At 72.6% G+C, this 57,671-nt stretch carries 44 protein-coding genes and 1 pseudogene (1 of these 45 only partly in view); 34 read left to right on the forward strand and 11 right to left on the reverse strand.

The genetic code is table 11. The annotated features are described in order from the left end of the window. A protein-coding gene (locus ACZ64A_RS19705; RefSeq protein WP_469811673.1) for an RICIN domain-containing protein crosses the window boundary here: on the reverse strand, positions 1–4,283 show its 5' portion. 577 nt of this gene lie to the left of the window's left edge; 4,283 of the gene's 4,860 nt are visible here — the first part of the coding sequence; the start codon lies at positions 4,281–4,283; its stop codon lies beyond the left edge, outside the window. A 607-nt stretch (positions 4,284–4,890) separates the two neighbouring features. Here ACZ64A_RS19705 and ACZ64A_RS19710 point away from each other — a divergent pair. The 3 genes from ACZ64A_RS19710 (at position 4,891) to glmS (ending at position 9,020) form a co-directional block, all read left to right on the forward strand. Beyond that, the gene (locus ACZ64A_RS19710) at positions 4,891–5,679 is read left to right on the forward strand and encodes a hypothetical protein (protein ID WP_469811675.1); all 789 of its coding nucleotides are present in this window, start codon (positions 4,891–4,893) and stop codon (positions 5,677–5,679) included. A gap of 279 nt (positions 5,680–5,958) precedes the next feature. Further along, positions 5,959–7,077, forward strand: a complete 1,119-nt coding sequence (locus ACZ64A_RS19715) for an acyltransferase family protein (RefSeq protein WP_469811677.1) — start codon at positions 5,959–5,961, stop codon at positions 7,075–7,077. A 95-nt stretch (positions 7,078–7,172) separates the two neighbouring features. Further along, the gene (glmS, locus tag ACZ64A_RS19720; protein ID WP_469811678.1) at positions 7,173–9,020 is read left to right on the forward strand and encodes a glutamine--fructose-6-phosphate transaminase (isomerizing); all 1,848 of its coding nucleotides are present in this window, start codon (positions 7,173–7,175) and stop codon (positions 9,018–9,020) included. Here glmS and ACZ64A_RS19725 read toward each other — a convergent pair. Next, positions 8,981–9,160 (reverse strand): annotated as a pseudogene (locus ACZ64A_RS19725) (DUF397 domain-containing protein); the annotation flags it as partial. The gene glmS and the pseudogene ACZ64A_RS19725 overlap by 40 nt on opposite strands. 44 nt (positions 9,161–9,204) lie before the next feature. On the opposite strand from ACZ64A_RS19725, the gene ACZ64A_RS19730 reads away from it, so the two are divergent. From ACZ64A_RS19730 to ACZ64A_RS19755, 6 genes are all read left to right on the forward strand, one after another. Further along, entirely contained in the window at positions 9,205–9,576 is a 372-nt protein-coding gene (locus ACZ64A_RS19730) for a holo-ACP synthase (protein ID WP_469811680.1), read from the forward strand. Positions 9,577–9,646: 70 nt separating this feature from the next. Then, positions 9,647–11,086: an NAD(P)H-hydrate dehydratase gene (locus ACZ64A_RS19735; RefSeq protein WP_469811681.1), complete on the forward strand. Its 1,440-nt coding sequence runs from the start codon at positions 9,647–9,649 to the stop codon at positions 11,084–11,086. Positions 11,087–11,170: 84 nt separating this feature from the next. Further along, positions 11,171–12,364 (forward strand): alanine racemase, encoded by a 1,194-nt coding sequence (alr, locus tag ACZ64A_RS19740; protein WP_469811682.1) that lies wholly within the window; start codon positions 11,171–11,173, stop codon positions 12,362–12,364. 31 nt (positions 12,365–12,395) lie between these two features. After that, complete coding sequence (locus ACZ64A_RS19745) at positions 12,396–13,631, forward strand: alpha/beta fold hydrolase (RefSeq protein ID WP_469811684.1); 1,236 nt, start codon at positions 12,396–12,398, stop codon at positions 13,629–13,631. After that, positions 13,597–14,121, forward strand: a complete 525-nt coding sequence (gene tsaE / locus ACZ64A_RS19750) for a tRNA (adenosine(37)-N6)-threonylcarbamoyltransferase complex ATPase subunit type 1 TsaE (protein ID WP_469811685.1) — start codon at positions 13,597–13,599, stop codon at positions 14,119–14,121. Before ACZ64A_RS19745 ends, tsaE begins: the two co-directional genes overlap by 35 nt. Before the next feature lie 132 nt (positions 14,122–14,253). Beyond that, the gene (locus ACZ64A_RS19755; RefSeq protein ID WP_469811686.1) at positions 14,254–14,424 is read left to right on the forward strand and encodes a hypothetical protein; all 171 of its coding nucleotides are present in this window, start codon (positions 14,254–14,256) and stop codon (positions 14,422–14,424) included. Positions 14,425–14,595: 171 nt separating this feature from the next. Here the strand turns inward: ACZ64A_RS19755 and ACZ64A_RS19760 are convergent, their stop codons facing one another. After that, positions 14,596–15,153, reverse strand: a complete 558-nt coding sequence (locus ACZ64A_RS19760; RefSeq protein ID WP_469811688.1) for a hypothetical protein — start codon at positions 15,151–15,153, stop codon at positions 14,596–14,598. A gap of 115 nt (positions 15,154–15,268) precedes the next feature. Here ACZ64A_RS19760 and tsaB point away from each other — a divergent pair, with 115 nt between their 5' ends. From tsaB to ACZ64A_RS19795, 7 genes are all read left to right on the forward strand, one after another. Continuing rightward, the gene (tsaB, locus tag ACZ64A_RS19765) at positions 15,269–15,925 is read left to right on the forward strand and encodes a tRNA (adenosine(37)-N6)-threonylcarbamoyltransferase complex dimerization subunit type 1 TsaB (protein WP_469811689.1); all 657 of its coding nucleotides are present in this window, start codon (positions 15,269–15,271) and stop codon (positions 15,923–15,925) included. 29 nt (positions 15,926–15,954) lie between these two features. After that, the gene (gene rimI / locus ACZ64A_RS19770) at positions 15,955–16,428 is read left to right on the forward strand and encodes a ribosomal protein S18-alanine N-acetyltransferase (protein ID WP_469811910.1); all 474 of its coding nucleotides are present in this window, start codon (positions 15,955–15,957) and stop codon (positions 16,426–16,428) included. Then, the gene (tsaD, locus tag ACZ64A_RS19775) at positions 16,421–17,506 is read left to right on the forward strand and encodes a tRNA (adenosine(37)-N6)-threonylcarbamoyltransferase complex transferase subunit TsaD (protein ID WP_469811691.1); all 1,086 of its coding nucleotides are present in this window, start codon (positions 16,421–16,423) and stop codon (positions 17,504–17,506) included. The genes rimI and tsaD overlap by 8 nt, the downstream gene beginning before the upstream one ends. Continuing rightward, positions 17,503–17,760 carry a hypothetical protein gene (locus ACZ64A_RS19780; RefSeq protein WP_469811692.1) on the forward strand — a complete coding sequence of 86 codons (258 nt, stop codon included), beginning with the start codon at positions 17,503–17,505 and terminating at the stop codon, positions 17,758–17,760. Before tsaD ends, ACZ64A_RS19780 begins: the two co-directional genes overlap by 4 nt. 335 nt (positions 17,761–18,095) lie before the next feature. Continuing rightward, complete coding sequence (locus tag ACZ64A_RS19785) at positions 18,096–19,151, forward strand: LacI family DNA-binding transcriptional regulator (protein ID WP_469811694.1); 1,056 nt, start codon at positions 18,096–18,098, stop codon at positions 19,149–19,151. A gap of 201 nt (positions 19,152–19,352) precedes the next feature. Next, positions 19,353–19,709 carry a YciI family protein gene (locus tag ACZ64A_RS19790; protein ID WP_469811695.1) on the forward strand — a complete coding sequence of 119 codons (357 nt, stop codon included), beginning with the start codon at positions 19,353–19,355 and terminating at the stop codon, positions 19,707–19,709. Between the two features lie 44 nt (positions 19,710–19,753). Continuing rightward, positions 19,754–21,007 (forward strand): RNA polymerase sigma factor, encoded by a 1,254-nt coding sequence (locus ACZ64A_RS19795; protein WP_469811696.1) that lies wholly within the window; start codon positions 19,754–19,756, stop codon positions 21,005–21,007. A 34-nt stretch (positions 21,008–21,041) separates the two neighbouring features. Here the strand turns inward: ACZ64A_RS19795 and ACZ64A_RS19800 are convergent, their stop codons facing one another. Next, positions 21,042–22,211 (reverse strand): THUMP-like domain-containing protein, encoded by a 1,170-nt coding sequence (locus ACZ64A_RS19800; RefSeq protein ID WP_469811698.1) that lies wholly within the window; start codon positions 22,209–22,211, stop codon positions 21,042–21,044. Positions 22,212–22,321: 110 nt separating this feature from the next. Here ACZ64A_RS19800 and ACZ64A_RS19805 point away from each other — a divergent pair, with 110 nt between their 5' ends. The 4 genes from ACZ64A_RS19805 (at position 22,322) to groL (ending at position 26,520) form a co-directional block, all read left to right on the forward strand. Further along, the gene (locus ACZ64A_RS19805; protein WP_469811700.1) at positions 22,322–23,263 is read left to right on the forward strand and encodes a polysaccharide deacetylase family protein; all 942 of its coding nucleotides are present in this window, start codon (positions 22,322–22,324) and stop codon (positions 23,261–23,263) included. 11 nt (positions 23,264–23,274) lie between these two features. Next, positions 23,275–24,114, forward strand: a complete 840-nt coding sequence (locus tag ACZ64A_RS19810) for a polysaccharide deacetylase family protein (RefSeq protein WP_469811701.1) — start codon at positions 23,275–23,277, stop codon at positions 24,112–24,114. A gap of 352 nt (positions 24,115–24,466) precedes the next feature. Then, entirely contained in the window at positions 24,467–24,775 is a 309-nt protein-coding gene (groES, locus tag ACZ64A_RS19815; RefSeq protein WP_009190181.1) for a co-chaperone GroES, read from the forward strand. Between the two features lie 119 nt (positions 24,776–24,894). Then, the gene (gene groL / locus ACZ64A_RS19820; RefSeq protein ID WP_469811703.1) at positions 24,895–26,520 is read left to right on the forward strand and encodes a chaperonin GroEL; all 1,626 of its coding nucleotides are present in this window, start codon (positions 24,895–24,897) and stop codon (positions 26,518–26,520) included. 88 nt (positions 26,521–26,608) lie between these two features. On the opposite strand, the gene ACZ64A_RS19825 is transcribed toward groL, so the two are convergent. The 3 genes from ACZ64A_RS19825 to ACZ64A_RS19835 all read right to left on the reverse strand — a co-directional run bounded on the left by ACZ64A_RS19825 (position 26,609) and on the right by ACZ64A_RS19835 (position 28,900). Further along, positions 26,609–27,316 (reverse strand): ester cyclase, encoded by a 708-nt coding sequence (locus ACZ64A_RS19825; RefSeq protein WP_469811705.1) that lies wholly within the window; start codon positions 27,314–27,316, stop codon positions 26,609–26,611. 79 nt (positions 27,317–27,395) lie between these two features. Then, positions 27,396–28,169 (reverse strand): SDR family NAD(P)-dependent oxidoreductase, encoded by a 774-nt coding sequence (locus ACZ64A_RS19830; RefSeq protein WP_469811707.1) that lies wholly within the window; start codon positions 28,167–28,169, stop codon positions 27,396–27,398. Between the two features lie 62 nt (positions 28,170–28,231). After that, positions 28,232–28,900, reverse strand: a complete 669-nt coding sequence (locus tag ACZ64A_RS19835; protein ID WP_469811708.1) for an MOSC domain-containing protein — start codon at positions 28,898–28,900, stop codon at positions 28,232–28,234. 79 nt (positions 28,901–28,979) lie between these two features. Here ACZ64A_RS19835 and ACZ64A_RS19840 point away from each other — a divergent pair, with 79 nt between their 5' ends. Then, entirely contained in the window at positions 28,980–29,879 is a 900-nt protein-coding gene (locus tag ACZ64A_RS19840; RefSeq protein WP_469811710.1) for a LysR family transcriptional regulator, read from the forward strand. A gap of 77 nt (positions 29,880–29,956) precedes the next feature. Here ACZ64A_RS19840 and ACZ64A_RS19845 read toward each other — a convergent pair whose 3' ends face one another. Continuing rightward, complete coding sequence (locus tag ACZ64A_RS19845; protein WP_361632180.1) at positions 29,957–30,283, reverse strand: WhiB family transcriptional regulator; 327 nt, start codon at positions 30,281–30,283, stop codon at positions 29,957–29,959. A gap of 380 nt (positions 30,284–30,663) precedes the next feature. Here ACZ64A_RS19845 and ACZ64A_RS19850 point away from each other — a divergent pair, with 380 nt between their 5' ends. The 4 genes from ACZ64A_RS19850 to ACZ64A_RS19865 all read left to right on the forward strand — a co-directional run bounded on the left by ACZ64A_RS19850 (position 30,664) and on the right by ACZ64A_RS19865 (position 35,959). Next, positions 30,664–31,275, forward strand: a complete 612-nt coding sequence (locus ACZ64A_RS19850; RefSeq protein WP_003948568.1) for a response regulator transcription factor — start codon at positions 30,664–30,666, stop codon at positions 31,273–31,275. Between the two features lie 1,183 nt (positions 31,276–32,458). After that, the gene (locus ACZ64A_RS19855) at positions 32,459–33,049 is read left to right on the forward strand and encodes a sigma-70 family RNA polymerase sigma factor (protein ID WP_067240270.1); all 591 of its coding nucleotides are present in this window, start codon (positions 32,459–32,461) and stop codon (positions 33,047–33,049) included. Positions 33,050–33,213: 164 nt separating this feature from the next. Further along, on the forward strand, positions 33,214–34,716 hold the full coding sequence (gene guaB, locus ACZ64A_RS19860; protein ID WP_469811712.1) for an IMP dehydrogenase: 1,503 nt from the start codon (positions 33,214–33,216) through the stop codon (positions 34,714–34,716). Between the two features lie 118 nt (positions 34,717–34,834). After that, entirely contained in the window at positions 34,835–35,959 is a 1,125-nt protein-coding gene (locus ACZ64A_RS19865) for a GuaB3 family IMP dehydrogenase-related protein (protein WP_469811714.1), read from the forward strand. Between the two features lie 654 nt (positions 35,960–36,613). Here ACZ64A_RS19865 and ACZ64A_RS19870 read toward each other — a convergent pair. Then, positions 36,614–37,822 (reverse strand): nucleotide sugar dehydrogenase, encoded by a 1,209-nt coding sequence (locus ACZ64A_RS19870; RefSeq protein WP_469811716.1) that lies wholly within the window; start codon positions 37,820–37,822, stop codon positions 36,614–36,616. Between the two features lie 324 nt (positions 37,823–38,146). On the opposite strand from ACZ64A_RS19870, the gene ACZ64A_RS19875 reads away from it, so the two are divergent. Continuing rightward, positions 38,147–39,853 carry a glycerol-3-phosphate dehydrogenase/oxidase gene (locus tag ACZ64A_RS19875; protein WP_469811717.1) on the forward strand — a complete coding sequence of 569 codons (1,707 nt, stop codon included), beginning with the start codon at positions 38,147–38,149 and terminating at the stop codon, positions 39,851–39,853. Positions 39,854–39,950: 97 nt separating this feature from the next. On the opposite strand, the gene ACZ64A_RS19880 is transcribed toward ACZ64A_RS19875, so the two are convergent. After that, a complete protein-coding gene (locus ACZ64A_RS19880; RefSeq protein ID WP_469811718.1) occupies positions 39,951–41,105 on the reverse strand; it encodes a serine hydrolase domain-containing protein in 1,155 nt (384 codons plus the stop codon). Positions 41,106–41,308: 203 nt separating this feature from the next. Between ACZ64A_RS19880 and ACZ64A_RS19885 the strand changes: the two genes are divergently transcribed. From ACZ64A_RS19885 to ACZ64A_RS19915, 7 genes are all read left to right on the forward strand, one after another. After that, entirely contained in the window at positions 41,309–43,288 is a 1,980-nt protein-coding gene (locus ACZ64A_RS19885) for a serine/threonine-protein kinase (protein WP_469811720.1), read from the forward strand. A 165-nt stretch (positions 43,289–43,453) separates the two neighbouring features. Next, complete coding sequence (locus tag ACZ64A_RS19890; protein WP_469811721.1) at positions 43,454–45,892, forward strand: protein kinase; 2,439 nt, start codon at positions 43,454–43,456, stop codon at positions 45,890–45,892. 183 nt (positions 45,893–46,075) lie between these two features. After that, the gene (locus ACZ64A_RS19895; RefSeq protein ID WP_469811722.1) at positions 46,076–47,818 is read left to right on the forward strand and encodes a serine/threonine-protein kinase; all 1,743 of its coding nucleotides are present in this window, start codon (positions 46,076–46,078) and stop codon (positions 47,816–47,818) included. A 58-nt stretch (positions 47,819–47,876) separates the two neighbouring features. Next, the gene (locus tag ACZ64A_RS19900; protein ID WP_469811723.1) at positions 47,877–49,772 is read left to right on the forward strand and encodes a serine/threonine-protein kinase; all 1,896 of its coding nucleotides are present in this window, start codon (positions 47,877–47,879) and stop codon (positions 49,770–49,772) included. Between the two features lie 129 nt (positions 49,773–49,901). Next, positions 49,902–51,548: a serine/threonine-protein kinase gene (locus tag ACZ64A_RS19905; RefSeq protein WP_469811725.1), complete on the forward strand. Its 1,647-nt coding sequence runs from the start codon at positions 49,902–49,904 to the stop codon at positions 51,546–51,548. A gap of 125 nt (positions 51,549–51,673) precedes the next feature. Next, complete coding sequence (locus ACZ64A_RS19910) at positions 51,674–53,287, forward strand: succinic semialdehyde dehydrogenase (protein WP_469811727.1); 1,614 nt, start codon at positions 51,674–51,676, stop codon at positions 53,285–53,287. 70 nt (positions 53,288–53,357) lie between these two features. Then, positions 53,358–55,163: a GMC oxidoreductase gene (locus tag ACZ64A_RS19915; RefSeq protein WP_469811729.1), complete on the forward strand. Its 1,806-nt coding sequence runs from the start codon at positions 53,358–53,360 to the stop codon at positions 55,161–55,163. Between the two features lie 74 nt (positions 55,164–55,237). Here the strand turns inward: ACZ64A_RS19915 and ACZ64A_RS19920 are convergent, their stop codons facing one another. Further along, positions 55,238–56,263 carry an LAETG motif-containing sortase-dependent surface protein gene (locus ACZ64A_RS19920; RefSeq protein WP_469811730.1) on the reverse strand — a complete coding sequence of 342 codons (1,026 nt, stop codon included), beginning with the start codon at positions 56,261–56,263 and terminating at the stop codon, positions 55,238–55,240. A gap of 186 nt (positions 56,264–56,449) precedes the next feature. Here ACZ64A_RS19920 and ACZ64A_RS19925 point away from each other — a divergent pair, with 186 nt between their 5' ends. Next, complete coding sequence (locus ACZ64A_RS19925) at positions 56,450–57,553, forward strand: hypothetical protein (protein ID WP_469811732.1); 1,104 nt, start codon at positions 56,450–56,452, stop codon at positions 57,551–57,553. The last annotated feature ends 118 nt before the right edge of the window (positions 57,554–57,671 follow it).

Here is a 57,671-nt window from a genome sequence, read left to right on the forward strand (position 1 = left end):
GCCAGGGTCCAGCCGCGGCCGGTCACGAAGAACCTGTGTCCGGGGGTGCTGGTGAGGCGCCCGCCGTCGCTGAGAACGACGGAGATCAGGTCGGCGGCGGTGTGGTGGAAGGTGCGCGTGACCGGCTCGCCCTGGGCGACGCCGGTCGCCGGATCGGTGGCCAGCAGCAGGTCACCGGTGCGGATGTCGCGCAGTGCCCTGCGACTGCCGTCGGCCAGGAGCACCTGAGTGGTGCCCGGGAAGCTGTTGAGCTTGCAGGCGGTGCGTGCCTCCTCGTACACGTCCACCGAACGTTCGATGTCCGCCAGCGTCTCGGCGTCGATGTCCAGGGTCTTCAGCGCCTTCAGCGCGTCGGCGATCCCTTCGCCTGAGCGCAGCGCCGCGTCCACGCCCCGGATGGCGTCGGCGACCTTCGCGATCGGCCCGCCGAGCGGCAGCCAGGTGGCCGCCCAGGCGCAGTCGGTGGCGCTGCCGTCGTCCCCGCCGGTGAGGACGTGGTAGCAGCCGGTGAAGTCATCCTTGATCGACTTAGCCAGGCCGGTCCAGAGCTCCACGGTCACATCCCACGCGGAGATCTTGACCTTCTTGGTGAGGTTCTTGAACGGCACCGTCTTGAGGAAGACGGTGTCCTCGGGCGGGCAGCCGGCCTGGGTGGCGGGCACGTCTGGGTCGAGGCACAGGTAGTAGCTGACGATGGCGTCGAAGTGGACGTTGTAGACGAGGGTGTTGCAGTTGAAGTTGTGGCACTCGTTGGGGAGTTGTTCGGGGTCCCCGTTCTGCTTGATCTCGTCGATGACTGAGAAGACACCGCCGACGCCGGTCGTCGAGCCGTTCTTCACCTGCTGGTTGGCCTGCTCCCGCTCGGCGCTGTCGGCTGCGTCCTGTGCCTCCTTGGCGTACTTGTCGGCGTCCTTCGCCGCCTGTTCGGCCTCGGTGGCCGCCGCGTCCGCGCGGGTGGCGGCGGCGCGGGCGTCCTTGGCGTCCTGTTCGGCCTGAGCGGCCGCGGAGCGGGCGGCAGCCGCGTCGAGTTCGGCCGCGTCCGCCGAACCGCGGGCGTCCTTGGCATAGCCCTCGGCGTTGCCGGCCGCGGTGTCGGCGGCTGCGGCGTCGTCGCCTGCCTGCTTGTCGTATGCGACGGTGCGGGTCAGTGACTGCGCTGCCTTGGAAGCGGCCGTGGCCGCGTCGGCCGCGTAGCCAAGGGCCTCCTTGGCGTAGCCGCGGGCGTCGGCGGCGTACCGGGCGGCGTTGGCCGCGTGCTGGTAGGCCTCCTTGGCGTCACCGCCGGCCTGGTCGGCGAGGTTCTTGGCCGCGTCGGCCTCGGCCGCGGCGTTCTTGGCGTGGGCGTCGGCGACGGCCTTCTGCTGATCGGCGATGGACTTCGAAGCCTGCCCCGTCAGTACGACCAGGCCGGCGGCGGAGTCGGTGTCGGCGTACGGCGCCCCGAGCTGGACCGCGTCGTTGGCGGGGGCGGCGACCTTCTCGGCCGCGTGGCCCGCGTCGACGGCGGCCTGTGCGGTGGTGTGCGCGAAGCCCGCGGCCTTCGCCGAGGCGGCGAGCGCCTTCGCGGCCTCGCCGGCGGCGGCGTCCGCCTGTGCCTTGGCGTCCTTGGCGTGCTGCTCGGCCTCGTCGGCTTCCTTGACCGCCGTCCTGGCTTCGGCGGCGGCGTCCTGGGAGGCCTTGATGGCGTCGGCCGCGGCGCTGGTTGCCGTCCTCACCGCAGCGTCGGCCTTCAGCTTGTCGGCCTGGGCGGCGTTCGCGTCGGCGCGCGCTCGCTTGGCGGCCGCCTCGGCGCGGGTGGCGGCCGCGTCGGCTTCGGCGGCGGCCCGGGTGGCGGCGTCAGCCTCCGAGCGGGCGTTGGCCGCCGCGATCTCGGCGTCGTCGGCGGCCTTGTCGGCCTGGTCGGCGGCGGCTCGGGCGTCGCCGGCCGCGTCGCTGGAGGCGACCTTGTCGGCGTAGGCGTCCTTGGCGTCGGCTTTGGCGCGGGCCGCGTCGGCCGTCTGCTCGGCGTCCCAGGCATCGTCCCGCTTCGCCTTCGCGTTGTCCCGGGCCTTGACCGCTTCGCCGCGCTTGCTCTGGGCGGTCTTCTCAGCGGCCTCCGCCCTGTCCTTGGCGTTCTTGGCGTTCGTGGCCTCGGCCTCGGCGTTCGTGCGGTGCTGGGCGGCCTCGGCCTGCTTGGCCGCCGCGGCGTCCTTCTCCGTCAAGGCGGTCTTCGCCTCGGCCTCCGCCGCGAGTCGTTTGGCGTGCGCGTCGGCGGCGGCCGCCCTGGCGTCGCCTTCGGCCTTCAGCGACTCGGCAAGCTTGGCTTCGGCGGTTTCCTTGTCCTTCTTGGCGTTGTCCCGGTGCAGCTTCGCCGCGTCGGCCGCGGCCTTGGCCTGCAGTTCGGCCGTCTTCGCGGCCTCCTTGCGGAACTCCGCCTTCGCCTGGGCGGCCTGCGCCAGGGCGCGCTGTGCGATGGTCGAGCTGTCGCCGGCGGAGGCACGCGTGGCCGCCTCGGCGGTCTCACCGGCCTTCTCCAAGGCCTGCAGCGCGGCGACGGCACCCTTCGTGACCTGTGCCTTCTGCTGCCCGACCAGCAGGCCGCGCCCCCGGGGCGCACCGTTCTTGTCGGCGATGCCGTAAGCCGCCTGGAGGGCGGTGTCGGAGTCGGTGCCGGCCTTCTGCGCGGCGGCGAGCTGCGTCTTGAGCACGCTGAGCTGCTTCTTCGCGCCCGCTTGTGCGCCGGCGAGCCCGGCCTTGGCCTTGTCGAACTGGGCCTTGTCCGGATAGGAGAGCGTGCCCGTGCCGTTGTGCCCCTTGGGGACGAGCCGGAACTTCTGCGGATCAGTGCCGTTGCAGCTCCACAGCCAGGAGTCCCGGCCGTTGTCGAACGTGTGCAGGTCCAGGCACTTGTCCGTGGCGGCGTTGCGCAGCTCACCGGCCGCGCGGACGTCGAACTGCCACTGCTGCTGCTTGCTTCCGTTGCACGACCTGATCTGGATCTTGGTGCCGTTGGCGCTGTTGCCGCTCTGCACCTCTAGGCATTTGCGCGCGTGCACGTTGTACAGGGCGTAGCCGCCGTCGTAGGAGCCCCAGAGCTGCCAGTCCTGCGCAGCGCTCTTGTTGCAGGTGTAGATCTGTACCGGTGTTCCGTCGGCCGTCCCGGCGTTCTGCACGTCGAGGCACTTGCCCTTCGCGGCCTCGACCTGGATCACCATGGAGGCGTCGCCGATCCAGCCGATGCCGCCCGGGCTCCAGTAGTCCTGCCAGCGGGTGACATGGTCGGCGACCCAGGAGTGGCCCAGCATGTCGCTCAGGGCTTTCGCGCCCTTCGCCAGCGCGTCAACGGCGCTCTTGTTCGCGGTGACGATCTGGTTGCGCTGGGCGGACTGGGAAGAGATCTCCTGCTGCCACTCGCCGGCTGCAGTGGACGTGATGTCGCCGAGCACCTGCTGCGGGTCGAGCGGGTCACGCCACGCGCAGCTCGCGAACCGCGTCTTCATATCCTCCACCGCGATGCGGAACTCCGGGGTGCCCGGCTGCGGGGCGCTGCTCGGGAAACCTCCGGCGGAGAGGAAGATGCGGGCGTCGTCGGCGCCCGGGTGCTCGTGCATCCACGCAAAGGCGTGGCTGTTGGTGACGTATTTGTTCCACTCTCCGCTCGCTGGGTCGGGCGCGGTGGTGTAGCGGGTGCCGGCCACCTCGTCGACGGCCTTGAGCGTCCCGGCGTCGGTCGGCGGGGTGGACTCGTCGTAGAAGTCGGAGTCGTTCTGCCAGAACCGGTCGGCCACCCATGTGCTCAGACCCGTTTGGTGGTAGAAGCTCTGCCGACCGTCCGGCGGCCAGTGGAAGCCGGTGACTGTGAATCCTCCGGGCGTCTCCAAGCCGTCGAGGGGCTTGGCCCAGGACTGGCGGAGAGCGTCTAGATCATTCAGTTCCTTGTCCGCCGCGTCCCGGTCCTTCTGGTACGCGACGGCAAGTGGCGTCTGCTGCCAATGCGCACGGTCGGCCAGGACGTGAAGTTTGTCGGCCGACTGGTTGAGGCCGTCCTGCGCGGTCGCGGCCATTGTCGGACCGCCACGGCGCAATACGTCGGACATCAGGCACTGGTCCTGCCGCAACTGCTCGGCGGCTGTGTCCACGTACCAGTCCTCGCTGTCGCCCACGGGGGCGGTCGCCGGATGGGTCGCGCCTGGCTGCACGCCCAGGCCGGCCAGAACGGCCAGCGCGGCGACGGCTGTGACGGCAGACGTGAGCCTGCCGGTTCTCTGTTTCCCGCGCAGGCGGGACCATGGTCTGGGGTGCACGAAGCGTCCCTTGTCTGTTCATGGGGGGTAGAAGCCGGGGAAACGGCCGTGGAACAGGTGGGTGTGAGGCGGTCCTGAGACGGCGCTTCAGAAACGGCCCGAGCCGTGGGAGCCGACATGCACGAGCGATCGGTACGACGGCATGGCGGTGCAACCCCTCCCCGCGAGCGACGGTGTTCCCCCGGTCGCTGATCGATGAGCGCGGACTCGGACTGGTCATGGTCCGGTCATGCGCGCCGACACCTTAAGCGTGGAAACACGGAGGTGAACAGGGCTTTCCGTAGGGGTGCAGCGCCGTGGCCGAGAATGCGAGTCCCCTTCGGTGCCGGGCGACCGTGGTTCGGAAGAGCTCCAAGTCCCGGGCGGGGCAGGGGCTTTATGTGGCTGCGCCGTGTGTGAAGTGTGTGTGATGTGTGTCCGGCGACGCATGGGCGAGAGCTCGGAAATGGCCGGAAGCCTCTATGGCTGTTGTGTGTTGCCGTGCGGGCACTGATCACGTGGGTGTCACGGTCGGGTCGCGAATGGATGTTCGGTGGATCATCTGTGGGTCTGCTGTGTGTAATGTCCACGTAAAACGCTGTGCTGTGCAGAAGAGAGAGCAGTTTTCGTGAGTCTCACCACCGTTCGCCGGGCCGGTCTCGCCGCCTCGGCCGCCGCGCTCGCGCTCCTCGTCTCCGCCTGTGGCTCCGACAACGGGGACAAGGCGGGCGACGGCAAGACCGCGCAGGCCGACAAGACGGCGTCCGCCGCGCCGGCTGCGGCGAAGCCGCTGAGCGCCGCCGAGCTGGAGAAAGCCGCGCTGACCCAGGCGGACGTCAAGAGCGGCAAGCTCTTCGCCAAGGTGCCGCTCCAGGACGACATCGCACAGGCCAAGGTGAAGACCGACAAGCCGGAGTGCGCCCCGCTGGGCCGCCTCCAGGCCGGGACGTACGACGGTCAGCCCGCCGCCGCCGTCAAGCGCAGCTGGCTCGCCGACCAGAAGAAGCGCGACCCGAAGGCCGGCCTGGAGGAGTCCCTGGTCGCCGGGATCGACCGGGACAAGATCATCGTGACGCTGGCCACGTACGCCGACGGCGGCGCGGAGAAGACGTTCGCCGGGCTGAAGACCGCCGCGACGACCTGCGCGGGCGGCTACTCGTGGACCGTCGGCAGCGACACCACCAAGGTCGGCAAGGTCACCCCGACCGCCGCCCCCGAGGGTGCCGACGAGGCCCTCGCCCTGACCCTGCTGGTGGACGCGGACGAGGGTGTGAAGGCCCCCGCGAAGGCCGTGATCGTGCGCAAGGGCGCCACCCTCGCCTACTTCTCCGGGTACAACATGGCCTCCGCGGCCACCGGCAAGGACTGGGACTTCCCGGCCGAGCTCGTCCAGGCGCAGCTCGCCAAGCTCGGCTGAGGCGTCGCCGGCGGTCACGGAATTCCCGGCGGGCGGCGACGGCCCGGTGGGCATTCCGTGACCGGCGCGTGAGCGGTGCGTGCCGGTGCTGTGTGGGGTCCCCGGACGTGAGGCGCCCGGCCGTCCTCCGTACTGTGCGGGATGGAACGCTGCCACGGGGGAGGTACAGCGAATCGACAGTGACGACGGAACGGTGAACGGATGAGCCAGGCGGACAGCACGCGACTTCTCGAAGCGCCTGCGGGCGGAAGAGGAGACAACGGGCCGACCGCACCCGCCGTGCCCTCGCCCCCGGGCGCGCCCGCGGCGGAGACACGCCCCCGCGGGCAGCGGCTGGCCGCGCTCGACGGACTGCGGTTCGTGGCGGCCCTGGCGGTCGTGCTGTTCCACTTCGTCGGCCAGAAGCCGTCGACGGTGAAGCACATCTGGGGCCGCCCCTACCAGGACCTGTTCCCCGAGGCGCACGCCTACTTCGCCTACGGCCGGCTCGGCGTCGACCTGTTCTTCCTCATCAGCGGCTTCGTCATCTGCATGAGCGCCTGGGGCCGCAGCCCCCGCGACTTCTTCATCTCGCGGGTGACCCGGCTGTACCCGATGTACTGGATCTCGGTCGTCGTGGCCGCGTCCGTGATCTTCCTCTTCGACACGCCGTTCGGGCACCCGAACCCACGGGTCGTCTTCGCCAACCTCACCATGCTCCAGCAGCCGCTCGGCGTGAAGGACCTGGACTCGGTCTACTGGACCCTCTGGCCCGAGCTGTGCTTCTACCTGACGTTCGCGGTCGTGGTGTGGAAGGGCCTGACCTACCAGCGGGTGGTCGTCTTCTGCGGGCTGTGGACCGTCGGCGCGGTCCTGGCGCCCTCCGCCGACATCCCGCTGCTCACCCTGCTGGTCAACCCGCCGTCCGCGCCGTACTTCATCGCGGGCATGGCGTTCTACCTGATGCACCGGTTCCGCTCGACGCCGCTGCTGTGGGGGATCGTCGTGATGTCCTGGCTGCTCGCGCTGCACTTCCTGCTGGCCCCCGACGGCGGCCGCAACAACTGGGACGTCTGGTCGCCGTGGCGGGGCTCGCTGATCCTGGCGGTCACGGTGTTCTTCGCGCTGATCGCCGCCATCGCGCTCGGCTGGACCAGCCGGATCCGCTGGCGCTGGCTGACCGTCGCCGGGACGATGACCTTCCCGCTGTACCTGCTGCACGACGTCATCGGCATGACCGTCGTCCACCACTTCGCCGGCCGGGTCGCCCCCTGGACGCTGGTCGCCGTCACGGTCGGCGCCCTCGTGCTGCTGTCCTACCTGGCCCACCGCTTCGTCGAACGCCCCCTCGCCACGCGCATGCGGCGCTGGCTGAAGTCGGCGAGCTTCGGGCTCCAGGCGCCGGCTCCGCGCCGCTGAGTCGCCCGCGGGGCGTTCGTATCCCCGTGGGAATTTCCGAATTCGGGCACACAGTGGGGGGTTCGCGCCCGCTTCGGATCGTAGGCTGCGGTGCCATGTGCGGAATCGTGGGATACGTGGGGGCGCAGTCGGCGCTCGATGTGGTCATGGCCGGGCTCAAGCGGCTGGAGTACCGCGGGTACGACTCGGCGGGCGTCGCCGTGCTCGCCGACGGCGGCCTGGCCGCCGCCAAGAAGGCCGGCAAGCTCGTCAACCTCGAGAAGGAACTGCTGGAACGCCCGCTCCCGGCCGGCACGACCGGTATCGGGCACACCCGCTGGGCCACGCACGGCGGCCCGACGGACGCCAACGCCCACCCGCACCTGGACAACGCGGGCCGGGTCGCCGTCGTCCACAACGGCATCATCGAGAACTTCGCGGTGCTGCGGGCCGAGCTGGCCGAACGCGGGCACGACCTGGCCTCGGAGACCGACACCGAGGTCGTCGCGCACCTGCTGGCCGAGGAGTTCTCCTCCTGCGCCGACCTCGCGGAGGCCATGCGGCTGGTGTGCCGGCGGCTGGAGGGCGCCTTCACGCTGGTCGCCGTGCACGCGGACGAGCCGGACGTCGTCGTCGGCGCGCGGCGCAACTCCCCGCTGGTGGTGGGCGTCGGCGAGGGCGAGGCGTTCCTCGCCTCCGACGTCGCCGCGTTCATCGCGCACACGCGCTCCGCGATCGAGCTGGGCCAGGACCAGGTCGTCGAACTGCGCCGGGACGGGGTGAGCGTCACCGGCTTCGACGGCAGCCCGGCCGAGGTCCGCTCCTACCACGTCGACTGGGACGCCTCCGCCGCCGAGAAGGGCGGCTACGACTACTTCATGCTCAAGGAGATCGCCGAGCAGCCGAAGGCCGTCGCCGACACGCTGCTGGGCCGAATCGACGGCTCCGGTTCGCTGACCCTCGACGAGGTCCGCATCACGCCCTCCGAACTGCGCGAGGTCGACAAGGTCGTCATCATCGCCTGCGGTACGGCCTTCCACTCCGGCCTGATCGCCAAGTACGCCATCGAGCACTGGACGCGGATCCCGTGCGAGGTGGAGCTGGCGAGCGAGTTCCGCTACCGGGACCCGATCCTGGACGCCCAGACGCTGGTGATCGCGATCTCCCAGTCCGGCGAGACCATGGACACGCTGATGGCGCTGCGGCACGCCCGCGAGCAGGGCTCCAAGGTGCTCGCCATCTGCAACACCAACGGCTCGACGATCCCGCGCGAGTCGGACGCGGTGCTGTACACGCACGCGGGGCCGGAGGTCGCGGTCGCCTCCACCAAGGCGTTTTTGACGCAGCTCGTCGCGTGCTACCTCGTGGCCCTGTATCTGGGCCAGGTCCGGGGCACCAAGTGGGGCGACGAGATCCGCGCGGTCATCCGTGACCTCGCGAAGATCTCGGGCGAGGTCGAGCGGGTCCTGGAGACGATGGAGCCGGTACGGGAGCTGGCGCGCTCGCTGGCCGCCAAGAACACCGTGCTCTTCCTCGGCCGGCACGTGGGCTACCCGGTCGCGCTGGAAGGCGCGTTGAAGCTGAAGGAGCTGGCGTACATGCACGCCGAGGGCTTCGCGGCGGGCGAGCTGAAGCACGGGCCGATCGCGCTGATCGAGGAGGACCTGCCCGTCGTCGTGGTCGTGCCCTCCCCGCGCGGTCGGTCGGTCCTCCACGACAAGATCGTCTCCAACATCCAGGAGATCCGCGCGCGAGGTGCCCGCACGATCGTGATCGCGGAGGAAGGCGACGAGGCGGTCGTCCCGTACGCCGACCACCTCATCCGCATCCCGGCCACTCCGACGCTGCTCCAGCCGCTGGTCGCGACGGTCCCGCTCCAGGTCTTCGCCTGCGAACTGGCGACCGCCCGCGGCAACGAGGTGGATCAGCCGCGCAACCTGGCGAAGTCGGTGACGGTGGAGTAGGGGCCGCACTTCAGCGCGTCCACGAAGAGGGGAAAGGCTCCGGCCGGGACGGTGAGGACGGCTCCGGCCCGGGTCTTGGAGTCGCGGATGGCTATGTGGGGGTGGCGGGGGGCCACTTCGACGCAGTCATTGCCTTCACCGCCGCCGGAGTAAGCACGGCACCCGCCGCCGTAGGGTGCACCGCATGAGCATTATCGGGGTCGGGATCGACGTGGCCGAGATCGAGCGGTTCGCGGCGTCGCTGGAGCGTACGCCCGGGCTGGCCAAGCGGCTGTTCCTGGAAGGTGAGTTGCTGCTGCCGAGCGGGGAGCGGCGCGGTGTCGCCTCGCTCGCCGCGCGTTTCGCCGCGAAGGAGGCGCTGGCCAAGGCTCTCGGGGCGCCGCCCGGGCTGCACTGGACCGACGCGGAGGTGTGCGTCGAGGACAGCGGCCGGCCCCTGCTGCGGGTGACGGGAACGGTCGCGGCGCGGGCGGCCGAACTGGGCGTACGGTCCTGGCACGTGTCGCTCAGCCATGACGCCGGCATCGCGTCGGCGGTGGTGATCGCGGAGGGCTGAGGCAGGCCGGGACCCCTGCGGGGCGCGTTGGCCGTGCTCGTCGCGCCGTTTCCGGGGCAGACTCGGGTGCATGCGTACCGCGTACAGCGTTGAGACGGTCAGGGGAGCCGAGCGGGAGCTCATGGCGCGGCTGCCGGAGGGGGCCCTCATGCAGCGGGCCGCCGCCGGACTCGCCGCCGCCTGCGCAGAGGCGCTCGGGCGGGTCTACGGCAGCCGGGTCGTGCTGCTCGTCGGCAGCGGGGACAACGGAGGTGACGCCCTGTACGCCGGGGCGCGGCTCGCCCGGCGGGGCGCCGGAGTCACCGCCGTGCTCCTCAGCTCCGAGCGGGCGCACGCCGGAGGACTCGCGGCGCTGCGCCGGGCCGGCGGCCGCGTCACCGGCACGGACCGTGCCGAGGAGCTGATCGAGCGGGCCGACCTCGTCCTGGACGGCATCGTCGGGATCGGCGGGAAGGGCGGATTGCGGCCCGAGGCGGTGCCCCTGGCGGACGCGGCGGCGCGGTCGCGGGCCGGTGTCGTAGCCGTGGACCTGCCGAGCGGGGTCGACGCGGACACGGGCGAGGTGCGGGGAGCCGCCGTACGGGCCGATCTGACCGTCACCTTCGGCACGCACAAGCCGGGGCTGCTGATCGACCCGGCGCGGGAGTACGCCGGCAGCGTGCGGCTCGTGGACATCGGGCTGACGCTGCCCGAGCCGGCCGCACTGGAGGCGCTGCAGCACGCGGACGTGGCCCGGCTGCTGCCGGTGCCGGGCGCGGAGAGCGACAAGTACCGGCGCGGAGTCGTCGGCATCGCCGCCGGGTCCGCGCGCTACCCCGGGGCCGCGGTGCTCGCCGTGTCCGGGGCGCTGCGGGGCGGCGCGGGGGCCGTGCGCTACGTCGGCCCCGCGGGCGGCGCGGTCGTCGCCCGCTTCCCCGAGACGCTCGTCTCCGACCAGGGACCCCGCAAGGCCGGACGCGTGCAGGCGTGGGTGGTCGGGCCGGGCGCCGGGGACGACGCGGAGACCGTGGCCGAGGTGGTGGAGAGCGACGTACCCGTGCTGATCGACGCGGACGGACTGCGGCTCGCCGACCGCGAGGCGGTACGCGCGCGTACGGCGCCGACGCTGATGACGCCGCACGCCGGGGAGGCCGCGGCGCTGCTCGGTGTCGCCCGCGAGGAGGTCGAGGAGGCGCGCCTCGTGGCGGTAAGGGAGCTGGCGGAGCGGTACCGGGCGACCGTGCTGCTGAAGGGGTCCACCACGCTCGTCGCCGACCCGGGGCGCGAGGCGGCGGTACGGGTGAACGCGACGGGGACGCCGTGGCTGGCGACCGCGGGCAGCGGAGACGTGCTGTCGGGGCTGACCGGGTCGCTGCTGGCGTCGGGGCTTTCCGCGCGGGACGCGGGGAGCGTGGGGGCGTATCTGCACGGGCTCGCGGGCCGGTTCGCCGCCCGGGGCGTACCGGTGGGGGCGCATGACGTGGCGTCGGCGATTCCGTCGGCCTGGCGGGACGTCCTGGACGGCGGCTGAGCAGAGGGTGCCGGGGCGCGGCCGGCCGTGACGCGGTGCGGCCGTGGCAGCGCTGTCGTAGCCCTCTGAGACACTGGGGGCGCGATGACTGAGACAGCGACCTCGCGGACCGCGACACTGCGGGCCCGCGCCGAGATCGACCTGGCCGCCCTGCGGGCCAACGTGCGCGCGCTGCGCGAGAAGGCCCCGGGCGCCGCCTTCATGGCCGTGGTCAAGGCCGACGGGTACGGCCACGGCGCGATCCCGTGCGCCCGCGCGGCCGTCGCGGCCGGCGCCACCTGGATCGGTACGGCCACGCCCGAGGAGGCGCTCGCCGTACGCGCCCCGCAGTCCGGGATCGCGGCGGACGTCCGCGTGATGTGCTGGCTGTGGACGCCGGGCGGGCCGTGGCGTGAGGCCGTCGAGGCCGGCATCGACATCTCGGTCAGCGGTATGTGGGCCCTGCGCGAGCTGACCGACGCCGCGCGCACCGCCACCCGCCCCGCGCTGGTGCAGCTCAAGGCCGACACCGGCCTCGGCCGCAACGGCTGCCAGCCCGCCGACTGGCCCGAACTGGTCGGCGCCGCACTGGCCGCCGAGCGCGAGGGCCTGCTGCGCGTCACCGGCCTGTGGTCGCACTTCGCCTGCGCCGACGAGCCCGGGCACCCCTCCATCGCCGCCCAGCTCACCCGCTTCCGGGAGATGACGGCGTACGCCGAGGCGCAGGGCGTACGCCCCGAGGTGCGGCACATCGCCAACTCCCCGGCGATGCTCACCCTTCCCGAGACCCATTTCGACCTGGTCCGCCCCGGTATCGCCATGTACGGCGTCTCGCCCAGCCCCGAACTCGGCACCCCCGCCGACCTCGGACTGCGCCCGGTGATGACCGTGGCCGCCTCGCTGGCCCTGGTGAAGCAGGTGCCGGGCGGGCACGGCGTCAGCTACGGGCACCACTACGTCACCCCCGGCGAGACCACCCTCGGTCTCGTCCCGCTCGGCTACGGCGACGGCATCCCGCGGCACGCCTCCGGCGCCGGACCGGTGCTGGTGGACGGCAAGTGGCGTACCGCCGCCGGGCGGATCGCGATGGACCAGTTCGTCGTCGACCTCGGTGGCGACACGCCCGAGCCGGGCACCGAGGCGGTCCTGTTCGGACCGGGCGACCGCGGCGAGCCGACCGCCGAGGACTGGGCGCAGGCCGCCGGCACCATCGCCTACGAGATCGTGACCCGCATCTCATCGCGCGTTCCCCGCGTCTATGTGAACGAGGAGCCGGCCGGGCAACCCGGCGACGAGTGACCAGCAGCAGCCCGGTGAAGAGGAGCGGTACGTGAGCGAGAGCCCTGTGGAGTCCGCCGTCTCGGCCGCCGCGGCCGTGGCGGACTCGGCCGGCTGGCGCCGGGCCACCGGCATCGCGGGCGCCGCGATAGGCGTGCTCGCCGCGGGCGCGGCCGCCGGCGTCGCCATAGAGCGCATGACCGTCGGACGCGGCATGCGCGCGAAGGCCCGGCTCGCACTCGACTCCGCCGGCCCCTACGGCGCGCTGCGCGGCACCCCCGGCAAGGCGTACGCCGACGACGGCACCGAGCTGTACTACGAGGTCGACGACGTCGAGCCGGAGGGCGGCTCGGCTCCCCGGCGCCGGCGGCTGTTCGGCCGTAAGACGCCGGCGCCCGTCACCGTCGTCTTCAGCCACGGCTACTGCCTGAACCAGGACTCCTGGCACTTCCAGCGGGCCGCGCTGCGCGGTGTCGTACGGACGGTGCACTGGGACCAGCGCAGCCACGGCCGTTCGGGACGCGGGGTGGCGCAGACCCAGGACGACACGGCCCTCACCATCGACCAGCTCGGGCAGGACCTCAAGGCGGTCCTCGACGCGGCCGTGCCCGAGGGGCCGATCGTGCTCGTCGGGCACTCCATGGGCGGCATGACCGTGATGGCGCTGGCCGCGCAGTATCCGGAGCTGATCCGGGAACGGGTCGTCGCCACCGCCTTCGTGGGGACCTCGTCCGGGCGGCTCGGCGAGGTCAACTTCGGGCTTCCGGTGGCCGGCGTCAACGCGGTGCGGCGGGTGCTGCCCGGGGTGCTGAAGGCGCTGGGGCAGCGGGCCGAGCTGGTGGAGAAGGGGCGGCGGGCGACCGCCGACCTGTTCGCCGGGATCATCAAGCGGTACTCGTTCGCCTCCCGGGACGTCGACCCGGCGATCGCCCGGTTCGCCGAGCGGATGATCGAGGGCACACCGATCGACGTCGTCGCCGAGTTCTACCCGGCGTTCACCGACCACGACAAGACCGAGGCCCTCGCCTGCTTCCGGGACATGCCCGTGCTGGTCCTCGCCGGGGTGGACGACCTGGTCACGCCCAGCGAGCACAGCGAGGCGATCGCCGATCTGCTGCCGGATGCCGAGCTGGTGCTGGTGCCGGACGCCGGGCATCTGGTGATGCTGGAACACCCGGAAGTGGTCACCGACCGCCTCGCCGACCTCCTCACCCGTGCGGGTGCCGTGCCGGCAGCGGCTACCGTGAAGGGCTATGGAAGCACCAGCAGCACCGCACAACCCGGCTGAGGACGAGTTCTCCGCGCGGCTCACCGTCACCTCCCCCGAGCAGATGCGCGAGCTCGGACGCCGGCTCGCCAAGCAGCTGCGCGCCGGTGACCTCGTGATGCTCTCCGGGGAGCTGGGCGCGGGCAAGACCACTCTGACGCGCGGCCTCGGCGAGGGGCTCGGCGTGCGGGGTGCCGTCACCTCGCCGACGTTCGTGATCGCCCGCGTCCACCCGTCCCTGGGGGACGGCCCGCCGCTGGTCCACGTCGACGCCTACCGGCTGTCGGGCGGCCTGGACGAGATGGAGGACCTCGACCTGGACGTCTCGCTGACCGACTCGGTGATCGTCGTGGAGTGGGGCGAGGGCAAGGTCGAGGAGCTGACCGAGGACCGGCTCCAGGTCGTCATCCACCGGGCCGTCGGCGACACGACGGACGAGGTCCGCCATGTGACGCTCACCGGTGTGGGGGAGCGCTGGACGGGCGCCGACCTGAGCGCGCTGGCGGCCTGAGCGGCGCCTCGTACGTTCCGACACAGTGTCGGGAAGATGTTGCGTCCGAGGTCGGGGGCGTGGTCACATGGTAGCCGGATCGTAGTTAGGGCTACCTAACTGTGCTCGCCCCCGACCTTCAGGAGGCGTCCCATGCCCGCTGCCGACACCCCGAAGCCGCAGCCCCGCCCCGCCGTGCGCCCCGGACTGTCCATGCGCGACCTACTGGCCTCCTGCGCAGCGGCAGCGGCAGTCTCCCGCCCCCCACGCGAACCGGACCCGGTCCACGACACCGCCACCGGTCAGCACCGCCCGGCGGCGTAGGGCCTCCGGCCGGGGCGCGAGGCCTCCGGTCGGCGCGGGAAGCCTCCGGCCGGGGTGGAGAGCCTCCGGCCGGGGCGAGGTCTCCGACCGGCGCGGCAAGTCGACGTCCTCGGACCGACGCCCCGGTCCGACGTCCTCGGGTCGGTGGGTCACGGCCGGTGGGTCGCCGGGCTAGTGGATCACTACCACCCGGCGGCCGATCGTCGCGAAGTCCCACATTGCCGTGCCGTCCGGGCGGGTTTCGCGGATGCCGCCGGTCAGGACGCCGTCGTCGGGGGGCCGGGTCGCCGGGCCCGCCTCCGCGCTGAAGCCGATCGAGACGCCGTTCACGGCGGTGAAGCGGACGACGTGCTCGACGGGGACACCGTCCGTGCCGGTGACCGCGCCCGAGCGCGAGGTGACCATGTAGACGCCCGGCGCCGGGTCCACGCTGCCGGGGTCGACGCGGAACGTGCGGCGCACCTTGTCTCCCTGGTCGACCAGCCACACCCGGTTGTCGTCCAGGCCGTACACGACCCGGGGCCCACTGCCGGTGCCGGCGGGCAGCTCCGCCGGGTTCTTCTTGTCCCGGGGCGCCTTGGAGGCGCTCACGGCGGGCGGCACGGTCGGCTGGGCGGCGCCGCCCAGCTCGGCCGGGAGGCTCGCGGACGCCTGCCAGCCGAGGAAGCCGACCGTCGCCAGGGCCGCCGCGGTCAGCCCGGCCACGAACCCCGCGCTGCTGCTTGCCACCGTCGTACACCTCACCACAAATGCAAAGGAAACGGGCTTTCCGGCGACGGTAGCAGTCAACGGCCGTCCCTCCGGCGCGTCCGACACGGGGCCCGCGGCGCCGTAGGCTGTTTGCGTGCTCTTGCTCGCTCTGGATACCGCCACACCCGCCGTGACCGTCGCGCTGCACGACGGCACGGACGTCATCGCCTCTACGAGCCAGGTGGACGCCCGCCGGCACGGCGAGCTGCTGCTGCCGGCCGTGGACCGTGTGCTCGCCGAGGCCGGACTGAAGCTGGACGCCGTCACCGGCATCGTCGTCGGCACCGGCCCGGGCCCCTACACCGGGCTGCGCGTGGGCCTGATGACCGCCGACACGTTCGGCCTCGCGCTCGGCGTGCCCGTGCACGGCGTCTGCACCCTGGACGGCCTCGCCTACGCCGCCGACCTGGACTCCGGCCCCTTCGTCGTGGCGACCGACGCCCGGCGCAAGGAGGTCTACTGGGCCACGTACGCCGACTCCCGCACGCGGCTGACCGGCCCGGCCGTCGACCGGCCCGCCGACATCGCCGACCGGGTCGCAGGGCTCCCGGCCGTCGGCGCGGGCGCGCTGCTGTACCCGGACACCTTCCCGCAGGCCCATGAACCCGAGCACGTCTCCGCCGCCGCCCTCGCCCGGCTCGCCGCCGCGAAGCTGGCCGCCGGTGAGGAGCTTCAGGCGCCGCGCCCGCTGTATCTGCGCCGCCCCGACGCCCAGGTCCCCAAGAACTACAAGGTGGTCACCCCCAAGTGACCGGAGCCGACACCGTCGTCCTGCGCGAGATGCGCTGGTGGGACATCGATCCCGTGCTGGAGCTGGAACGCGACCTGTTCCCGGAGGACGCCTGGTCGCGCGGCATGTTCTGGTCCGAGCTGGCCCACTCCCGGGGCGCCGACGCCACCCGGCGCTACGTCGTCGCCCAGGCGGGCGAGCGCATCGTCGGCTACGCCGGGCTCGCCTCCTCCGGTGAGCAGGCCGACGTGCAGACCATCGCCGTCGCCCGCGACCAGCAGGGCACCGGGCTCGGCAGCCGGCTGCTGACCGAGCTGCTGCGGGCCGCGACCGCCTTCGAGTGCGCCGAGGTCATGCTGGAGTGCCGGGTGGACAACACCCGCGCGCAGAAGCTCTACGAGCGCTTCGGCTTCGAGCCCATCGGCTTCCGGCGCGGCTACTACCAGCCCGGCAACGTCGACGCCCTGGTGATGCGCCTGACCGACCCTTCTTCCTCCGTACAAGGAACCGAGATCAATGGCTGACGAACCCCTGGTCCTGGGGATCGAGACCTCCTGCGACGAGACCGGCGTCGGCATCGTCCGCGGCACCACCCTGCTGGCCGACGCCATCGCCTCCAGCGTCGACGAGCACGCCCGCTTCGGCGGAGTCGTCCCCGAGGTCGCCTCCCGCGCCCATCTGGAGGCGATGGTCCCCACGATCGACCGCGCGCTGAAGGAGGCCGGCGTCAGCGCCAAGGACCTCGACGGCATCGCCGTCACCGCGGGTCCCGGCCTCGCCGGCGCGCTGCTGGTCGGCGTGTCGGCGGCGAAGGCGTACGCCTACGCCCTCGGCAAGCCGCTCTACGGCGTCAACCACCTCGCCTCGCACATCTGCGTCGACCAGCTGGAGCACGGCCCGCTGCCCGAGCCGACGATGGCGCTGCTGGTCTCCGGCGGCCACTCCTCGCTGCTGCTGTCCTCCGACATCACCTCCGACGTCCGCCCGATGGGCGCGACCATCGACGACGCGGCCGGCGAGGCCTTCGACAAGATCGCCCGTGTGCTGAACCTGGGCTTCCCCGGCGGCCCGGTCATCGACCGGTACGCGAAGGAGGGCGACCCGGGGGCGATCGCGTTCCCGCGCGGACTGACCGGGCCGCGCGACCCGGCGTACGACTTCTCCTTCTCCGGTCTGAAGACGGCCGTCGCCCGCTGGATCGAGGCCAGGCGCGCCGCGGGCGAGGACGTCCCGGTGCGCGATGTCGCCGCGTCCTTCCAGGAGGCCGTGGTGGACGTGCTCACCCGCAAGGCGGTGCGCGCCTGCAAGGACGAGGGCGTCGACCACCTGATGATCGGCGGCGGTGTGGCCGCCAACTCCCGGCTGCGCGCGCTCGCGCAGGAGCGCTGCGAGAAGGCCGGCATCCGGCTGCGCGTCCCGCGGCCCAAGCTGTGCACGGACAACGGCGCGATGGTCGCCGCGCTCGGCGCGGAAATGGTCGCCCGTAACCGGGCCGCCTCCGGCTGGGACCTGTCCGCGGACTCCTCGCTGCCGGTCACGGACCCGCATGTGCCCGCGCACGACCATGTGCACGAGGTCAGCAAGGACAACCTGTACTCATGACCGTCGCGCTGATGTGGGAGGCGCGGGCGGCCGCCGGCCGCGGCGCGGAGCTGCTCGACTGGGCCCGGTCCCGGGCCCTGGACGGCACCCCGCTGCGCCGCGAGACCTTCCGCGCCCCGCAGGACCGCGTCCTGGTCGTCACCTGGTGGGACGCCGCCTACGACGCCGAGCTGCCCGAACTGCCCGAGCCGGACGTCGGCTTGGTGACACGGCTGGTGCACCGGTGGCGGTTCGAGTCGGTGGCGGAGGACTGACGCAGCCTGCGGCGCTGGGTGCGTTGTTGTCTGCGGGTGCGTGGGGGCTGGTCGCGCCGTTCCCCGCGCCCCTTTTTTGCCTGCGGCGGCCCGTTGCGGTCCGTCGTGGCGTGCGTCGCCGCCTACGGGTGGTGGTCAAGGCGGGGCCGGGGTGGGGGGTGTCCGTCCTCGGTCCGGCCGGCCGTTTTCGACGGGGGTGCCGTGTCACGGTGCCGGACGCTGCGGGCGGACACCCCCCACCCCGTCCCCTTCCCGCCGTACGCGGCTGCGGGCCGCCGGCCGGCCGGCGACACGGCAGTCGAATGTTTCGGTCCGGCGGGGATACGATCGCCGCCATGACAGCCTCGGAATCCGCCGGAACGCAGAGCACAGGCCGGTCCGGCCGCACCGCGACGCTCGCCGAGATCGCCCGTGAGGCCGGCGTGTCGGCCCCGACCGTGTCCAAGGTTCTCAACGGCCGCGCCGACGTCGCCCCGGCCACCCGGACCCGGGTCGAGGAGCTGCTGCGGGCCCACGGCTACCGGCGCCGGCGGGCCGAGGCCAGCCGCTCCCCGCTGATCGACCTCGTCTTCCACGAGCTGGAGAGCGCCTGGGCGATGGAGGTCATCCGGGGTGTGGAGAACGTCGCCCGCGACGCCGGTCTGAGCGTCGTGCTCAGCGAGAGCGCCGGACGGCTCACCCCCGGGCGGACCTGGGCCGACCAGGTCGCCGCGCGCCGCCCGCACGGTGTGATCCTCGTGCTGTCCGACCTGGACGAGTCCCAGCGGGCGCTGCTGACCAGCCGCTCCGTCCCGTTCGTGGTGATGGACCCGGCCGGTGACCCCGGGGCCGACGTGCCCTCCATCGGCGCCACCAACTGGCAGGGCGGCCTTGCCGCCACCCGCCACCTGATCGAACTCGGCCACACCCGGATCGGCGCGATCAGCGGACCGAAGCGGATGCTGTGCAGCCGCGCCCGCGTCGACGGCTACCGGGCCGCCCTGGAGACCGCCGGGCTGCCCGTCGACCCTGCGCTGATCAGGACCGGCGACTTCCACCACGAGACCGGCTACCGGCTCGGCCGTGAGCTGCTGCGGCTTCCCGAGCGCCCCACGGCCGTCTTCGCCGGCAACGACCTTCAGGCGCTCGGCCTGTACGAGGCCGCCCGCGAGCTGGGCCTGCGCATCCCGGAGGACCTCAGCGTCGTCGGCTTCGACGACCTCCCGGTGGCCCGCTGGGTCGGGCCGCCGCTGACGACCGTGCGGCAGCCGCTGACCGAGATGGCCGAGGCGGCGGCCCGGCTGGTGCTGGAGCTGGGACGCGGGGACGGGACGCCTGCGGCCACGCGGGTGGAGCTGGCGACCAGCCTGGTGGAGAGGGCGAGCACCGGGGCGCCGGTGGCCGGCAGGTGACGTAGGGGCGGGTGCCTCCGCACTCGCCCGAAGTGAGTCGGCTCGGTAACCGAAATTTTCGGGGCGTTCGCGCCCTTCGGTGCGGTCCGCACCTGGCCCGGAAAAAAAATCCGGCGTGTGTGTCGATTCCGTCGTCCGCCGATCGACGCAGGGGTGAGAGGCCGGGAAGGACCCGGCCGAACCGACACCGAGGAGGGCGTCATGCCCCGTTACCTGTCGCTCGTGCGGATCGACGAGAACAACACGCCCGCCGGGGGCCCCAGCGCCGAGCTGATGCAGCGCATGGGAGAGCTGATCGAGGAGATCACCAAGGCGGGTGTCATGCTCGCCACCGACGGGCTGACGCCGACCGCGCAGGGCAAGCGGGTCCACTGGGAGGGCGGCGAGCTCTCCGTCACCGACGGGCCGTTCACCGAGTCCAAGGAGGTCGTCGGCGGTTACGCGATCATGCAGTGCAAGGACATGGCCGAGGCCGTCGAGTGGACCAAGCGGTTCCTGAAGGTGCACGAGGAGTTCTGGACGGTCACGTGCGAGGTCCGGGAAATCGCGGAAGGCTGACGTCCGCTTGGCGTGGGCCGGTGAGCGGTGTTCGATGGTGGGCTGTGGAGGAGCAGCCCGTCATCGAGCCGCGCGGCGCCATCGAGACCGTGTTCCGGATGGAGTTCCCGCGGGTCGTCGCCGCGGTCACCCGTGTCGTCCGGGACATAGGCATCGCGGAGGAACTCGCCCAGGACGCCCTGGTCGCCGCCCTCGAGCAGTGGCCGCGCGACGGCGTGCCCGACAACCCGGGCGCCTGGCTGACCACCGCCGCCCGCCGCCGTGCCGTCGATCTGATCCGGCGCCGGGAGAGCTACGCCCGCAAGCTCCAGGAGATCGGCCGCGGTCTCGACACGACGGTCGCGCCCGAGGAGCCCGCCGACCCTGACGACATCGACGACGACCTGCTCCGGCTCGTCTTCACCGCCTGTCACCCGGTGCTGTCCGCCGAGGCCCGCATCGCCCTCACTCTGCGCCTGCTCGGCGGTCTGAGCACCGCCGAGATCGCCCGCGCGTTCCTGGTGCCCGAGCCGACGGTCGCCCAGCGGATCGTGCGCGCCAAACGCACCCTGGCCAAGAAGAACGTCGCCTTCGAGGTCCCCAGCGGCCCCGACCGTGCCGCCCGCCTCGGCTCGGTCCTCGACGTCATCTACCTGGTCTTCAACGAGGGGTACGCGGCCACCGCGGGCGACGACTGGCTGCGCCCGTCGCTGTGCGAGGACGCGCTGCGGCTCGCCCGGCAGCTCGCCCAGCTGATGCCCAAGGAACCCGAGGTGCACGGGCTCGCCGCGCTGCTGGAGTTCCAGGCCGCCCGCGCCGCCGCCCGCACCGGGCCGAACGGTGAACCGGTCCTGCTCGCGGACCAGAACCGCGGCCGCTGGAACCGCCTGCTCATCGCCCGGGGCGTCGCCGCCCTGGAACGCGTCGAGGCCACGGCCGCCGGCCCTCCCGGGCCGTACGCCCTCCAGGCGGCCATCGCGGCCTGCCACGCCCGCGCCCACACCTACGAGGAGACCGACTGGTCCGCCATCGCGACCCTGTACGCCCTGCTCGCCGCCCGGGCCCCCTCGCCGGTGGTGGAACTGAACCGGGCGGTGGCCGTGTCCATGGCGGACGGCCCCGGCCCCGCCCTGGAGATCGTCGACGGCCTCGCCGACCGGCTGCGTGACTACCACCTCCTGCCCAGTGTCCGCGGCGACCTCCTGCAACGCCTCGGCCGTACGGACCAGGCGCGCGCGGAGTTCGAGCGGGCCGCGTCCCTGACGGCCAACGAGCGCGAGCGCGAGCTGCTGCGACGACGGGCGGCGGAGTGCCGTTAGGGGGTCTCGTTCGGACCGGGTCGGTGGCGCGGCGTCAGGCGGGGTGGCCGAGCAGCATGGTGGGGGCGCCCGCGACGCGTGTGAGGAAGACCGTGAGCGCGTGGGTGCCGTGCGGCTTCGGGAGCACCTTGCGGCGCAGCTCCTCCGGCTCGACCGCCGAGCCCCGCTTCTTCACCGTCAGCACGCCCACCTGGCGCTCCCGCAGCAGCGCCTTCAACTTCTTCACACTGAAGGGGAGTTGCCCGGTGATCTCGTAGGCGGAGGCGTACGGCGTCGGGTGCAGCTCGTCGGACGTGACGTAGGCGATCGTGGCGTCCAGCAGTCCGCCGCCGACCTGCTCGGCCACCTCGGCGACCAGGTGCGCGCGGATGACGGCGCCGTCGGGCTCGTAGAGGTACCGCCCCACGGGGCGGACGGCCGGGTCGGGCAGTCCACGGCCGGGCAGGGTGTGCGGCCCCGGCAGCAGCGTCGCCCGGACCGTGCCCGGTGCGCCGGTGCCGAACCACAGCACCGCCTCCTTCACGTCGCCGCCGTCGGAGATCCACTCCGCCGCGGCCTCGGCGGGGACCGCCTCGTGCGGCACGCCGGGGGCGATCTTCAGCGCGGCGTGCGGGGCTTTGAGCGCCGCCTGCACGGCCCAGGACAGGGGCGGCGAGTACGCCTCAGGGTCGAAGATGCGGCCGCGTCCGCCGCGCCGGGCGGGGTCGACGAACACGGCGTCGTACCCGGCGGTGTCGACCTCGGTGACATCCGCCTCCCGCACCTCGATCAGATCGGTAAGCCCGAGCGCCTCGGCGTTGGCGCGGGCCGCCGCCGCGGTCAGCGGGTCGCGGTCCACCGCGAGGACGCGGATGCCGGCGCGGGCGAGGGCGAGCGCGTCGCCGCCGATGCCGGAGCACAGGTCGGCGACGGAGGTGACGCCCAGATCCCTCATCCGGGCCGCCCGGTACGCCGCGACGCTCGCCCGTGTGGACTGCTCGACGCCGTTGGGCGTGAAGAACATCCGCGCGGCGTCCTCGGCCCCGAACTTCGCCACCGCCCGCTGCCGCAGCCGCGCCTGGCCGAGCGCGGCCGACACCAGCTCCGCCGGGTGCTCCCGGCGCAGCCGGGTGGCGACGGCGAGTTCGTCGGCGGGGTCCGTGTCACGCACCTGGTCGAGCAGGGCGCGGCCTTCGGGCGTGAGAAGAGGGGCGAGGTCGTTCACCGGGTCATTGTCGGGCAGGGGGGCGGGGTGTGGGCCACTCGGTGGATGGTGGGCGGCCGGTGGTGGTGTCGGGGCGGCTCGTGGAGGGCGGGCTGCGAAGATCCGAGCCCATGGGAGTAGTCGTACAAAATGACAAAACTCGGGTGTTTCGGTGTGGGGCCCTGCGCGGCTCCCTCGCCGTGCTCACCGCCACCGCCCTCGCCTCCGGCTGCGCCGCCGGCACCGGCGCCACGGGGTCCGAGGTCGGCCCGGCCGCCGGTCAGCAGCAGGCCCTGCACGCGCCCCCGGCTCGCGCCCTCGACTCCTACGCCACCAAGCTGCGCGCCGAGTACGCCGCGCGGGTGGCGGCCGCCAAGCGCTGGGGACTGTCCTCGGTGCCACTGACCGCCCCGCCGCCGCCCCGGCAAAAGCCCCGCATCCACACCCGGCAGGGCTTCGAGGTCGACGACCAGGAGGAGCTGGGCCTGCCGCCCGTCTTCACCCGCATCCCGACCCGCCAGAAGATCGTCTTCCTCACCATCGACGACGGCGCCGAGAAGGACCCCGCCTTCCTGCGCATGATGAGCGAGTTGCGCATCCCGTACACGGCCTTCCTCAGCAACTACCTGATCAAGGACGACTACGGCTACTTCAAGAAGATGCAGGCGCGCGGGGTGACGCTGAACAACCACACCCTGCACCACCCGTATCTGCCGGGGCTGTCCTACACCGAGCAGAAGCACGAGATCTGCGACATGCAGGACATCATCGAGCGGCAGTACGGCAAGCGGCCCACCGTCTTCCGGCCGCCGTACGGCAACTACAACCAGGACACGCTGCGCGCCGCCAAGTCCTGCGGGATCAAGTACGCCCCGCTCTGGGACGAGGAGGTCTTCGTCGACCACTGGGAGTACCGCGAGGACGACCAGGACCTCCACCCCGGCGACATCGTCCTGACGCACTTCCGCGGCCGGGACGACTGGAAGGGCACGATGCCCGACATGGTCCGCCGGTTCCTGAAGAAGGTGACGGACAAGGGGTACGCGGTGGCCCGCCTGGAGGACTACCTGTGAGGACGCGGGGGATGACCGCCGTCGTCGCCGTCCTGGCGGCGGTCGCCGTGGCGGCGATCTGTCTGACGGGGTGCGCGCAGTCCGTGGACCCGATCGAACGGCTCGGCAAGAAGACGGCGGAACGGGTCGGTACGCACCGTCCCGCCGCCGCCCGGCCGGCGTACCGGCGCTGGGGTCTCACGCGGCCGCTTGCCCCCGCGCCGTCCGCCGCGCGGGGGCGCGTCAGCCGGGTCCTCGGCAGCGCGGGATCCGCTCCGCCCTTGGTCGTCGACCGGGTGCCGACACGGCACAAGGTCGTCTTCCTGACCTACGACGACGGGGCCGAGCGGGATCCCCGGTTCGTCGACCTGGTGCGCGAACTGCGACTGCCGGTCGCGATGTTCCTCACGGACAGCGTGGTCGGGCCGGTGGCCGGGCCGGGGTACGCGCACATCGCGCGGCTGCGGGCGGTCGGGGCGTCGCTGGAGAACCACACGCTCGACCACCCCGCGATGCGGGGCCTGCCGTACGCCGGGCAGCGGGCGGAGATCTGCGGGCAGCAGCGCCGGCTGCGCGCCCGGTTCGGGGTGCGGCCCCGGCTCTTCCGGCCGCCGTACGGCACGTACGACGCGACGACGCTGCGGGCGGCGGGGGACTGCGGGATCTCGGCGGTGGTGCTGTGGCGGGTGTCGCTGGGCGGTGACGGGAAGCTGTCCTTTGTCGCGGGCGAGCGGCGGCTGGGGCCGGGGGACATCATCGCGGTCGATCCGGACGAGACGACGGGACCGCTGCTGCGGGAGCGGACGGTGCGACTGCTACGGCAGATCCAGGCCGACGGCCTGACGGTGGGACGCCTGGAGGACTACCTGTAGGTGCTGGGGGTGGCCGCGTGTGCGGTGTGCCTGCGGCGCCGGCTGTGCTGTCGGGTGCGGGTCGCGTTGTGGCTGGTCGCGCGGTTCCCCGCGCCCCTTTTTGTGCCTGCGGCAGCCGTCGCGCCGGGCTGCGCACCCACCCCCGGCCGGGGCCGATTCCCAGACGCGCCGCACGGTAATTGGCACTCCGCTTGACCGAGTGCTAATCCCGGTCATAGTCTCGGCTCTGGCACTCGGCAGATGAGAGTGCCAACAAAGCGACGGGCAGGTCCGGCACCCGCGACGACGGATCGACCTGGTCGCCACCTCAGACAGTTAACCCCGTGAGATCTCCGAAGGGGGAGGTCGGATCGTGACGACCGCCAGCTCCAAGGTTGCCATCAAGCCGCTCGAGGACCGCATCGTGGTCCAGCCGCTCGACGCCGAGCAGACCACGGCCTCCGGCCTGGTCATCCCGGACACCGCCAAGGAGAAGCCCCAGGAGGGCGTTGTCCTGGCCGTGGGCCCGGGTCGCTTCGAGGACGGCAACCGTCTGCCGCTCGACGTGAAGGTCGGCGACGTGGTGCTCTACAGCAAGTACGGCGGCACCGAGGTGAAGTACAACAACGAGGAGTACCTCGTTCTCTCGGCCCGCGACGTGCTCGCGATCATCGAGAAGTAAGCACACTTCACCCGAAGCTCTGCTTTCAGCTGCGCCCTGGCCCCTGCGACCGATAACGAAGCCGGGCGCCGGGGCGCAGTCGTTTTACCCACGAGATTTCCGAGAGGGCTCCCGCTGCCATGGCGAAGATCCTGAAGTTCGACGAGGACGCCCGTCGCGCCCTCGAGCGCGGCGTCAACAAGCTTGCCGACACCGTCAAGGTGACCATCGGCCCCAAGGGCCGCAACGTCGTCATCGACAAGAAGTTCGGCGCCCCGACCATCACCAACGACGGCGTGACCATCGCCCGTGAGGTGGAGATCGAGGACCCGTACGAGAACCTCGGCGCCCAGCTGGTCAAGGAGGTGGCGACCAAGACCAACGACATCGCGGGTGACGGTACGACCACCGCGACCGTGCTGGCCCAGGCGCTCGTCCGCGAGGGTCTGAAGAACGTCGCCGCCGGCGCCTCCCCGGCCCTGCTCAAGAAGGGCATCGACGCCGCGGTCAAGGCCGTCTCCGACGACCTGCTCGCCACGGCGCGCCCGATCGACGAGAAGTCCGACATCGCCGCCGTCGCCGCGCTGTCCGCCCAGGACCAGCAGGTCGGCGAGCTGATCGCCGAGGCGATGGACAAGGTCGGCAAGGACGGTGTCATCACCGTCGAGGAGTCCAACACCTTCGGCCTGGAGCTCGACTTCACCGAGGGCATGGCCTTCGACAAGGGCTACCTGTCCCCGTACTTCGTCACCGACCAGGAGCGTATGGAGGCCGTCCTCGACGACCCGTACATCCTGATCACGCAGGGCAAGATCGGCGCCATCGCCGACCTGCTGCCGCTGCTGGAGAAGGTCATCCAGGCCGGCTCCTCCAAGCCGCTGCTGATCATCGCCGAGGACGTCGAGGGCGAGGCCCTGTCGACCCTGGTCGTCAACAAGATCCGCGGCACCTTCAACGCCGTCGCGGTGAAGGCCCCCGGCTTCGGCGACCGCCGCAAGGCGATGCTGCAGGACATGGCCGTCCTCACCGGCGCCACCGTCATCTCCGAGGAGGTCGGCCTCAAGCTCGACCAGGTCGGTCTCGACGTGCTCGGCACCGCCCGCCGCGTGACCGTCACCAAGGACGACACCACGATCGTCGAGGGCGCCGGCAACTCCGCGGACGTCCAGGGCCGCGTCGCGCAGATCAAGGCCGAGATCGAGAACACGGACTCCGACTGGGACCGCGAGAAGCTCCAGGAGCGCCTCGCGAAGCTGGCCGGCGGCGTGTGCGTGATCAAGGTCGGCGCCGCCACCGAGGTGGAGCTGAAGGAGAAGAAGCACCGTCTGGAGGACGCCATCTCCGCGACCCGCGCCGCGGTCGAGGAGGGCATCGTCTCCGGTGGTGGCTCCGCGCTGGTCCACGCCGTCAAGGTCCTCGAGGGCAACCTCGGCAAGACCGGCGACGAGGCCACCGGTGTCTCCGTGGTCCGCAAGGCCGCCGTCGAGCCGCTGCGCTGGATCGCCGAGAACGCCGGCCTCGAGGGCTACGTCATCGTCTCCAAGGTGGCCGAGCTCGAGAAGGGCAACGGCTACAACGCCGCCACCGGCGAGTACGGCGACCTGGTCAAGGCCGGCGTCATCGACCCGGTCAAGGTCACCCGCTCCGCCCTGGAGAACGCCGCCTCCATCGCCTCCCTGCTGCTCACGACCGAGACCCTGGTCGTCGAGAAGAAGGAAGAGGAAGAGCCGGCTGCCGCGGGCCACGGCCACGGCCACGCCCACTGACGCACGTCAGCACTGAGGCCCGGCACCCCTTGGGGTGCCGGGCCTTTGGCGTTGCCGGCGCTCCCGCGTGGTCAGCGCTCTCGCGTGGTCAGCGTTCCAGCGGCTCCAGTGCGCCCAGCTGCTGCATGAGGCCCAGCTGGTCGTGCTGCCACCACAGCTCGGCGATCTTGCCGTCGCCAGTGAAGCGGAACCAGGTCGTCCCGGTCATGGTGACCTGCTTCCCCGTGGGCGCGATGCCGAGGAAGTCGCCCGTGTGCGTGGCGTTCCAGGTCCACCGCGCGCAGACCCGGTTCTCGTGGGCCAGCACGTCCTCGACCGTGAAGGAGAAGTCGAACGCGGCCCGCCACATCCGGAACTCGCTGCGCATGGCGTCCAGTCCGAGGGTGTCCTGCGGATTGATCGGGTCGTGGCTGTGGATGTCCTCGTCCAGCAGGTCGTTGAGCGGCGGCAGGTCGCCGGCCGTCCCCAGTGTGGTGAAGAAGCGCCGCACGGTGTCCTCGGACAACTGGTCGTCCCGCACCACGTCCAGGTCGGTGAAGGACGGCATCTCGTCGCACAGGGCGACCATGTCCCGGAAGATCCGGTCCGTCTCGGGCATGTTGGAGTTCCGCATCGCCTCCTCGTACGAGGGGAACTCCACGATCTCGATGAAGTGCGACGCGTCGGAGCGGTCCTTGCCGACCACCGCGTGCGTCGCCGTCCGCTTCCCCTTGGTCTTCTCGACCCAGGTGTCCATCAGCCGGTCCATCTCGTCGAACCGGCTGGTCTTGCAATCGATGAGCTGTACGAAGGTCATGGCGCCGCCTCCGGTCCCCCCGTGGGTCCGGTGTGTCCGTCGGTCCATTTTCCCACCGGACAGCCGCCTTCACCTGTCGCTACTGCGGCCCGTACTTCCGCCCCGTGCGGGACGTGAGCCCGCCCAGCAGTCCTCTCGGGACGAGCTTCGCCGCGCCCAGCAGCGCCTTGTAACGGGGATCCGGAATGGACACGGTGCGGCCGCGGGCCAGGTCGCCGAGGGCCGCGGCGACCACCTTGTCGGCGTCCAGCCACATCCAGTTCGGGATGCTGTCCGTGCCCATCCCGGCCCGCTGGTGGAACTCCGTGCGCACGAAGCCCGGGCACAGCGCCATCAGCCGTACGCCGCTGCCCGCCAGGTCGCGCGCCGCGCCCTGGGAGAACTGCACGACCCACGCCTTGGACGCCCCGTACGTGCCGCGCGGCACGAAGGCGGCGACCGACGCGACGTTGACGACCCCGCCGCGGCCGCGCTCGCGCATCGCCTCCGTCGCCGCCGACGTCAGCCGCAGCACCGCCTCGCAGTGCACCTTCAGCATTCTCAGCTCGTCGGCCATCGGGACCTCGAGATAGCGGCCCTTGTTGCCGAAGCCGGCGTTGTTGATCAGCAGGTCGACGGGGCTGCGCCGGTCACCGAGGCGGGCGGCGACCGCCTCGATGCCGTCGTCCTCGGCCAGGTCGGCGGTCAGCACCTCCGCCTCGATGCCGTGCCGGTCGTGCAGCTCGGTCGCCTGCTCGCGCAGCCGCTTGGTGTCCCGGGCCACCAGCACGAGGTTGTGCCCGTCAGCCGCCAGCCGCCGCGCGAACGCGGCACCGATCCCCGCGGTCGATCCCGTAATCAGAGCCGTTGTCATGCGCCAAGAGTAGTTACCCGGACTGACAGGCTCCGCGCTGCGCACCCCGGCCTGACATGAGGTCAGCGCCCCTGCTGCCCGACGTACTTGCGCGCCGCCGCCAGCGAGTCCGGATGCAGTGCCGCACCGGCCGCCAGCAGCCGGGGCAGCAGCTCGCGCTCGGTGGTGACGGCCCGGAACTGCACCGCCACCGTCACATCGTGCTCCGGCCGGTGCACGATCTCGATCGCGTCGCCCGCGCGGATCTCCCCCGGCTCGATCACCCGCAGATACGCCCCCGGCGCGCCCCGGTGCGTGAACCGGCGCACCCAGCCCTTCTCACCCAGGTGCTCCTGGAAGGTACGGCAGGGAATGCGCCCGCTGGTCACCTCCAGCACCACATCCGGGCCGATCCGCCAGCGCTCGCCGATCAGCGCGCCGCAGACGTCCACACCCCGGGTGGTGAGGTTCTCGCCGAACGTGCCGTTCATCAGTTCCCGCCCCAGCTCGCGCTCCCAGTCGTCCAGGTCCTCGCGGGCGAAGGCGTACACCGCCTGGTCGTCGCCGCCGTGGTGGCGGGTGTCGCACACCGCGTCCCCGGCCAGCCCGCTCGCGCCGACCCCCCTCGGCCCCGGCGCCGTCACCTTGACCGGCCCGTCCACCGGGCGCTTGTCGATGCCGGTCAGCCCGTCGGGCTGGTCGGTGAAGGGGACGGCCCGGGCCCGGCCCACGTTGAGAGACAGAAGCTTCATGGGGGCACGGTAGCGAGCAGACCTCAAAGTGTCGACGCGGTATTCCGCACGGAATCCAAGCTTCCCTTATGCTTGAGGGGTGATCGAGGCTCGTCATCTCCGCGTCCTGCGCGCCGTCGCCACCACCGGATCCTTCTCCGCCGCGGCCCGCGAGCTAGGCTGCACCCAGCCCGCCGTCAGTCAGCAGATGAAGGCCCTGGAGGGCTCCGTCGGCACCCCGCTGCTCGTGCGCACCGGACGCGAGATGCGGCTGACCCAGGCCGGCGAGGCGCTGGTGCGGCACGCGACCGGCATCCTCGCCGGGCTGACCGCCGCCGAGGAGGAGGTCGCCGCGATCGCCGGGCTGCGTGCCGGCCGGGTCCGGCTGGTCTCCTTCCCCAGCGGCAGCTCCACCCTCGTGCCCACCGCCCTGGCCGCCCTGCGCGCCGCCCACCCCGGCACCCGGGTCTCCCTGGAGGAGGCCGAACCGCCGCGGTCCGTGGAGCTGCTGCGCGAGGGCGACTGCGACATCGCGCTCGCCTTCCGCTACGAGGGCGCGGCGGGCGCCGAGGAGTGGGACGACCTCGTCGTCCGGCCGCTGCTGACGGATCGTCTCGTCGCCCTGCTGCCCGAACGGCACCCGCTCGCGGAGCGCGCGGAGCCGCTGGCCATCGGCGCGCTGGCCGCCGAGCCGTGGATCGCGGGCTGCCCGCGCTGCCGGGGCCAGCTGGTCGAGGTCTGCGAGGGTGCGGGCTTCACCCCCCGCATCGACTTCGCCACCGACGACTACCCCGCGGTGGTCGGTCTGGTCGGCGCCGGGCTCGGCGTCGCCGTCCTGCCCCAGCTCGCCGTGGAGTCCGTACGTCCCCGTGGCGTACGCATGTTGACGCTTGAACCGTCGGTGCGGCGGGAGATCGTCGCCCTCACCCTGCCGGATCTGGCCCAGGTGCCGGCGGTCGCGGCGACGCTGGAGCAGCTGGCGCGCACGGCGCAGCGGTAGCGCGGGCTCCCCGGCCGGAGGCCGAAAGAAAGGGCACGCGGGTAGGCGTGCCCTGGGGGTGATGCAGAAACGTTCCTTCAGGTGTTCGAACCGGCATTCCCGCCGGCCGACGCCGTCACCAGGCGGTTGCGTGCCCGCCCCATGAGCTCTTCGCGCTCGTCCTCGGTCAACCCGCCCCACACGCCGTACGGTTCACGCACCGCGAGAGCGTGTGCCGCGCACTGCGCGCGGACCGGGCACCTCATGCAGACCTCTTTGGCCGAGTTCTCACGAGCACTCCGCGCTGCACCGCGCTCACCCTCCGGATGGAAGAAGAGGGAGCTGTCCACACCGCGGCAGGCAGCGAGCAGCTGCCAGTCCCACAGGTCCGCGTTCGGTCCGGGAAGGCGGGAGAAATCTGCCATTGCGTGACCCCTTGCAGCCGTTCTGAGTGGATACGGTGCCCACGACCGTACAACTACGATCTAAGGAGATGAAAATATGACTCATTGCGAATCTAGCCTCAGACACCAGCGCATGGGAAGAAATGGGGCCAAATGGGGCATGGTTGTGATGAAAGCTTGAGGGTTGGCCCCGTGTGTCTCCACTGTGTTCGCCCCCTCACGTAGAGTGCCGAAGACGGCAGATGGCCCCGTAACTCTTTCGAGTGACCGTCGTTGAGAGTGCGGAGGCGGTTGAAAACACAAGGGCTCGGGCAGGCGTCCGAGACGGTCGACCGCACAGGTGACGATTTCGTACCAGCCTGGAGGCACAAGGTGACGCGCATCAGCTGCGGAGGGCGGCCATGACTTCCGTCCTCGTCTGCGACGACTCCCCGCTTGCCCGAGAGGCGCTCCGCCGCGCGGTCGCGACCGTGCCCGGCGTCGAGCGTGTGACGACGGCGGCCAACGGCGAGGAAGTCCTCCGCCGCTGGGGCGCCGACCGCTCGGACCTCATTCTGATGGACGTCCGCATGCCCGGCCTGGGCGGTGTCGAGACCGTCCGCCGGCTGCTGTCGGCCGACCCCGGTGCGCGCATCATCATGCTGACCGTCGCCGAGGACCTCGACGGCGTGGCCCTCGCGGTCGCCGCCGGTGCCCGCGGCTACCTGCACAAGGACGCCTCGCGCGCCGAGCTGCGCGCCACGGTGACGCAGGCGCTGGCCGACCCGACCTGGCGCCTGGCCCCGCGCCGTCTGCGCTCGGCGGAGATGGGCGCCGCGCCCACCCTCACCGCACGCGAGATCCAGGTGCTGGAGGGCATGAGCCACGGCCGCTCCAACGCCGAGATCGGCCGCGAGCTGTTCCTTTCCGAGGACACCGTCAAGACCCACGCCCGGCGACTGTTCAAGAAGCTCGGCGCCTCCGACCGCGCGCACGCGGTGGCGCTCGGCTTCCGCTGGGGCCTGGTCCGCTAGGGCCTGTCCGCCGCACCGGTTCGGCGAAGGGCGACGGTGCCTTGTCTACGTGCGCGAACGGGGTGGCAGACGACGCCCGCACGCGGAACGCCCGCACACGCGACGAGCGCGAGCGGCGCCGCGCGGGCGGCCGGGGATGCCCGGCAGGCGATCCTCGCGGGCTGCGGTCCCGGGGCCGCGCGGGCAGGGCCTGCGCCATGCCGGGTGCCCGCCCGCCGACCGCGCCCCGTCCGGCGCGGGGCGGCCCCCGGCTCCGGGGACTCGGAGATCCGCACGACCGGCCGCCGGGTCCGCAGGACTCCCGGCTCGGTGCTTCCTACGGCGACGCCTCGCACCGGCGCCGCGTCCCGACCACCGGCTCGCGCCGCCCGCGGCCGGTGACCACCGGTTCGCGCCGACCGCGGCCGGCTGACTCCCACGGCGCCCGACCGCGCCGTAACGAAGATGCGCGACAGTACGGCGTGCCGCGGGGGACCTGCCGAGTTTCCTGCGGCGGCTTTCTTCCGCGCCGGAGCGCCGCCGTGCGTTTGTACCGGATGCCGCTGAGGGGTTCCGGGGGCTCCTGTGGCGGCCGCCCGGGTGGCGCCGCAGGCGGTCGGCTGTGCGGCGTGGCGCTGCGGCTCACCGGAGGTTCCTGCGGTGGCCACCTGTGCCGGAGCGCCGCCGTGCCTTTGTACGGCGTGCCGCCCGGGGATTCCGGATCTGCCTGCCGTGGCTGTGCGTGCCGGAGCGACGCCGGGCGTCATCAGGGCGTGACGCATCTCCTTCTCGCCGGTGCGGGAGGCGCGCCCGGTGCTGTCGGCGGGTCGCTGTTCCGGGCGTCCGGGGTGTGGCCGCCGGGCCGGGCCGACCGGGTGTGTCCGGCGCGGTGTCCCAGGTCGGACGCCCCCGGGGCGGGTCCTGGCGGGGCGCCGTCGGGCAGGCGGCCGGGCGCGGCGGGGGTGCGGCCCGGCACGCGCGCGTACCGGTGTTCGCCGCCCCGCGGGAGAGTCCTCGCGGACGCCCGCTGCTCGTTTCGGCGCCGATGCCGCATCCTTGAGGTGTGGAGTTCCTCGGGGACGAGTCGGTCGAGCGGAAGGGGAGGGCGCAGGGGATGAGTTCCGGCGCACCTGCTCATAACGCTTCGGTGCACAACGCCGAGCGCGGTGCCACGGACGTCAGAGCCGCAGGGCACCATGGACCGATGCGTGACGACGAGGCGGCCACTCCTGCCCAGGGGACGATCGGGCCACTCGTGCACCGTGCGGTGGACGGCGACGAACAGGCCACGCACGACCTGCTCGCCCACGTCCACCCCCTGGCCCTGCGCTACTGCCGTACGCGGCTGTCGCGGCTGCCCGGCGACGCCCGGCACTTCGTCGAGGACCTCGCCCAGGAGGTCTGCGTCGCCGTGCTGCTCGCGCTGCCGCGCTACAAGGACACCGGCCGGCCCTTCGAGGCGTTCGTCTTCGCGATCGCCGCGCACAAGGTCGCCGACCTCCAGCGGGCCGCGATGCGGCACCCCGGCTCGACGGCCGTGCCGTCCGACGAGATGCCCGAGCGCCCCGACGACTCCCTGGGCCCCGAGGAGCGCGCCCTGCTCAGCAGCGACGCCGAGTGGGCGAAGAAACTGCTGGCCAACCTCCCGGAGAACCAGCGCGAGCTGCTGCTTTTGCGTATCGCGGTGGGACTCACCGCCGAGGAGACCGGCCAGATGTTGGGAATGTCACCCGGCGCGGTCCGGGTGGCGCAGCACCGTGCGCTGAGCCGGCTGCGGGCGCTCGCCGAGCAGTAACTGCGCCTGGCCCCGGCCGGATCGGCGCCTTGGTTGAACAGGCGACCACTGGCTTCCGTACGAACATACGAAGCCGTAAGCGGTCCACAACCGTGGAATGAGACGGGTCCATCTCCCGTTAGCATGGACATCCGCACCGATCAAGGCCATTTGGGGAAGGTGTCATGACTGCAAACGTCGACGGAGTGCCCGGTAAATTCGCGACACTCGGGCTGACCTACGACGACGTGCTGCTGCTGCCGGGTGCATCCGAGGTGCTCCCCAACGCGGTCGACACCTCGTCCCGCATCTCCCGCAACGTCCGGGTCAACATCCCGCTGCTCTCGGCGGCGATGGACAAGGTGACCGAGTCCCGCATGGCGATCGCGATGGCGCGGCTGGGCGGCGTCGGCGTCCTGCACCGCAACCTCTCCGTCGAGGACCAGGTCAACCAGGTCGACCTGGTGAAGCGCTCCGAGTCCGGCATGGTGGCCAACCCCATCACCATCCACCCGGACGCCACGCTCGCCGAGGCCGACGCGCTGTGCGCCAAGTTCCGCATCAGCGGTGTGCCCGTCACCGACGGCAACCGCAAGCTGCTCGGCATCGTCACCAACCGTGACATGGCCTTCGAGAGCGACCGCAGCCGTCAGGTCCGCGAGGTCATGACCCCGATGCCGCTGGTCACCGGCAAGGTGGGCATCTCCGGCGTCGAGGCCATGGAGCTGCTGCGCAAGCACAAGATCGAGAAGCTGCCGCTGGTCGACGACGACGGTGTCCTCAAGGGCCTGATCACCGTCAAGGACTTCGTCAAGGCGGAGAAGTACCCGAACGCCGCGAAGGACGCCACGGGCCGCCTGCTCGTCGGTGCCGCCGTGGGCGCCAGCCCCGAGGCCCTGGAGCGTGCCCAGGCGCTCGCCGCGGCCGGTGTGGACTTCCTCGTCGTCGACACCTCCCACGGCCACAACAGCAACGCCCTGAGCTGGATGGCGAAGATCAAGTCCAGCGTGAACGTCGACGTGATCGGCGGCAACGTCGCCACCCGCGACGGCGCGCAGGCGCTGATCGACGCCGGCGTCGACGGCATCAAGGTCGGCGTGGGCCCGGGCTCCATCTGCACCACCCGTGTGGTCGCGGGCATCGGTGTCCCCCAGGTCACCGCCATCTACGAGGCCTCCCTCGCCGCCCGCCCGGCCGGCGTCCCGCTGATCGGCGACGGTGGTCTGCAGTACTCCGGTGACATCGGCAAGGCGCTGGCCGCCGGCGCCGACACCGTCATGCTCGGCAGCCTCCTCGCCGGCTGTGAGGAGTCGCCGGGCGAGCTGCTGTTCATCAACGGCAAGCAGTTCAAGTCGTACCGCGGCATGGGCTCGCTGGGCGCCATGCAGTCCCGCGGCCAGGCCAAGTCGTACTCCAAGGACCGCTACTTCCAGGCCGACGTCGGCTCCGACGACAAGCTCGTGCCCGAGGGCGTCGAGGGCCAGGTGCCCTACCGCGGCCCGCTGGCCAACGTGCTGCACCAGCTGGTCGGCGGTCTGCGCCAGACCATGGGCTACGTCGGCGCCGCCACCATCGACGAGATGGAGTCCAAAGGCCGCTTCGTCCGGATCACGTCCGCGGGTCTCAAGGAGAGCCACCCGCACGACATCCAGATGACGGTCGAGGCTCCGAACTACAGCAGCAAGTGACGCCCTCCCTTGTGTGAAGGTCCGTGCGACGGCGGCCCCGGGACATCCGGGGCCGCCGTTGTCGTACCCGTCGGGGATACTGGAAGGCGCTGCAACGCATCAGGGAAAGGCCACCAACGTGACTGAGATCGAGATCGGGCGCGGCAAGCGCGGCCGCCGGGCGTACGCCTTCGACGACATCGCCGTCGTCCCCAGCCGCCGTACGCGGGACCCGAAGGAGGTCTCGATCGCCTGGCAGATCGACGCCTACCGCTTCGAGCTGCCCTTCCTGGCCGCCCCCATGGACTCCGTCGTCTCCCCGGCGACCGCGATCCGCATCGGCGAGCTGGGCGGCCTCGGCGTGCTCAACCTCGAGGGCCTGTGGACGCGGTACGAGGACCCGCAGCCGCTGCTCGACGAGATCGCCGAGCTGCCGGCCGAGGCCGCGACCCGCCGCCTGCAGGAGGTCTACGCCGCGCCGATCAAGGAGGAGCTGATCGGGCAGCGCATCAAGGAGGTGCGCGACTCGGGCGTGGTCACCGCCGCCGCGCTCTCCCCGCAGCGCACCGCGCAGTTCTCCAAGGCCGTCGTCGACGCGGGCGTGGACATCTTCGTCATCCGCGGTACGACGGTCTCGGCGGAGCACGTGTCGTCCGCGCACGAGCCGCTGAACCTCAAGCAGTTCATCTACGAGCTGGACGTCCCGGTGATCGTCGGCGGCTGCGCCACCTACACCGCCGCGCTCCACCTGATGCGCACCGGCGCGGCGGGCGTCCTCGTCGGCTTCGGCGGCGGCGCCGCCCACACCACGCGCAACGTGCTGGGCATCCAGGTCCCGATGGCCACCGCGGTCGCCGACGTGGCGGCCGCCCGCCGTGACTACATGGACGAGTCCGGCGGCCGGTACGTGCACGTGATCGCGGACGGCGGCGTCGGCTGGTCCGGTGACCTGCCCAAGGCGATCGCCTGCGGCGCCGACGCGGTGATGATGGGCTCCCCGCTCGCCCGCGGCACGGACGCGCCGGGCAAGGGCCACCACTGGGGCATGGAGGCCGTCAACGAGGAGCTGCCGCGCGGCCAGAAGGTCGACCTGGGCACGGTCGGTACGATCGAGGAGATCCTCACGGGCCCGTCGCACACGCCGGACGGCTCGATGAACTTCTTCGGCGCCCTGCGCCGCGCGATGGCCACCACCGGCTACAGCGAGCTGAAGGAGTTCCAGCGCGTCGAGGTAACGGTGGCGGACTCCCAGCACCGACGCTAGCCGCCCCAGCACACGGCTGAAAAAGGCCGGCCACCCGGGAAGGGGTGGCCGGCCTTTCGCATGCGTGCGCGCGTGTTGTGCCTGGTCAGGGGGCGCGTGGTGCGGGAGGGGGCGCGTGGTTGCGTTCGGAGCGAATGCGGGCCGAACGGGCGTAGGCGGGCGGTAGTGTCCGTGATCGGCGACCCCAGCTCTCTGGGTCGCCCCCTTCCAAGGACATGCTTCCGGACCCGCGCCCGCGGGGCCCGGCCCGCGTTCCGAACGGACCGTCCACCGGGCACTGGGCGGTGTCGTGGAAGGGGGCGCCCATGGGACGCCATCGCAAGCCCACTCGCTGGGACGAGATCCGGCTTCGGCTGGTGAAGTTCCGGAGGAGGTGGATCTTGCGACTTTTCGGATGGTGAGCGGCCGTCCCTACATGAGCTAGGGACGGACACCCGTGATCCATCAGGAGCCTGCCGCAGTGCCCTCTGCGGTGGGCTCCACCCATTCTGGATGGTGAGCGGCCGTCCCTACGAGAACTAGGGACGGACACCCGTGATCCATCAGGAGCCTGCCGCAGCGCCTACTGCGGTGGGCTCCACCCGATTCCAAGTTACCGGTGGGCGATCTCTCACGCCACCAGCCCGGCCGCCTCGCACCACCGCGCGCCCCCGGTCACAACCGGTGCGCCGCCCCCGTGGGGGTGGCTCCCCGTGTGTCCAGCAGTAGCTGGGCCTTCACGGACAGGCCCTGGAGGTCGTACGTGCGGTGTTGCTGGAGCAGGATCGTCAGGTCGGCGTCGGCGGCCGCCTCGTAGAGGGAGTCGGCGCGGGGGACCGGGCGGTCCAGGACGTTCCAGGACGGGACGAGCGGGTCGTGGTAGCTGACGGCCGCGCCGAGCTTCATCAGCGCCGTCGCGATCTCCTCGGCGGGCGTGCCCTGCTGGTCGGCGAGGTCGGGCTTGTAGGTGACGCCGAGGAGCAGCACCCGGGCGCCGCGGGCGGACTTGCCGTGCTCGTTGAGCAGGGCCGCGGCGCGCTGGACGACGTACCGGGGCATGCGGCTGTTGACCTGCTGGGCCAGTTCCACCATGCGCAGTCCGCGGACCGTCCTGCTCGACAGGTCCTGGGGGACGGAGTGGCCGCCGACGCCGGGGCCCGGGCGGAACGCCTGGAAGCCGAACGGCTTGGTCTCCGCGCAGCGCACCACGTCCCACAGATCGACGCCCAGCTCGTGGCACAGCACGGCCATCTCGTTGACGAGGGCCATGTTGACGTGCCGGTAGTTGGTCTCCAGGACCTGCACCGTCTCGGCCTCCCTGAGGCCACGCGCGCGTACCACCTTGTCGGTGAGGCGGCTGTAGAAGGCCGCGGCCGACTCGGTGCAGGCGGGGGTGAGGCCGCCGATGACCTTCGGAGTGGTGGCCGGCGTGTGGTCGCGGTTGCCGGGATCCACCCGACTGGGTGAATAGGCGAGGTGGAAGTCGCGGCCCGCCCGCAGGCCCGAGCCCTGTTCCAGGAGCCGGCGCAGGAAGTTCTCGGTCGTGCCGGGCGGGACCGGGGATTCGAGGATCACGGTGGTGTGCGGGCGCAGGTGCCCGGCGAGGGTGCGGGCGGCCGACTCGACCTGGCCGAGGTCCGGCTCGCCGTCGGCGCCGCGCGGAGTGGGGGCGCAGATGACGGCGGTGCGGACGCGGCCCAGTTCGGCGGGGCCGGTGGGCTGCCGGAAGCCCCCCGAGAGCATCCGGCGCAGTTCGGCGGGGGTGAGGGAGGAGGCCTCCGGGCCGGTGCGGTAGCCGACGGTGGGGATACCGGCGGCGACGGCGGCCTGCGCCAGGGGCAGGCCGAGCGGGCCGAGTCCGATGACGGCGAGATCTGCGGGCATGGCGTGGGCCGTCCTTCCCAATAACCGAAGCGGGACAGGTGCGCAAGCCCGGTGGACAGAATGAGCGAGCGCAATGTCAGACTACGGGTAAATATGACCGATATGAGGGATTGTTCGTGTGCGTTTCCGTGGGCGTGGCCTGGGGTTGTCCACAGGCTGTGGCTCGCGTGGTGGCTGATGTCGGGCAAGACCGTCAGAATTTGGGCATGAGGGCTGGGACCGGACGTCGCGAGGCACGCGGGAGTGCGACGGCGGGATCCGGGAACCGGAACCGGGCTTCGCCCGACGGGTGCGGCCGACGCGGATGAGATGCGGGAGGCAGCGGTGAGGACAGCGACACTGGGGCCGGCGCAGCGTGCCGAGTCCCTCGCGGCGATGGCCGAGCGAGAACTGGACGTGCTGGTGATCGGCGGCGGAGTCGTCGGCGCGGGCACCGCCCTCGACGCCGTGACCCGCGGACTGTCCACGGGTCTGGTCGAGGCGCGCGACTGGGCCTCGGGCACCTCCAGCAGGTCCAGCAAACTGATCCACGGTGGTCTGCGCTATCTGGAGATGCTCGACTTCGCCCTCGTACGGGAGGCGCTGAAGGAGCGCGGCCTGCTGCTGGAGCGGCTCGCCCCGCACCTGGTGAAACCGGTGCCGTTCCTCTACCCGCTCCAGCACAAGGGCTGGGAGCGGTGGTACGCCGGCTCGGGCGTCGCGCTCTACGACGGAATGTCCATGGCCCGAGGCCACGGCCGGGGCCTGCCCCTGCACCGGCACCTGACCCGCCGTCACGCGCTGCGGGTGGCGCCGTGTCTGAAGAAGGACGCCCTGGTCGGCGCCTTGCAGTACTACGACGCCCAGATGGACGACGCCCGGTTCGTCGCCACCCTCGTGCGCACGGCCGCCTCCTACGGGGCGAAGGTGGCCAACCGGGCCCGTGTGACCGGGTTCCTGCGCGAGGGCGAGCGGGTCGTCGGGGCCCGGGTGAGGGACGTCGAGGGCGGCGGCGAGTACGAGGTCCGGGCCAAGCAGATCGTCAACGCCACCGGTGTGTGGACCGACGACACACAGGCCATGGTGGGGGAGCGCGGCCAGTTCCACGTCCGTGCCTCCAAGGGCATCCACCTGGTCGTCCCGCGCGACCGCATCAGCTCCTCCACGGGCCTGATCCTGCGCACCGAGAAGTCCGTGCTGTTCGTCATCCCCTGGGGCCGGCACTGGATCGTCGGCACCACCGACACCGAGTGGAGCCTGGACAAGGCCCACCCGGCCGCGTCCAGCGCCGACATCGACTACCTCCTGGAACACGTCAACTCCGTGCTCGCCGTACCGCTGACCCGGGACGATGTCGAAGGTGTCTACGCCGGGCTGCGGCCGCTGCTGGCCGGGGAGTCCGACGCCACCAGCAAGCTGTCGCGCGAACACACCGTGGCGCACCCCGCGCCGGGTCTGGTGGTCGTCGCGGGCGGCAAGTACACGACGTACCGGGTGATGGCCAAGGACGCCGTCGACGAGGCGGTGCACGGGCTCGACATGCGGGTCGCCGACTGCGTCACCGAGGAGGTCCCGCTGCTGGGCGCGGAGGGCTACCGGGCGCTGTGGAACGCGCGGGCGCGCATCGCCGCGCAGACAGGGCTGCACGTGGTCCGGGTGGAGCACCTGCTGAACCGTTACGGCGCGCTGGCCGAGGAACTCCTCGACCTCATCGCCAAGGACCCCTCGCTCGGCGCACCGCTGCAGTTCGCCGACGACTACCTGCGCGCGGAGATCGTCTACGCCGCCTCGCACGAGGGGGCACGGCACCTGGACGACGTGCTCACCCGGCGCACCCGCATCTCCATCGAGACCTTCGACCGCGGCACCCGCAGTGCCCGTGAGGCCGCGGAGCTGATGGCGCCGGTGCTCGGCTGGGACGAGGGCCAGATCGACCGCGAGGTCGAGCACTACGAGAAGCGGGTGGAGGCGGAACGCGAGTCGCAGCTCCAGCCGGACGACCAGACGGCGGACGCGGCGCGCCTGGGGGCGCCGGACATCGTGCCGTTGTAGGCACCGGCCGGCACTGCTCCAGCAGACGTCGGGGCGGGTGCCGGGTTCACCCGAAAGCGTGGCGCCGGGCGGGATCTCCGTTCGGCGCCTGTCCGTTCTACCGGGTGCGAGGGCAGAACTCGGCGGCGAGCAAGGCCGGTTCGAGGCGGGGGTCTGCGATCGCGGTCGTGTTCACGCGGAAGGTGAGGACGCGACGGCCGTCGACGGTGGCCGCGGTGCGCACGTAGCTGCCGGAGATCCGCCCGTTGTGTCCCCACACCGTGGTGCCGCACGGCAGTTTCACCGGGTACAGGCCCATGCCGTACAGGCCTTGTGCGGCACGGGTGTCGAGCATCTCGCGCAGCCGGCGCGGGGGCAGCAGTTCACCGCCGAGCAGTGCCGTCCAGAAGCGGTTCAGATCGGCGAGCGTGGTCACCAGCTCGCCCGCGGCCCCGGCCACCCGCGGGTCGAGCGCGGTGACATCGGAACCGTCGGCGGCGTAAGCGCGGCCGTGAGGTGAGGGCAGCGTGGTGCGGGAGCCAGGGAAGGAGGTGCCGGACAGACCCAGCGGAGCGAGGATGCGCCGCTCGGCCTCGGTGGCGTAGGAGTGGCCGGTGACCTGCTGGATCACCATGCCGAGCACGACGTAGTCGGTGTTGGAGTAGGAGAAGCGGCCTCGGTCGGTCGGAGGGTGGGTGAGCGCGAGGCGCACGGCCTGCAGCGCAGTGAGAGGGACGGTGGCCCCGGTGAGCCGGGTGAAGTCGTACAGCCCGCTGGTGTGGGTGAGCAGGGAACGCAGGGTCAGCGCGCGCCCGTCGTTGCCGGCTCGGCGCACCAGCCCGGGCAGGTGCTGCTCCACGGTGTCCGTGAGGGACAGCCGGTGCTCGGCGGCCAGTTGCAGGACGACGGTGGCGATGAAGGTCTTGGTGAGGCTGCCGGCCCGGAAGTGGTCGGCGCGGGAGATGCCGGGCCCGGCCTGGGCGTAATGGCTGCCGGCCGTGCCACCGGCGAGCAGTGCGGCGGCGGGGGCGTGGCCGCGGGTGAGGAGCAGAGGGAGGAGGGCGTCGGTGGCCGGCGCCGTGCGCCTTCCGGCGGGCGAGACGGCGGCCGTGGGGACGCTCACCGGGCGCGGCGCCGCGAAGGTCCCGTCCGCCGGGGCCAGGCCCAGCAGGACGGCGGCGGCCGCGGAAAAGGTCAGCAGGGTCCGCAGTGGAAGGAGGAAGGAGGCGACGGGCACGGGTCCGCGCGGCGCGAACCCACGGCGTGGCGTCATCGCCGTCTCCCTTCGGCCGCCGCTGTCGGCGACCATCATGCAGCGCGGCGCGGGCGGGGAGTCAGCCGGGTGGCGGCGGCTTCGCCGCCTGGTGGCGGGGCCGGCGGGCGGTCCACGGGCGTGGGGCACCCTGGGTGCGCCGGGCACTTGTCGGGTGAGGGACAATGGAGGCTCTGTCAGGGCGGGTTGGTTTGAGGGGACGCATGTCGGAGGCGGAGCGGGCGGGGACATCTCGTCAGGACACTCGTCAGGACTCTCGTCAGGACAGGAGCGAGCGTCTCCTCGCCGGGCGGTACCGGCTGGAGGGTGTGCTCGGCCGCGGTGGCATGGGCACCGTGTGGCGGGCCACGGACGAGACCCTCGGGCGGACGGTCGCGGTCAAGGAGCTGCGCTTCCCGTCGAACATCGACGAGGAGGAGAAGCGCCGGCTCATCACGCGGACGCTGCGCGAGGCCAAGGCGATCGCCCGGATCCGCAACACCAGCGCGGTGACCGTCTTCGACGTGGTCCAGGAGGACGACCGGCCCTGGATCGTGATGGAGCTGGTCGAGGGCAAGTCCCTCGCCGAGGTCATCCGGGAGGACGGCCTGCTGGAGCCCCGGCGCGCGGCGGAGGTCGGGCTCGCCGTCCTCGACGTGCTGCGCTCGGCCCACCGCGAGGGCATCCTGCACCGTGACGTGAAGCCGTCCAACGTGCTGATCGCGGAGGACGGCCGGGTCGTGCTCACCGACTTCGGCATCGCCCAGGTGGAGGGTGACCCGTCCATCACCTCCACCGGCATGCTCGTCGGCGCGCCCTCCTACATCTCCCCGGAGCGGGCCCGCGGGCACAAGCCGGGACCGGCGGCCGACCTGTGGTCGCTGGGCGGGCTGCTGTACGCGGCGGTGGAGGGCACCCCGCCCTACGACAAGGGCTCGGCGATCGCCACCCTCACCGCGGTGATGACCGAGCAGCTGGAGGAGCCGAAGAACGCCGGGCCGCTCAAGGACGTCATCTACGGCCTGCTCACCAAGGACCCGGCGCAGCGGCTGGACGACGCGGGCGCGCGCGTGATGCTCAAGGCCGTGATCAACGCGCCGGACGCCCCAGAGGCAGGCCCGGAGCAGGCGCCGGACGCCACGAAGGTCGTGCCGTTGCCGCCGCAGCCGGACGGGGCCGGGGGCAAGCGCGGTGAGGAGGCGGCGGAGCGGCTGCGCGGGGCGCTGCGTTCCGTGCGCAAGGCCGCGGCGGGCAGCTCCGGCGCGGCGACGCGTGCCGCGTCCGACGAGCGTGCCGAGCCGGGGGCGTCGGCGCACAGCACCAGGACCACGTCGTCCGCGTCCGCGGCGGCCGGCGAGGGCGCGGCCGGTGCCGGCAAGGGCCGCACCGGTGGCGGGTGGAACGTGGTGCCGCCGCCGGACCTCGACCTGTCGCCGCGGCCGGTGCCCCGGGCGCCGCTCACCGATGTGGTCCCCAAGCGCACGCTGGTGATCATCGCGGTGGTCGCGGCGCTCGCCGTGCTCGGCACCGTGCTGGCGTTCGCGCTGGGCGGGGACGACAGCGACGACAAGGGTGCACAGGGAGCGCGGCCGTCCACGACCGTGGCGAGCGGCGGCGCCGCCACCAAGCCGGGCAAGGGGGGCGCGACCGGCACGGACGGTTCCTCCTCGCCCGGGGCAGCGTCCTCGGCCGCCTCGGGTGGGGCGAGCACGCCGGGCACGGGCCCGAGCCCGTCCGGTGGTACGGCCGGCTCGGCCGTTCCCGGTGGTGCGCCGGTGACGCGTACGCACCAGGGCGGCCAGGGCTACACGATCGGGCTGCCCGCCGGGTGGGTGTTCCAGTCCACGGGCTCGGCGGGGGACCGCTTCACCGGCCCGGGCGGGCAGAAGCTGCTGGTGGCCTGGACCTCGACACCGAAGGACGACCCGGTCGCGGACTGGCGCAACCAGGAGCGCGACATGGTGCGTTCCCAGTACCACAGGATCCGTATAGAGAAGGTGGGCTTCAGGAGCTGGAACACGGCCGACTGGGAGTTCACCTACGCCGACGGGGGAACGCAGTACCGGACGGTCGACCGGGGCTTCGTGGTGAACGACCGTCAGGGGTACGCGCTGATGTACACGGCGAAGGCCGCCGACTGGGACGGGGATCTGCGCCGGCAGACCTGGCAGACGCTGACGGAGACGTTCCAGCCGAAGAAGTGACGCCCGCCGCCGGTGCGTTCGTCGAGTCAGATCGGGCAACCCCTCTTTGCGGGTTGCCTCCGGCACGTATCGTGAATGCTTGCGGACCGTACGCAGCGGAGGGGACGCCCGCAACGGGACGCGTGGCGAACGGATCTGACCAACCGGGCGGCCGGGGGAGGCAACGTGGACGACTACGCGGGACGGGTCCTCGCCGACCGCTACCGCCTGCCGCTGCCGCCGTCCGACGCGTACGAACTCACCGAGACCCGGGCGTTCGACACCTACAGCGGGCAGGAAGTCCTCATCCGGCAGGTGCCGTTGCCTGAGGTCGTCGAGGCGGAGGTGCTGGACGCCGAGGGGCTGCCCGCCGGATTCACCCCGCGTGAGCGCCGGGGCGCCGGGCGGGGCGCGAGCCCGGACGTGCGCCGTCCCGCCGACCCCGTGGTGCGCCGGGCGGTGGAGGCCGTGCAGGCCGCGGCGCGGATACCCGACCATCCGCGGCTGGACCAGGTCTTCGACGTGTTCGCGGAGGGCGGTTCGCTGTGGATCGTCAGCGAGCTGGTGGCCGCGCGCCCGCTCGCCGCGCTGCTGGCCCAGCAGCCGCTGACGCCGTACCGGGCGGCCGAGGTCGCCTCCGACGTGCTGATGGCGCTGCGCGTGCTGCACGCGCACGGCTGGGTGCACCGCAACATCACCGCCCGTACCGTCCTGGTCTGCGACGACGGCCGGGTCATGCTCACCGGCCTGGCGGTCGGCGCGGCCGAGGAGGCCCTGTGCGGGTACGACCCGGTGCCGCCCGAGCTGCAGGAGGAGACCGGCGACGGGCAGGGCGGTGCGGAAGAGCATGCCGGTGGCGCCGGCCGTGTCCCCCCGCCGGGGCGGCCCGAGGACAGCGGTGCCGCGCCGGACGCCGAGACGGCCAGGCGGGCCGCCATCCAGGCCCGCGCCACCGGCGGACTGCCGGTCGCCGGGAGCCGGCCGGCGGGCGCCGGGGCCGCCGCGCTGCCCCGCCCGGCAGGCGCCGGCAACGCCGAGGACGTGCGGGCCGCACGGGCCGGTGCGATCGCCGCGTACCGCGCGGGCGCGCGGGCGGCGGCCCGGGTGCAGGAGGCGCAGCACACCACGCACAACGGCCGTGTCGCCCTGCCCGGCGCCCGCCCGCCGGCCGAGGCGGAGCTCACCGCCCCCGGCGAGCCGCAGTCGCCGGAACGCCCAGGGCTGGAGCGGCCCGACAGCGCGGCGCCGGGCCGGATCGGCGACCCCTATGGCGTGCGCGGCACCGCACTCCAGCCCCCCGGGGCCGCCCCCGCCGACTCGCGGCCCGGGCCCGCGCCGTGGGGCGACCCCTCCCTCACCGCCCCGGCCCCCCGCGGCCCGCGCACCGCGCTCGCCGCCGAGCGGGCAAGGCAGACGCGGATGACGGTGGTCGGCGCGGTGACCGAGCGGTGGGCGCCGGAGCAGGCCGGGCCGGTGCACGAGAACTGGCAGTTGGCCGCGCCCATCGGCCCCGCGACCGACCTGTGGGCGCTCGGCGCGCTGCTCTTCCGGGCCGTGCAGGGGCACGCGCCGTATCCGGAGGAGTCCACGGCCGAGCTGGTGCAGATGGTGTGCGCCGAGCCGCCCGCCTTCGCCGAGGAGTGCGGTGCGCTGCGGCCGGTCGTGGAGTCGCTGCTGCGTCAGGACCCGACCGACCGCATCGACTTCGAGGAGCTGAGCGGCTGGCTGCGCTCCCTGGTGCGTTCCGCGCCCGAACCGGAGGCCGGGGTGCACGTCGTGGCCGCCCCGCCCGCCGACCCCGGCAAGCTGCCCGTCGTACGGCGCCGGGGCGAGCTGGTGCGCAGGCGGCGCGCCGGGCTGCCCGCCCCGCACGGCCGGCACAAGCGGGCCGCGGGGAAGGAGCGTTCACCGCGCAGCCTCGGCCGGACCCTGCTTCTGCTGATCCTGCTGGTGCTCGCGGCGGCGATCGCGTACGCCATGTTCTTCCTGCCGAAGTCCGGCAGCGCCGGGGACAGGGGCGCCGACCGGACCGGCGCGGCCGGGTCCGCCTCCCGGGAGCCGGACGCGAGCAGCGCGCCGCGCCCCGAGCAGACCTCGCCCGGCACCCAGGACGGCAACGGTCCGGGGGCGTCGGCCGGTTCCACGCACGCGCAGACCACCGGCCCCGATGTCGCCGCTGGTTTCACGCTGCGTAAGGACCCGGCCGGATTCCGTATCGCCGTCGCCGACGGCTGGCAGCGCACCCCGGGCAACGGCCGGGGCCAGGTGACGTACACCCACGGTGACTTCACGCTGATCGTCGTCCCCGGCCGGGACAGCGCCGCGGGCTACGGCGGCGACCCGATGGCGTATCAGCGGGAGCGGGAGCCGGAGCTGCAGCCGTACCGGGACTCGTCCTGGGCGACCGCCACCGGGCTGAAGACGATCCAGGTCGGCGGACGGACCATGGCGGAGGGCCAGTTCACCTGGACCGGCGCCGACGGCCGTGAACTGTACGTGCGCAATCTGGCCCTGCTGGTCGGCGGGCGCTACCACGTGGTGCAGGTGCGTGGCCCGGAGGCCGAACGGGACGAGGTGACGCGGTTGTACGAGCAGGCGTCGGGCAGTTACCAGTACACGGGCTGACCAACCCGCACAGACGGGCCGTACAAAAGGGGGCGTACGCATCAGCAGTCCATCGGGTTGCCCGCGGTCACGCAAAGCGACAACCGTCACAGTGCGGTCACCGTGGCACCCCGCTTGTTCCCCGGACGCCGGGCTGTCTTTACCCTGACCCTGTCAAGAGCATTGCGGGGCAACGTGAATCAGATGCAGGGCCTGCTCCTCGCGGGCCGCTACCGGCTCGCCGATTCCATCGGCAGCGGCGGTATGGGCCGTGTGTGGCGCGCGCACGACGAGCTGTTGCACCGCGCCGTCGCGATCAAGGAGCTGACCGCGGCGCTCTACGTCTCCGACAGCGACCAGCAGGTCCTGCTCGCGCGCACCCGCGCCGAGGCACGCGCCGCCGCACGCATCAACCACTCCGCCGTCGTCACCGTGCACGACGTGCTGGAGCACGACGGCCGCCCGTGGATCGTGATGGAGCTGGTCGAGGGGCACTCGCTCGCCGACGCCGTCAAGGAGCAGGGCCGTATCGAGCCCGCCGAGGCCGCCCGGATCGGGATGTGGGTGCTGCGCGCGCTGCGCGCCGCGCACACCGCCGGCGTCCTGCACCGGGACGTCAAGCCCGGCAACGTGCTGCTCTCCCACGACGGCCGGGTCCTGCTCACCGACTTCGGCATCGCCCAGATCGAGGGCGACACCACCATCACGCGGACCGGCGAGGTCGTCGGTTCGGTCGACTACCTCGCGCCCGAACGGGTCCGCGGACACGACCCGGGCCCGGCCTCCGACCTGTGGGCGCTGGGCGCGACGCTGTACACGGCCGTGGAGGGGCGCTCGCCGTTCCGGCGCACCTCGCCGTTGTCCACCATGCAGGCCGTCGTCGAGGAGGAGGCCGACCAGCCCGGGTACGCCGGCCCGCTCGCGCCCGTCATCTCCGCACTGCTGCGCAAGGATCCGGCCACCCGGCCCGGCGTCGCCGAGGCCGAGCAGATGCTCGCGGAGGCGGCGGAGGGCCGCCGGCCCAGCGCGGCGCAGGCGTATGTGCCGACCCAGCACGGCGGTCAGCGGACCCCGTACGACACGGGCTCCGGGCACACCACGGGCTCCGGCACCGACCCGGGGTACAACGCCGGTTCCGGCACCCACGCGGGGTACAACGCCGGTTCCGGCACCCAGTCCGGGTACACCGCGGGTCCCGGCCACCCCACCGGGTCCGTCTACAACACCCCGATGACACCGCACGGCCCGGGGACCGGACCGACGGCCGTCGGACCCACGCAGATGCCTCCCGCTCCGCCGCGGCGCCGCCGCGGGCGCACCGTCGCGCTCGTCCTCGCCGTCGCCGCGGTCGTCGGCGCCGGTACGGCGGTGGTGCTCCAGCAGTGGGGCCACGGCTCCGGCAATCACGCCGGCCCGGCCGTGACCTCCTCACCGCCCAGCACCAAGGACACCGGCGGCGACCAGGGCTCGGTCCCCGACGACTGGCAGCAGATCAGCGATCCCAAGGGCTTCGGCCTCGCCCTGCCCAAGGGCTGGCAGCGGCAGCTGTTCAGCGACAAGGACGGCCTGACCCAGATCGACTACACACCCGACGACGGCAACCACTTCCTGCGCGTCGCCATCGACACCGACCCGGACTTCAACGACCCGTACCAGCACCAGCTGTCCCTGGACAAGCAGTTGCACCGGCTCGTCGACTACCGGCAGCGCAAGCTCGAGGTCGTCACCTACCGGGACCACCGGGCGTCGCTGTGGGAGTACACGTTCACCGCGCTCGCCAAGGACACCCGGTTCCCCGGCCCGCGCAGAGCCGTCGACGAGGTCTACTTCGGTGACGACGGCACCGAGTACGCGCTGCTCCTGTCGGGACCGACGCAGGACTGGGCGACCACGCAAGCACAGTTCAAGGCGATCCTGCGCAGCTGGCAGGAGAAGGTCTCCGCGTAACCCTGTTGGCCGATCGGTGCCCCGGAGCCGGGGCGTCCGGTGCGGCATGATGGGGCGCATGGGGACCGAGGGGGAGGATGCCCGTGTGATCGCGGGCCGTTACCGGCTCGACGCACGGCTGGGCCGGGGCGGCATGGGCATCGTGTGGCAGGCGACCGACCAGCTGCTGGGCCGGCGGGTGGCGGTGAAGGAGATCGCGCTCGACGAGACCCTCTCGGCCGAGCAGGCACGGGCCCAGCGGGACCGGACGCTGCGCGAGGCCCGCGCGGTCGCGCAACTGCGGCACCCGAACATCGTGGTCGTCCACGATGTCGTCGAGGACGGCCGGCGGCCCTATCTCGTCATGGAGCTGGTCGACGGCGGCACGCTCGCCGACCGGATCGCGCGCGGCGGCCCGGTCGACGCCGCCGAGGCCGCGCGCATCGGCGTGGCCCTGCTCGGCGCGCTGAGCGCGGCGCACGCCGCCGGGGTGCTGCACCGGGACCTGAAACCGGCGAACGTCCTCATCGAGGCCGGCACCGACCGTGTCGTCCTCACCGACTTCGGGATCGCCCAGGTCGCCGGCGCCACGACGCTGACGGAGACCGGGTCCTTCGTCGGCTCGCCCGAGTACACCGCGCCCGAGCGGATGTCCGGCACCGCCACCGGGCCCGCCTCCGACCTGTGGTCGCTCGGCGCCCTGCTGTGCACGATCCTCAGCGGTGAGTCACCCTTCCGGCGCGACTCGCTGGGCGGCATCCTGCACGCCGTCGTCATCGACGACATCCGTACGCCGGAGCAGGCGGCGCCGTTGCTGCCCGTCGTCCGCGGGCTGCTGGAGCGCGACCCGGAGCGACGGCTGGACGCGACCCAGGCCGAGCGGCTGCTGCGCGCCTTCCGCGACACGGGGTCCCTCCCGGACGAGGGCGAGGGCGAGGGCGGGGGCGCGGGCGTGGGCTTCGGGGCAGGTGCTGCTCAGGGCGCCGGGCCCGGGTCCTCGCCGGAGGCCGACGCGGGGTTCGGGCACCGGTCACTGCCGGGCGCGGGGACGGGTTCCGGGGCGCGTCCGGCCGGCTGGGGTCCGGAGCCGGGCGCCGTGTCCGGTCGTACGCCCGACCCGGCCCGGGACGGTCGTACGCCCGACCCGGCCCGGGACTCCACCGCGCACGCCGGGGCCGGGTACACGCCCACGCACGCCGGTCTGCCGCGTTCCGGCGGCGCGGCCGAGACGGGGCGGGCGCCCGAACGCTCCACGCGGGGTGTGCTGGTGGCCGCTTTCCTCGTCGCGGCGATGGCCGGTGCGGGCGTGTCGGCGGCGGCGCTGCTGATGCAGGGCGGCGACCAGGGCGGCAGCCCGGCGGTTCCGGGCCGGGCGAGCTCCCCGGCGACGGCACCCGCCGCCACCGTCACGGTCACCCGCTCCCCGAACCCGGCCCCGACCGGACCCGGTTCCTCCGGCACCGGCACCGGATCCACCGGCACCGGCTCTCCGGCCACCGGCTCCCAGGCCTCAGGCGACGGAGCCCGGCCCGTCGCGCCGTCCGGCTACCGGATCGCCGACGACCCCGCCGGTTTCCGGCTCGCCGTGCCCGAGGGATTCGTCCGCCGGCCGCAGGGCGAGCGGGTGTTCTACCTCTCGCCGGACGGCACGTACCGCCTCGGCGTCAAGGTCTCCGCTCCCGAACCCGGCGGCCCCCTCGGCGTGATGCGCCGCCAGGCCGCCGACGGCGCCGACACGAACCCGGGTTACCACGCCGGCACCGTCACCGAGACCACCCACGGCGGACAACCCGCCGCGCTCTGGGAGTTCACCTGGAACGGCTTCACCGCCGCGGAGGGCGCCCGGCACACCTACGACCTGTGCTGGGAGGAGGACGGCCGGATGTACGACGTGTGGGTGTCGGCGCCGGTCGGGAAGGTCCGCGAGGGGCGGGAGTACTTCGACGTGGCCGTGGACACGTTCACACGTTCCTAGGGCGGCCGGTCCTCAACGGTCACCCGATCACGCCTTCTTGAGGGCGGCCGGTCCCGAACGGTCACGGGTCTGTGACCACTTGCGTTTCCCGGTGGAGCGGGACGCGCCGCACACGGTATGGATGGTTCCATGAGCAGCAACGGGGGCGCCGGCCAGGGGGCCGACGAGACGACCAGCTTTGTCCTGCAGCCGCCCAACCCGGCGGCCGCCCCGGCCCAGCCGCCGTCCTCCCCGGGCGCCCAGCCGCCGTCCTCCCCGGGCGCCCAGCCGCTGCCCGCGCAGGGTGAGCCGGGCGCCGGGCGGCTCATCGCCGGCCGTTACCGGCTGCTCGCCAAGCTCGGCCACGGCGGCATGGGCACGGTGTGGCGGGCCAAGGACGAGACGGTGGACCGGGAGGTCGCCGTCAAGGAGCCCCGCGTCCCCGACCATCTGCCCGACCGCGAACGGGACAACGCCTTCGAGCGGATGCGCCGCGAGGCGCGCGCGGCGGCCCGGCTGGACCACCCGGCGGTCGTCAACGTGCACGACGTGGCCGTGGTCGACGGCCGGCCGTGGATCGTGATGGAGCTGGTGCGGGGCCGCTCGCTCGGCGCCGCCCTCCAAGAGGGCACGCTCGACGCGCGCGAGGCCGCACGGATCGGGCTGGAGGTGCTGGGCGCGCTGGAGGCCGCGCACGCGGCGGGCATCCTGCACCGGGACGTCAAGCCGGACAACATCCTGCTCGGCCGGCACGACCGGATCGTCCTCACCGACTTCGGGATCGCCCGGATCGAGGGCGAGACCCAGCTGACCGACACCGGCGGTTTCGTCGGCTCGCCCGAGTACATCGCGCCGGAGCGGGTGCTCGGGCAGCGCCCCGGGCCCGCGTCCGACCTGTGGTCGCTCGGCGTGGTGCTGTACGCGGCGACGGAGGGCGTCTCACCGTTCCGCCGCAGCAACACGCCCGCCACCCTGCAGTCGGTCCTCAACGCCACGCCGGCCCCGCCCGCCTCGGCGCCGGGCCCGCTCGCCGAGGCCATCGACGGACTGCTCCGCAAGGACCCGGCACACCGCCCGTCCGCCGCCCGGGTCCGTGCCCTGCTCACGGCGGCCGCGGAGCCGCCCGCGCCGCAGCCGACGCAGGCCGTGCGGTACGTCGACCGGGGCGGGCGTGGCGTGAGACTCGGACGCAAGGCCTGGCTGGGCGTCGGCGCCGCCCTGGTCGCCGCCGCCGTGGCGGCGTACCTGGTGCTCGCCGACCCGTTCGCCGGACCGCTGCCCGACGGATGGAAGACGCGGCACGAGAGCGCGCTGCGCGCGACGGTCGCCTTCCCCGGACAGTACGACCGCGCCCTGCCCGACCCGAAGACCGACCAGGGCCACTGGGTGACCTACAGCGACCCCGGCGGCAGCATCTGGATCGGGCTGGCGCTGGACAAGAAGTCCGAGGACAGCAGCGGGAAGATCGCCGACTCCTCGACCGCCCAGATGTACGCCGACGACGGCGAGTTCAAGCAGAACGGCGAGTACGACCTGGAGATGCCGGCCGGCCCGCGGACCGTGCCGGAGGGGAACAAGAGCTTCCACGGCCGCGAGGCCGCCCACAACACTCTCACCTACACCACCAACGACAGCCAGCACCCGCGCCCGCGCGAGGTGCAGATCTTCTACTACCGCACGCAGTCCGGCGACATGTACAAGCTGACCGTGAGCTACCCGGGCAAGGGCGACTTCACCGAACGGGGCCGTGAGGTGGCGCGCGTGGCGATCGCGAACCTCGACGTCGACAAGCCGTGATCCGAGCGCCCCGACGCCCTGATCAGCGGGTTTGTTGCCAGTGATCGCTGGCGGCGTGTGAGCGGTCGGTGAATCCCCGTTACCGACGGGTACACAAAGGCTCCGCTCCGGCATACCCTGCGCCCATGACGGACGCGCAGGCACCGGCCAAGACCGGCACCAACCCCCTCGCCCCCGCACCCCAGGGTGCCCGCACCGCCGCCGATGTGGTCACCCCCGAGCTGGTCGCCCAGCTCACCAAGGGGGTGGCCGGATCGGGCCGGACCGCCAACCACACGCCGTTCACCGGGGAGAAGCTCGCAGACCTGCCCGAGTCCACCCCCGAGGACGTGGAGAAGGCCTTCGCGGCCGCCCGCGCCGCCCAGGCCGTGTGGGCGCAGGTCCCGGTGCGGCAGCGCGCCGCCGTCCTGCTGCGCTTCCACGACCTCGTCCTCGCCCGGCAGGCCGAGGTGCTGGACCTGATCCAGCTGGAGACCGGCAAGGCCAGGCTGCACGCCCACGAGGAGGTGCAGGCCGTGGCCGTTGCCGCCCGCCACTACGGCCGCAAGGCCCCCGCCTACCTCAGGCCCAAGCGGCACACCGGTGCCGTGCCGACCCTGACCAAGGTCACCGAGCTGCGCCACCCGCGCGGTGTCGTCGGCCAGATCGCCCCGTGGAACTACCCGCTGGAGCTGTCCGTCGGCGACGCGCTGCCGGCGTTCGTCGCGGGCAACGCGGTCGTCATGAAGCCGGACACCGAGACCTGCCTGACCGCTCTGTGGGCCCGTGACCTGCTCATCGAGGCGGGGCTGCCTGCCGAGGTCTTCCAGGTGGTCATCGGCGACGGCCCGGTGATCGGCCCGGAGGTCGTCCGGCACGCCGACTACGTCTCCTTCACCGGCTCCACCCGCACCGGCCGCGAGGTCGCCGAGCGCGCCGCGGCCCGTCTGGTCGGCGTCTCCCTCGAACTCGGCGGCAAGAACGCCATGCTGGTGCTGGAGGACGCCGATCTCGACAAGGCGGCGGCGGGCGCGGTGCGCGGCTGCTTCTCCTCCGCCGGTCAGCTGTGCATCTCCATCGAGCGGCTCTACGTCCACGAGTCGGTCGCCGACGCCTTCCTGGAGCGCTTCGCCGCCCGCACCAAGGCCATGCGCCTCGGCACCTCCCTGGCCTACGGCGCCGACATGGGCTCGCTGGTCGGGGAGCGGCAGCTGAAGACCGTCGAGCGGCACGTGGAGGAGGCCGTCGCCAAGGGCGCGAAGGTCGTCGCCGGCGGGGTCGCCCGCCCCGACATCGGCCCGTACTTCTTCGAACCGACGATCCTCGACGGCGTCACCGAGCCGATGTCCGTGTGCACCGAGGAGACCTTCGGCCCGGTCGTCTCCATCTACCGCTTCCGCTCCGAGGACGAGGCGATCGAGCAGGCCAACGGCACGCCGTACGGACTGAACTCCTCGGTGTGGACCAAGGACGCCCGCCGGGGCCGCGCCGTCGCGGCCCGGCTGCGCACCGGCACCGTCAACATCAACGAGGGCTACGCCCCCGCCTACGGCAGTGTGCAGTCCCCGATGGGCGGCATGAAGGACTCCGGCCTCGGCCGCCGGCACGGCTCCGAGGGCATCCTCAAGTACACCGAGGCGCAGACGGTCGCCCACCAGCGGCTGCTGCCGATGGCCCCGTCCCTGGGCATGACCGACGAGCAGTACGCGGCGTTCATGAGCCGCAGTCTGAAGCTGATGAAGGCGTTCCGCCTCCGCTAGACCCACCCGTTCTTGACCCCCCGTTCTTGACCGCCCGTTCTTGACCCCCCGTTCTCGACGAGGAGAGCACGTGTCGCAGGAGAAGTCTGTCCAGGCCCGGGACGAGGACGGGTACGACTACGACGTGATCGTCGTGGGCTCCGGCTTCGGCGGTTCCGTCACCGCCCTGCGCCTCACCGAAAAGGGATACAAGGTGGGCGTCCTGGAGGCCGGCCGCCGCTTCACCCGGGAGTCCCTGCCGAAGAACAGCTGGGACCTGAAGAACTACCTCTGGGCCCCGAAGCTGGGCCTCTTCGGCATCCAGCGCATCCACCTGCTCGGCAACGTGATGGTGCTGGCGGGCGCGGGCGTCGGCGGCGGTTCCCTCAACTACGCCAACACCCTCTACGTCCCGCCGAAGCCCTTCTTCGACGACCCCCAGTGGCGGCACATCACCGACTGGCAGGAGGAGCTGGCGCCGTACTACGACCAGGCGCGGCGCATGCTCGGGGTGCGGCTGAACCCGACCATGACCCCCTCCGACGTGCATCTGAAGGCGGCGGCGGAGCGGATGGGCTGCGGCGACACCTTCCACATGGCACCGGTCGGCGTGTTCTTCGGGGACGGCGAGGACGCCGACGGCACGGCGAAGGCGGAGCCGGGCCGGCAGGTCGCCGACCCGTACTTCGGCGGCGCCGGACCCGCCCGGAGGGCGTGCATCGAGTGCGGCGAGTGCATGACGGGCTGCCGGCACGGCGCGAAGAACACCCTGAACGAGAACTACCTCTACCTCGCCGAGAAGGCCGGCGCGGTCGTGCACCCCATGACCACGGTCGTCTCCGTCACGGACGACTCCCGCGGCGGGTACGCCATCGCCACGCTGCCGACCGACAACAAGAGGAAGGGCCGGGGCCGCACCTTCACCGCCCGCCGGGTCGTCCTCGCCGCCGGCACCTACGGCACCCAGACCCTGCTGCACCGCATGAAGGCGAGCGGTCATCTGCCGTACCTGTCGCCGCGGCTGGGCGAGCTGACCCGCACCAACTCCGAGGCGCTGGTCGGCGCGCAGACCGACGACCGGCGCTACCGCAAGGCCACCGGCGACACCCGGGCCGACTTCACCCGCGGGGTCGCCATCACCTCGTCCATCCACCCCGACGAGAACACCCACATCGAACCGGTCCGCTACGGCAAGGGATCCAACTCGATGGGCAGCCTGTCCATCCTCCAGGTCCCCTACGCCGAGGGCCGCTCCCGCGTCGCCGCCTGGCTCGCCAACGCCGCCCGGCACCCGATGCTGGTGCTGCGCTCCCTGTCCAACCGCAAGTGGTCGGAGCGGACCATCATCGGCCTGGTGATGCAGTCCCTGGACAACTCGCTGACGACGTATCTGAAGCCCGACGGTGTGGGCAAGGGCCTGCTGACCGCGCGGCAGGGCCACGGCTCGCCCAACCCCAAGCAGATCAAGGCCGCCACCGACGGCGCCACCGCGCTCGCCGCCGAGATCAACGGCTTCGCCGGGTCCAACGTCGGCGAGCTGATGGGCACCCCGCTCACCGCGCACTTCCTCGGCGGCTGCCCGATCGGCGACTCGCCCGAGACCGGCGTGATCGACCCCTACCACCGGCTGTACGGCCACCCCGGCATCTCGGTGGTGGACGGCGCCGCGGTCTCCGCGAACCTGGGCGTCAACCCGTCGCTGACCATCACCGCGCAGGCCGAGCGGGCGATGTCGTACTGGCCCAACAAGGGCGAGGCCGACGCGCGCCCCGCACAGGGCGCGGGCTACGAGCGCCTGAAGCCGGTCGAGCCGCAGTCCCCGGCGGTCCCGGCCGACGCGTTCGGCGCGCTGCGCCTGCCGTTCCTGGGCATGCCGGCGGTGCCGCCGAAGAAGTAACGGGCGGCTTCGGTACGACGAAGGGACCTGCGCCCCCCTCCGAGCGCAGGTCCCTCACGTCGTGTGCGGTGGTGTTACGCGGTCGCGGCGCCCTTGCGGCGGCGCACGACGACGATCGCACCGGCACCGGCGACGACGGCGGCACCGCCGACCAGGCCGATCATCGGCAGGGCAGAGCTGGAACCGGTCTCGGCGAGGCTGCCGTTGACCTTCGGCGTGTTGCCGGTCGGCTTCTTGTCCGTGACCGGGGCCTCGCCGCCTTCCTGCGGCTTGGTGCCGTCGGTGTCGGTGTTAGCCGCCACGATCTGGAACTTGTACGCCACGTCACCGAAGCCGGTGCACTGCGCGTCGCTGTCGCCGTAGATCGTCGCGCCGAGCGTGAAGCCGGCGCCCACCGGGGCGGACGCCTTCACGTTCAGGCGCATCGGGATGTCGACCTCGTAGTCGGCCTTCAGCTCGTCGGTGTAGCCGACGAAGCCCACCGCGTAGCCGTCCTGGTTCAGGTCGCCCCAGGACTTGGAGTCCGGGTCCCAGGCCTGCAGCTGCACCTGGCGGGTCTTGAAGAGGTTGTCGCCCGCCTTGTCCGAGGACGCGCCGGCGAAGTAGGCCAGGTCCTGCAGCGTGGACTTGGAGTTGTTGGCGACGTTCAGGGAGAACTTGTGCCAGCCGCTGCCGGCGGCGATCTTGCCGGGCAGACCGCTGATGCTGACGTCGACCTTCGAGTCGGTGCACTCGCCCGGGATGTCGCCGTCACCGGGGTCGGTGCTCTCGGTGGCGGTGGGCTTGGCCGTGGGCGAACCGGTGGGCTTACCGGTCGGCTTGTCGGTCGCGGTCGCGGAGCTGCTCGCGGTGGCGGTGGCCGTGGCGGAGTCCGTCGCGGTCGCCGAGGCCGTGCTCGTCGCGTCGCCCTTGTCTTCCGTGGTGCCCTTGCCGTCCTCGGTGCCGGTGCCGGTGCCGGTGCTCTCCGAGCTGGTCGCGGCCGGGCTGGAGGTGGTGGTGTCGGGCGTCTCGTCCGCGAACGCCGCCGGCGCGGAGAGCAGCGCCAGCGGGGCTATCACTGCCGTTGCGGCCGCGGTGGCCATGGCACGGCGAAGCTTCATGAAATCCTCAAGGAGTCCAGGGTGGAGGGCGCCGCGTGTGGGGCGCGGGTGTGGCCCTTGGTTCAGCACGTTGGATCAGTGAAGCCTGTGAATGGTTGTGCCGTCTTCACGGCGCTTTTATGTGGGCTCCGTCACAGGCGGAGGCGACTTGTGACCGCCTCGCCGTACGCCGTACAACTGTGCCCCGTGCCTGACAAGCCCTCAGACGACGAGACCTCCCGCGTTCCCGACGACGTGTGGGAGAAGTTCGTCCGCGACAGCGAACTCGACATCCGTGCCTCCGCGCCCAGGGAGGCGTCCGCGGCCGCCCGCGGCGCGAGCGGCCTGCCCGAGGGGTGGCGCACCGGCCCCGCGTGGCGGGAGCCGGCCGGCAGGACAGCCCGCCGCCGGCGGCTGTGGGCGCTGCTCGGCGTACCCGTGGCGGCCGCCGTGGCCGTCGTCGCGCTGAAGCCGTCGCTGCTGCCCGGCGACCCGTTCCGCACCGGCTCGGCGCAGGCCGCCACCGCGCCCCCGCTGCCGCCGGAGACCGCGCGCCCGACCGCGCCGGAGTCCGCCGCCCCCGACCGCCCGACCCTCGATCGCCCCTTCGCGGGGTCCCCGGCCGAGCGCTGGGCCGACGGCGAGGCCGGTCTCGTGCTGCCCGCAGCCCGGGCCATCGGCGTCCACTCCAAGGCCCAGGTGGCGAAGGCGCTGGAGCAGATCAGGACCCTGCTCGTCGACGCCAACCTCGACCCGGCCACCCTGCGCGGAGAGCGCCCCGCCGAGGCGCTGTCCGTGATCGAGCCCCACCAGAGCGAGCTGCGGACGCGGCTGGAGGCGTCGCTGCGCCGGCCGGACAAGGACCACGACCCGTTGCTGATGTTCACCCGCTTCGCGTCCGGTGACGTCCGGGTCGTCGGCACGGTGGTCAAGACGCGCGGCAGGACGACCGTCGGAGCCGGCGAGGACGGCAGCGTCCGCATCCACGCCGACTACACCTTCGTCTACCCGCTGGTCCGCGTCGACGGCTCCACCGAGGTGACCCGTACCGTCGTGCGCCGGGTGCTCGACATCGACCTGTACGACCCGAACCGGTACCGGGTCACCCCCGGCACCATCGCGGTGACCCGGTACGACCAGGAGGTCGGCAACTCGGGCTGCGACATCGACGACGGCTTTCTGCACCCCCAGTTCGAGTCGGCCGGCCCCACGGGCGCCCCGCCGAGCGGACCGGCGACGGACCCGTACGACCGCAGCAAGGAGCTGGACGCGAACCGGTCGGAGGGTTGCGGGACTGTCTCCCGGATCTGAGGGCCGCGCACGACGGAAGGTCCCCGCTTGGACGCGCTCCGACGGAAGGACCCCGCTTGGACGCGCGTACGACGGAAGGGCCCCGCGGGAGCTCGCCGCGGGGCCCTTCTTCGTCAGC

This window comes from Streptomyces sp. NPDC104814, assembly GCF_055583185.1.

Bases quoted from the DNA above. Each gene is read 5' to 3' on its own strand.
- glmS (WP_469811678.1), top strand. From the start codon at position 7,173: ATGTGCGGAATCGTGGGATACGTGGGGGCGCAGTCGGCGCTCGATGTG.
- ACZ64A_RS19730 (WP_469811680.1), top strand. From the start codon at position 9,205: ATGAGCATTATCGGGGTCGGGATCGACGTGGCCGAGATCGAGCGGTTC.
- ACZ64A_RS19735 (WP_469811681.1), top strand. From the start codon at position 9,647: ATGCGTACCGCGTACAGCGTTGAGACGGTCAGGGGAGCCGAGCGGGAG.
- alr (WP_469811682.1), top strand. From the start codon at position 11,171: ATGACTGAGACAGCGACCTCGCGGACCGCGACACTGCGGGCCCGCGCC.
- tsaE (WP_469811685.1), top strand. From the start codon at position 13,597: ATGGAAGCACCAGCAGCACCGCACAACCCGGCTGAGGACGAGTTCTCC.
- ACZ64A_RS19755 (WP_469811686.1), top strand. From the start codon at position 14,254: ATGCCCGCTGCCGACACCCCGAAGCCGCAGCCCCGCCCCGCCGTGCGC.
- rimI (WP_469811910.1), top strand. From the start codon at position 15,955: ATGCGCTGGTGGGACATCGATCCCGTGCTGGAGCTGGAACGCGACCTG.
- tsaD (WP_469811691.1), top strand. From the start codon at position 16,421: ATGGCTGACGAACCCCTGGTCCTGGGGATCGAGACCTCCTGCGACGAG.
- ACZ64A_RS19780 (WP_469811692.1), top strand. From the start codon at position 17,503: ATGACCGTCGCGCTGATGTGGGAGGCGCGGGCGGCCGCCGGCCGCGGC.
- ACZ64A_RS19785 (WP_469811694.1), top strand. From the start codon at position 18,096: ATGACAGCCTCGGAATCCGCCGGAACGCAGAGCACAGGCCGGTCCGGC.
- ACZ64A_RS19790 (WP_469811695.1), top strand. From the start codon at position 19,353: ATGCCCCGTTACCTGTCGCTCGTGCGGATCGACGAGAACAACACGCCC.
- ACZ64A_RS19805 (WP_469811700.1), top strand. From the start codon at position 22,322: ATGGGAGTAGTCGTACAAAATGACAAAACTCGGGTGTTTCGGTGTGGG.
- ACZ64A_RS19810 (WP_469811701.1), top strand. From the start codon at position 23,275: ATGACCGCCGTCGTCGCCGTCCTGGCGGCGGTCGCCGTGGCGGCGATC.
- groL (WP_469811703.1), top strand. From the start codon at position 24,895: ATGGCGAAGATCCTGAAGTTCGACGAGGACGCCCGTCGCGCCCTCGAG.
- ACZ64A_RS19825 (WP_469811705.1), bottom strand. From the start codon at position 27,316: ATGACCTTCGTACAGCTCATCGATTGCAAGACCAGCCGGTTCGACGAG.
- ACZ64A_RS19830 (WP_469811707.1), bottom strand. From the start codon at position 28,169: ATGACAACGGCTCTGATTACGGGATCGACCGCGGGGATCGGTGCCGCG.
- ACZ64A_RS19835 (WP_469811708.1), bottom strand. From the start codon at position 28,900: ATGAAGCTTCTGTCTCTCAACGTGGGCCGGGCCCGGGCCGTCCCCTTC.
- ACZ64A_RS19845 (WP_361632180.1), bottom strand. From the start codon at position 30,283: ATGGCAGATTTCTCCCGCCTTCCCGGACCGAACGCGGACCTGTGGGAC.
- ACZ64A_RS19850 (WP_003948568.1), top strand. From the start codon at position 30,664: ATGACTTCCGTCCTCGTCTGCGACGACTCCCCGCTTGCCCGAGAGGCG.
- ACZ64A_RS19855 (WP_067240270.1), top strand. From the start codon at position 32,459: ATGCGTGACGACGAGGCGGCCACTCCTGCCCAGGGGACGATCGGGCCA.
- guaB (WP_469811712.1), top strand. From the start codon at position 33,214: ATGACTGCAAACGTCGACGGAGTGCCCGGTAAATTCGCGACACTCGGG.
- ACZ64A_RS19870 (WP_469811716.1), bottom strand. From the start codon at position 37,822: ATGCCCGCAGATCTCGCCGTCATCGGACTCGGCCCGCTCGGCCTGCCC.
- ACZ64A_RS19880 (WP_469811718.1), bottom strand. From the start codon at position 41,105: ATGACGCCACGCCGTGGGTTCGCGCCGCGCGGACCCGTGCCCGTCGCC.
- ACZ64A_RS19885 (WP_469811720.1), top strand. From the start codon at position 41,309: ATGTCGGAGGCGGAGCGGGCGGGGACATCTCGTCAGGACACTCGTCAG.
- ACZ64A_RS19895 (WP_469811722.1), top strand. From the start codon at position 46,076: ATGCAGGGCCTGCTCCTCGCGGGCCGCTACCGGCTCGCCGATTCCATC.
- ACZ64A_RS19900 (WP_469811723.1), top strand. From the start codon at position 47,877: ATGGGGACCGAGGGGGAGGATGCCCGTGTGATCGCGGGCCGTTACCGG.
- ACZ64A_RS19905 (WP_469811725.1), top strand. From the start codon at position 49,902: ATGAGCAGCAACGGGGGCGCCGGCCAGGGGGCCGACGAGACGACCAGC.
- ACZ64A_RS19910 (WP_469811727.1), top strand. From the start codon at position 51,674: ATGACGGACGCGCAGGCACCGGCCAAGACCGGCACCAACCCCCTCGCC.
- ACZ64A_RS19920 (WP_469811730.1), bottom strand. From the start codon at position 56,263: ATGAAGCTTCGCCGTGCCATGGCCACCGCGGCCGCAACGGCAGTGATA.